The 57671-nt window shown below is 45.7% G+C and carries 54 protein-coding genes (2 of these 54 running past the window's edge); 14 read left to right on the forward strand and 40 right to left on the reverse strand.

Features of this window, described 5'->3' with window-relative positions; translation table 11 throughout:
* The 3 genes from CN378_RS07475 to CN378_RS07485 form a co-directional block, all read right to left on the reverse strand.
* Positions 1-176: the 5' portion of a thioredoxin family protein gene (locus CN378_RS07475; RefSeq protein WP_098351265.1), read on the reverse strand. It extends 151 nt beyond the left edge of the window; 176 of the gene's 327 nt are visible here — the first part of the coding sequence; its start codon is at positions 174-176; the stop codon falls past the left edge of the window.
* Positions 177-249: 73 nt separating this feature from the next.
* Positions 250-792: a histidine phosphatase family protein gene (locus tag CN378_RS07480; RefSeq protein ID WP_098351266.1), complete on the reverse strand. Its 543-nt coding sequence runs from the start codon at positions 790-792 to the stop codon at positions 250-252.
* Between the two features lie 85 nt (positions 793-877).
* Positions 878-1693, reverse strand: coding sequence for a ZIP family metal transporter (locus CN378_RS07485; protein WP_098351267.1), 816 nt, complete (start codon positions 1691-1693; stop codon positions 878-880).
* A gap of 326 nt (positions 1694-2019) precedes the next feature.
* Between CN378_RS07485 and CN378_RS07490 the strand changes: the two genes are divergently transcribed.
* The 5 genes from CN378_RS07490 to CN378_RS07510 all read left to right on the forward strand — a co-directional run bounded on the left by CN378_RS07490 (position 2020) and on the right by CN378_RS07510 (position 6840).
* Positions 2020-2415, forward strand: coding sequence for a GntR family transcriptional regulator (locus CN378_RS07490; RefSeq protein ID WP_098351268.1), 396 nt, complete (start codon positions 2020-2022; stop codon positions 2413-2415).
* Positions 2402-3304, forward strand: coding sequence for an ABC transporter ATP-binding protein (locus CN378_RS07495; protein ID WP_098351269.1), 903 nt, complete (start codon positions 2402-2404; stop codon positions 3302-3304). The genes CN378_RS07490 and CN378_RS07495 overlap by 14 nt, the downstream gene beginning before the upstream one ends.
* On the forward strand, positions 3276-5237 hold the full coding sequence (locus tag CN378_RS07500) for a hypothetical protein (protein WP_098351270.1): 1962 nt from the start codon (positions 3276-3278) through the stop codon (positions 5235-5237). The genes CN378_RS07495 and CN378_RS07500 overlap by 29 nt, the downstream gene beginning before the upstream one ends.
* A gap of 23 nt (positions 5238-5260) precedes the next feature.
* Positions 5261-5794, forward strand: a complete 534-nt coding sequence (locus tag CN378_RS07505; protein WP_179884838.1) for an RNA polymerase sigma factor — start codon at positions 5261-5263, stop codon at positions 5792-5794.
* Positions 5795-5964: 170 nt separating this feature from the next.
* The gene (locus CN378_RS07510) at positions 5965-6840 is read left to right on the forward strand and encodes an STAS domain-containing protein (RefSeq protein ID WP_098351272.1); all 876 of its coding nucleotides are present in this window, start codon (positions 5965-5967) and stop codon (positions 6838-6840) included.
* Positions 6841-6897: 57 nt separating this feature from the next.
* On the opposite strand, the gene CN378_RS07515 is transcribed toward CN378_RS07510, so the two are convergent.
* Both CN378_RS07515 and CN378_RS07520 read right to left on the reverse strand, forming a co-directional pair.
* Complete coding sequence (locus CN378_RS07515; RefSeq protein WP_098351273.1) at positions 6898-9642, reverse strand: GTP-binding protein; 2745 nt, start codon at positions 9640-9642, stop codon at positions 6898-6900.
* Between the two features lie 245 nt (positions 9643-9887).
* A complete protein-coding gene (locus tag CN378_RS07520) occupies positions 9888-11078 on the reverse strand; it encodes an MFS transporter (RefSeq protein WP_098351274.1) in 1191 nt (396 codons plus the stop codon).
* A gap of 543 nt (positions 11079-11621) precedes the next feature.
* On the opposite strand from CN378_RS07520, the gene pxpB reads away from it, so the two are divergent.
* The 3 genes from pxpB to CN378_RS07535 all read left to right on the forward strand — a co-directional run bounded on the left by pxpB (position 11622) and on the right by CN378_RS07535 (position 14563).
* Positions 11622-12341, forward strand: a complete 720-nt coding sequence (gene pxpB / locus CN378_RS07525; RefSeq protein ID WP_098351275.1) for a 5-oxoprolinase subunit PxpB — start codon at positions 11622-11624, stop codon at positions 12339-12341.
* On the forward strand, positions 12338-13342 hold the full coding sequence (locus tag CN378_RS07530) for a 5-oxoprolinase subunit C family protein (protein WP_098351276.1): 1005 nt from the start codon (positions 12338-12340) through the stop codon (positions 13340-13342). The genes pxpB and CN378_RS07530 overlap by 4 nt, the downstream gene beginning before the upstream one ends.
* A 78-nt stretch (positions 13343-13420) precedes the next feature.
* Positions 13421-14563, forward strand: a complete 1143-nt coding sequence (locus tag CN378_RS07535; protein WP_179884845.1) for an NRAMP family divalent metal transporter — start codon at positions 13421-13423, stop codon at positions 14561-14563.
* 43 nt (positions 14564-14606) lie between these two features.
* On the opposite strand, the gene CN378_RS07540 is transcribed toward CN378_RS07535, so the two are convergent.
* The 4 genes from CN378_RS07540 to CN378_RS07555 all read right to left on the reverse strand — a co-directional run bounded on the left by CN378_RS07540 (position 14607) and on the right by CN378_RS07555 (position 16587).
* Positions 14607-14813, reverse strand: coding sequence for a hypothetical protein (locus tag CN378_RS07540; RefSeq protein WP_098351278.1), 207 nt, complete (start codon positions 14811-14813; stop codon positions 14607-14609).
* A 169-nt stretch (positions 14814-14982) separates the two neighbouring features.
* Positions 14983-15180: a YwbE family protein gene (locus CN378_RS07545; protein ID WP_098351279.1), complete on the reverse strand. Its 198-nt coding sequence runs from the start codon at positions 15178-15180 to the stop codon at positions 14983-14985.
* A 43-nt stretch (positions 15181-15223) separates the two neighbouring features.
* Complete coding sequence (locus CN378_RS07550; protein ID WP_098351280.1) at positions 15224-15454, reverse strand: excisionase family DNA-binding protein; 231 nt, start codon at positions 15452-15454, stop codon at positions 15224-15226.
* A 143-nt stretch (positions 15455-15597) separates the two neighbouring features.
* Complete coding sequence (locus tag CN378_RS07555) at positions 15598-16587, reverse strand: spermine/spermidine synthase domain-containing protein (RefSeq protein ID WP_098351281.1); 990 nt, start codon at positions 16585-16587, stop codon at positions 15598-15600.
* A 264-nt stretch (positions 16588-16851) separates the two neighbouring features.
* On the opposite strand from CN378_RS07555, the gene speD reads away from it, so the two are divergent.
* Positions 16852-17229, forward strand: a complete 378-nt coding sequence (gene speD, locus CN378_RS07560; protein ID WP_098351282.1) for an adenosylmethionine decarboxylase — start codon at positions 16852-16854, stop codon at positions 17227-17229.
* A gap of 18 nt (positions 17230-17247) precedes the next feature.
* Entirely contained in the window at positions 17248-18507 is a 1260-nt protein-coding gene (locus CN378_RS07565; protein WP_098351283.1) for an S-adenosylmethionine decarboxylase related protein, read from the forward strand.
* A gap of 25 nt (positions 18508-18532) precedes the next feature.
* Here CN378_RS07565 and rlmD read toward each other — a convergent pair whose 3' ends face one another.
* The 3 genes from rlmD to CN378_RS07580 form a co-directional block, all read right to left on the reverse strand.
* On the reverse strand, positions 18533-19909 hold the full coding sequence (gene rlmD / locus CN378_RS07570; protein ID WP_098351284.1) for a 23S rRNA (uracil(1939)-C(5))-methyltransferase RlmD: 1377 nt from the start codon (positions 19907-19909) through the stop codon (positions 18533-18535).
* Between the two features lie 136 nt (positions 19910-20045).
* Complete coding sequence (locus CN378_RS07575; protein ID WP_098351285.1) at positions 20046-20417, reverse strand: hypothetical protein; 372 nt, start codon at positions 20415-20417, stop codon at positions 20046-20048.
* Complete coding sequence (locus tag CN378_RS07580) at positions 20417-20722, reverse strand: antibiotic biosynthesis monooxygenase family protein (RefSeq protein WP_098351286.1); 306 nt, start codon at positions 20720-20722, stop codon at positions 20417-20419. The genes CN378_RS07575 and CN378_RS07580 overlap by 1 nt, the downstream gene beginning before the upstream one ends.
* A 255-nt stretch (positions 20723-20977) precedes the next feature.
* Here CN378_RS07580 and CN378_RS07585 point away from each other — a divergent pair, with 255 nt between their 5' ends.
* Positions 20978-21328 carry a hypothetical protein gene (locus tag CN378_RS07585; protein WP_098351287.1) on the forward strand — a complete coding sequence of 117 codons (351 nt, stop codon included), beginning with the start codon at positions 20978-20980 and terminating at the stop codon, positions 21326-21328.
* 55 nt (positions 21329-21383) lie between these two features.
* On the opposite strand, the gene CN378_RS07590 is transcribed toward CN378_RS07585, so the two are convergent.
* The 7 genes from CN378_RS07590 to CN378_RS07615 form a co-directional block, all read right to left on the reverse strand.
* Positions 21384-22298 carry a diacylglycerol kinase gene (locus tag CN378_RS07590; RefSeq protein ID WP_098351288.1) on the reverse strand — a complete coding sequence of 305 codons (915 nt, stop codon included), beginning with the start codon at positions 22296-22298 and terminating at the stop codon, positions 21384-21386.
* A gap of 391 nt (positions 22299-22689) precedes the next feature.
* On the reverse strand, positions 22690-23487 hold the full coding sequence (locus CN378_RS07595; protein WP_257141065.1) for an arylamine N-acetyltransferase: 798 nt from the start codon (positions 23485-23487) through the stop codon (positions 22690-22692).
* A 14-nt stretch (positions 23488-23501) separates the two neighbouring features.
* Positions 23502-24281: a class I SAM-dependent methyltransferase gene (locus tag CN378_RS07600; RefSeq protein ID WP_098351289.1), complete on the reverse strand. Its 780-nt coding sequence runs from the start codon at positions 24279-24281 to the stop codon at positions 23502-23504.
* A 355-nt stretch (positions 24282-24636) separates the two neighbouring features.
* Positions 24637-25017 carry a helix-turn-helix domain-containing protein gene (locus tag CN378_RS07605; protein ID WP_098351290.1) on the reverse strand — a complete coding sequence of 127 codons (381 nt, stop codon included), beginning with the start codon at positions 25015-25017 and terminating at the stop codon, positions 24637-24639.
* Positions 25018-25210: 193 nt separating this feature from the next.
* On the reverse strand, positions 25211-25777 hold the full coding sequence (locus CN378_RS07610; protein WP_098351291.1) for a thioredoxin family protein: 567 nt from the start codon (positions 25775-25777) through the stop codon (positions 25211-25213).
* Between the two features lie 402 nt (positions 25778-26179).
* Positions 26180-26344 carry a hypothetical protein gene (locus CN378_RS22570; RefSeq protein WP_179884839.1) on the reverse strand — a complete coding sequence of 55 codons (165 nt, stop codon included), beginning with the start codon at positions 26342-26344 and terminating at the stop codon, positions 26180-26182.
* On the reverse strand, positions 26310-26738 hold the full coding sequence (locus tag CN378_RS07615) for a DUF4257 domain-containing protein (RefSeq protein ID WP_098351292.1): 429 nt from the start codon (positions 26736-26738) through the stop codon (positions 26310-26312). The genes CN378_RS22570 and CN378_RS07615 overlap by 35 nt, the downstream gene beginning before the upstream one ends.
* A gap of 101 nt (positions 26739-26839) precedes the next feature.
* On the opposite strand from CN378_RS07615, the gene CN378_RS22575 reads away from it, so the two are divergent.
* The gene (locus tag CN378_RS22575) at positions 26840-26995 is read left to right on the forward strand and encodes a hypothetical protein (RefSeq protein WP_179884840.1); all 156 of its coding nucleotides are present in this window, start codon (positions 26840-26842) and stop codon (positions 26993-26995) included.
* 89 nt (positions 26996-27084) lie between these two features.
* On the opposite strand, the gene CN378_RS07620 is transcribed toward CN378_RS22575, so the two are convergent.
* The 4 genes from CN378_RS07620 to gatC form a co-directional block, all read right to left on the reverse strand.
* Positions 27085-28713, reverse strand: coding sequence for a M4 family metallopeptidase (locus CN378_RS07620; protein ID WP_483295065.1), 1629 nt, complete (start codon positions 28711-28713; stop codon positions 27085-27087).
* 316 nt (positions 28714-29029) lie between these two features.
* Positions 29030-30460, reverse strand: a complete 1431-nt coding sequence (gene gatB, locus CN378_RS07625) for an Asp-tRNA(Asn)/Glu-tRNA(Gln) amidotransferase subunit GatB (protein ID WP_098351294.1) — start codon at positions 30458-30460, stop codon at positions 29030-29032.
* A gap of 12 nt (positions 30461-30472) precedes the next feature.
* On the reverse strand, positions 30473-31933 hold the full coding sequence (gene gatA / locus CN378_RS07630) for an Asp-tRNA(Asn)/Glu-tRNA(Gln) amidotransferase subunit GatA (RefSeq protein ID WP_098351295.1): 1461 nt from the start codon (positions 31931-31933) through the stop codon (positions 30473-30475).
* Positions 31934-31945: 12 nt separating this feature from the next.
* Positions 31946-32236: an Asp-tRNA(Asn)/Glu-tRNA(Gln) amidotransferase subunit GatC gene (gene gatC / locus CN378_RS07635; RefSeq protein ID WP_034760864.1), complete on the reverse strand. Its 291-nt coding sequence runs from the start codon at positions 32234-32236 to the stop codon at positions 31946-31948.
* A 639-nt stretch (positions 32237-32875) separates the two neighbouring features.
* Here gatC and CN378_RS07640 point away from each other — a divergent pair.
* Both CN378_RS07640 and CN378_RS07645 read left to right on the forward strand, forming a co-directional pair.
* Positions 32876-33232, forward strand: coding sequence for a cupin domain-containing protein (locus CN378_RS07640; protein WP_098351296.1), 357 nt, complete (start codon positions 32876-32878; stop codon positions 33230-33232).
* A gap of 74 nt (positions 33233-33306) precedes the next feature.
* Entirely contained in the window at positions 33307-34371 is a 1065-nt protein-coding gene (locus CN378_RS07645) for an AbrB family transcriptional regulator (RefSeq protein WP_179884841.1), read from the forward strand.
* Here the strand turns inward: CN378_RS07645 and CN378_RS07650 are convergent.
* From CN378_RS07650 to CN378_RS07735, 17 genes are all read right to left on the reverse strand, one after another.
* Complete coding sequence (locus CN378_RS07650) at positions 34368-34817, reverse strand: YueI family protein (protein ID WP_098351298.1); 450 nt, start codon at positions 34815-34817, stop codon at positions 34368-34370. The genes CN378_RS07645 and CN378_RS07650 overlap by 4 nt on opposite strands.
* A gap of 148 nt (positions 34818-34965) precedes the next feature.
* On the reverse strand, positions 34966-35919 hold the full coding sequence (gene argF, locus CN378_RS07655; protein ID WP_483295063.1) for an ornithine carbamoyltransferase: 954 nt from the start codon (positions 35917-35919) through the stop codon (positions 34966-34968).
* A complete protein-coding gene (locus CN378_RS07660) occupies positions 35916-38993 on the reverse strand; it encodes a carbamoyl-phosphate synthase (glutamine-hydrolyzing) large subunit (RefSeq protein ID WP_098351299.1) in 3078 nt (1025 codons plus the stop codon). The genes argF and CN378_RS07660 overlap by 4 nt, the downstream gene beginning before the upstream one ends.
* Positions 38986-40050 (reverse strand): carbamoyl phosphate synthase small subunit, encoded by a 1065-nt coding sequence (locus CN378_RS07665; protein WP_098351300.1) that lies wholly within the window; start codon positions 40048-40050, stop codon positions 38986-38988. The genes CN378_RS07660 and CN378_RS07665 overlap by 8 nt, the downstream gene beginning before the upstream one ends.
* A 59-nt stretch (positions 40051-40109) precedes the next feature.
* Positions 40110-41273 (reverse strand): acetylornithine transaminase, encoded by a 1164-nt coding sequence (locus tag CN378_RS07670; protein ID WP_098351301.1) that lies wholly within the window; start codon positions 41271-41273, stop codon positions 40110-40112.
* Positions 41270-42076 carry an acetylglutamate kinase gene (gene argB / locus CN378_RS07675; protein ID WP_306471848.1) on the reverse strand — a complete coding sequence of 269 codons (807 nt, stop codon included), beginning with the start codon at positions 42074-42076 and terminating at the stop codon, positions 41270-41272. Before argB ends, CN378_RS07670 begins: the two co-directional genes overlap by 4 nt.
* The gene (argJ, locus tag CN378_RS07680) at positions 42039-43265 is read right to left on the reverse strand and encodes a bifunctional ornithine acetyltransferase/N-acetylglutamate synthase (protein WP_257141066.1); all 1227 of its coding nucleotides are present in this window, start codon (positions 43263-43265) and stop codon (positions 42039-42041) included. Before argJ ends, argB begins: the two co-directional genes overlap by 38 nt.
* Positions 43266-43278: 13 nt before the next feature.
* Entirely contained in the window at positions 43279-44313 is a 1035-nt protein-coding gene (argC, locus tag CN378_RS07685) for an N-acetyl-gamma-glutamyl-phosphate reductase (RefSeq protein WP_098351304.1), read from the reverse strand.
* A gap of 191 nt (positions 44314-44504) precedes the next feature.
* Entirely contained in the window at positions 44505-45785 is a 1281-nt protein-coding gene (gene aceA, locus CN378_RS07690; RefSeq protein ID WP_098351305.1) for an isocitrate lyase, read from the reverse strand.
* Positions 45786-45965: 180 nt separating this feature from the next.
* Positions 45966-47555 (reverse strand): malate synthase A, encoded by a 1590-nt coding sequence (gene aceB / locus CN378_RS07695; RefSeq protein ID WP_098351306.1) that lies wholly within the window; start codon positions 47553-47555, stop codon positions 45966-45968.
* Between the two features lie 257 nt (positions 47556-47812).
* Positions 47813-49321: a sodium/proline symporter PutP gene (gene putP, locus CN378_RS07700; RefSeq protein ID WP_098351307.1), complete on the reverse strand. Its 1509-nt coding sequence runs from the start codon at positions 49319-49321 to the stop codon at positions 47813-47815.
* A gap of 565 nt (positions 49322-49886) precedes the next feature.
* A complete protein-coding gene (locus tag CN378_RS07705; RefSeq protein WP_098351308.1) occupies positions 49887-51038 on the reverse strand; it encodes a CamS family sex pheromone protein in 1152 nt (383 codons plus the stop codon).
* Between the two features lie 15 nt (positions 51039-51053).
* Positions 51054-53060, reverse strand: coding sequence for an NAD-dependent DNA ligase LigA (gene ligA / locus CN378_RS07710; protein ID WP_098351309.1), 2007 nt, complete (start codon positions 53058-53060; stop codon positions 51054-51056).
* A 63-nt stretch (positions 53061-53123) separates the two neighbouring features.
* Entirely contained in the window at positions 53124-55349 is a 2226-nt protein-coding gene (gene pcrA / locus CN378_RS07715) for a DNA helicase PcrA (RefSeq protein ID WP_098351310.1), read from the reverse strand.
* 83 nt (positions 55350-55432) lie between these two features.
* Positions 55433-56119, reverse strand: a complete 687-nt coding sequence (pcrB, locus tag CN378_RS07720; RefSeq protein WP_098351311.1) for a heptaprenylglyceryl phosphate synthase — start codon at positions 56117-56119, stop codon at positions 55433-55435.
* A 366-nt stretch (positions 56120-56485) separates the two neighbouring features.
* Positions 56486-56785, reverse strand: coding sequence for a YerC/YecD family TrpR-related protein (locus CN378_RS07730; protein ID WP_034760840.1), 300 nt, complete (start codon positions 56783-56785; stop codon positions 56486-56488).
* 21 nt (positions 56786-56806) lie between these two features.
* Positions 56807-57671, reverse strand: the 3' portion of a protein-coding gene (locus CN378_RS07735; RefSeq protein WP_098351313.1) for a DUF3048 domain-containing protein. 173 nt of this gene lie beyond the right edge of the window; only the last 865 of its 1038 coding nucleotides appear in the window; its start codon lies beyond the right edge, outside the window — the gene reads right to left on this strand; it ends in the stop codon at positions 56807-56809.

The raw sequence follows: 57671 nt of genomic DNA on the forward strand, positions 1-57671 counted from the left end.
ATTTCTTCTGCATCGGCATGGATGGATATGACAGATTTGAATTTCTCCAGCACCCCCTTCACCTGTGGCAGGAGTGCGTGACAAACGGAGCAATCAGGTCTTGATATGTATAGTAATACGAGCTTTTCGCTTTTCAGCACGGCATGGATTGCTTCTAATGAATGCATGACTTCCATGTTACGGACTCCTTTCATTTTGGACCTTATACTATGTATACCCGATTCCCGAAGGAAATACTTGCATGTGACATCACCCTGATTCGGCCTCAAAAACATACACCTTGCCGTTGGATGGCCTCCTGAACGATGGTCCGGTGAATCCCCGTCTCAGCAATTCTTTCCTCATAAACATCATGATTCCACCATGACCGACAATGAGCACATCTGTCCCTTCACGAATGGACTTATCGATCACACCCTTGATTCTTTCCTCGACTTCGCTCTTACTTTCCGGCTGTGAACGATGATTAAACCACCAGGCAATCCTGATGAATGTTAAATGCAGAAAAAGCGGAAGCTTCCTTTTAGATCGAAATAATGGAGATAGTCGGATTTCCCTCAGTTCCTCTAAAAATTCGATCTCCCCTTCATAAACGGTTTCAGCTGTTATCCGAGCCCTTGATAAGTCGCTGGAATAACATCTTTTCCAGTCGATCCCTCTAAGATCCACTTCATTTCCTTCTACCTCTGACGCATCATATTCTTCCACCCACTTCATCAACTCATCACTTGTTACTAATGAAGCAGGATAACCCCTTTTCACTTTAAAATGCCTGATAAGACCAATCTTCATACAGATTCCCTCCCCCCCTTCCATTATACTAGTTTTTGGAAGAAAAAAAGCATGCGCTATAGGGACGCATGCTTACTCTTATCCATTACCCAAGGGATACATCCAGAATCATCATCACGACGAACCCGAGCATTAGCCCCAATGTAGCCAAATCTGTACTACCGGAAGACTGGGATTCCGGAATGAGCTCTTCCACCACGACGAATATCATCGCTCCTGCTGCGAAAGCCAGTGCATAGGGCAGCAGCGGTTGCACCATGAGGACGGCAGCTGCCCCGATGACGGCAGCAATCGGTTCTACAATCGCCGAAAGCTGACCGTAATGGAATGATTTCAAACGGGACATCCCATCTCCCCTGAGCGGGATGGAAAGAGCGGCCCCTTCAGGCATGTTCTGGATCCCGATTCCAATGGCAAGGCCGATGGCTCCCACCAATGTTGCATCTCCAAGCCCGAGTGAGGCTGCACCAAAGGCTACCCCGATAGCGAGGCCTTCCGGAATATTATGGAGCGTGATCGCGAGAAACAATAGCGTTGATTTCTTGAATTTGGTTGGAGGTCCTTCAGCGTTTTCCGATTCGTTCCCCAAGTGTAAGTGTGGGACGACAAAGTCTAAAAGTCTAATAAAAATGCCACCGAGTAAAAAGCCAATGGCAGGGGCAAGCCACGGTATCTGACCATTTTGCTCACTGAACTCTATCGAAGGTGCAAGCAGCGACCAGAACGATGCAGCAATCATGACACCTGCAGCAAACCCGAGCATCATATTCAGCGTATGCTTTTCAATTTTGGTGAAGAAAAAAACCGTGGCTGCTCCATGCGCAGTCAACCCCCACGTCACCAGGCCACCGAACAGTGCCTGCATCGTTGGATTGAATCCACTTAACCAATCTATAAACATACGAACCACTCTCCTCCGATCACACATTTAGAATACTACCATTTTGCATCAAGGAAACTTTCTTTGTCAAAGGAAATGTCATACGACCTGTTTACCATGGGTCATCATTTTTCTATTTATATGTCAATCCCTTTAAATTGTGTTTGTATCATTTATCCTTCCGAATTTCTATACATGGTATGCACCTGGACCCTGAACAAAAGAAGGCTCTGTGCACCCCCTTAAAAAAATATTTTCATTACCCCCTTCCCAAACTGGCAGAACTTGTTATATACTTTAACTGTATTAAGACACGTAGTACACTACACACAGTCGGGAGGGTGGATATGTTTGAGCTTGATTTAAGAAGTCGTAAGCCCATTTATGAGCAATTAGTCGAAAAGCTAAAAGAGTTGATCATCAATGAAGTGCTTAAGCCTGACGAACAATTGCCTTCCGTTCGTGCTCTGGCACAGCAATTGACCATAAATCCAAACACAATCCAAAAAGCATACAGGGAGCTCGAAACTCAAAGGTTCATTTATTCTGTGAAAGGACGGGGTAGCTTTGTTAATCCTTCAAGTCACATTCAAAACGCGGAGAAAATCATGAAAGTAAAAGAAGAATTGTCGAAACTTTTGTCTGAAGCCCTCTACCTGGGGATTACAACAGACGATTTAAAACAGATGATTGTGGAAATCGAGGCGACGCTTGGAGGGAATCAAACTGATGATAGAGATTAAAGAAGTTAGAAAGGCCTTTGAAGGCACGGAAATCATTCATGATATTTCCTTCACTGTTCAAAAGGGTTCGATTTACGGCCTTCTCGGATCGAATGGTGCAGGAAAGACCACATTATTGAAGACCATTGCCGGAGTGATGAAGCCTGAAAGCGGTGAAGTTCTGGTAAACACCAGGCCCGTCTACGAAAATATAGCGACTAAAGAAACATTGTTTTTCATTCCGGATCAACCCTTTTTCTTTGCCCACTATTCATTGGCGCAAATGGCCCGTTTTTATCAGAACACCTATAGCCGATGGGATGAAAAACAATATGAATCGTTAAGCAGCTTATTCGGGATCGATCCCCATAAAAATCTTCATAAGTTTTCAAAAGGCGTCCAGCGGCAGGCGGCTTTCATCCTGGCCCTGGCCACTCAACCCGATGTACTGATCCTAGATGAGCCGATGGACGGCCTTGACCCCGTTGTCAGGAAGAAAGTCAAAAGCGTGCTGATATCAGAAGTAGCCAACCGGGACATGACCATCATCATCTCTTCTCACAACCTGCGGGAAGTGGAGGATATTTGTGATCACATCGGGATCTTGCATCAAGGAAGATTTTTACTGGAGAAGGACCTCGATGATTTAAAGTCAGGCATTCACAAAGTGCAGCTGGCATTCAAGGGGGAGATTCCCGGGAAGCTCTTTCATGATCTCGACCTCATGCACAGAGAAACCCGTGGAAGCGTGTCTCTCTGTATCGTAAGAGGTGACGAACAGCAGGTGAGGAATATGATTCAGCCTTACCATCCTGTCATTTTCGATCTGCTGCCTTTGACTCTTGAAGAAATCTTTGTTTATGAAATGGAGGACGTCGGATATGCCATCCAAAACATCATGGATCAATAAAGAAATCATCACACTAAGCCTCCGGAATGTTGGATGGGTAGGCATTGTTTATTTCATCGGACTTCTCTTTTCTTTACCCGTCGACATCATCGGTCAATTATCCAAGGATAACCAAGCTTATCCGATCGCGATTTACGACAATCTCTTTAAAATGCAGTACCCGATTCAAATGGGATTGATGCTGTTCATTCCGGTCATTCTCTCCTTGTTCCTGTTCCGTTATCTGCATGTGAAACAAGCCGGCGACTTCATGCACAGCCTCCCGATTACACGCAGTAAATTATTTTTCTGTTTTACCGGGGCAGGTTTCGGGATTCTCATCATTCCCATCTTGCTGAATACAGTGATTTTACTTTCCCTTTATTCGCTCACGGATCTACAACAATTCATTGAGATTCAAGACATCTTTGTCTGGTGCGGCATTACGGTGCTCGTGAACCTGCTTCTGTTCACCGCTTCCACACTCGTTGCGATGATAACGGGACTGACCGCTGTGCAAGGGGCGCTGACCTATATCCTGCTCTTGTTGCCGGCAGGAATGTTCATGCTCGTATGCTACAGTTCAAAAAATCTATTATACGGATTTCCCGAGGACTATTTCTTCAATGTTCAAATCGAGGAATACTCCCCGCTCATCAAGACGGTCTACCTTGAGAATAAACTATTTACCGTTACGGACGTGTGGCTGTTCATCCTCATCACTCTCGTATTCTATGGATTATCATACTTTTTATACAAAACGAGAAAAGTGGAGGTGGCCTCACAGGCCATTGTGTACCCTATCTTAAGGCCCCTGTTTAAATATGGTGTCGCCTTCTGTTTCATGTTATTCGGAGGGATGTACTTCAATGAAATATACCAGAATAACGGCTGGACGATATTCGGGTACCTCATTGGTTCTCTCATCGGCTACTACCTGGGTGAGATGGTCCTGCAAAAGCATTGGAGAGTGTTCCGCCATTGGAAGGGCTATGCGGGATTTGCCCTGATCGTTGTTCTCCTTGGTCTATTCATTCAGTTGGACCTGTTTCATTATGAAGACAAGGTGCCCGCTTTGGCAGATGTAGAAAAAGTCCATGTCAGTCAGAGCTATTATTCCCTGACGGACAATCCCGACAATCTGATTAAAGATCCCTATATGAGTGACCCGCAAGCGATCGAAGCCGTCCTGAACCTCCATGGGGCAATCGTGGAACAAGAGCCTCACAATACGTTGTCAGGTGAGAAACATGAGCAGATTTTCCTCTATTACAAGATGAAGGACGGAAGCAAGATTGTGAGAAATTACGTCATCAATATAGAAAAATTCCAATCTCCATATGCCTCTCTTTATGAAATGAAGAATTATAAAGAAAAAACAGAACAAATTTATGGTGTGGATTCAAGCAAGGTGGATAAACTCACTGTTTATCCAGAGATGGGGAACAAACCCGGGATCTCCATATCCGACCCCGGGGAAATCAAGGAAGCCGTCGCTATTTTAAAAGAAGATACGTATCACGAATCATTTGAAGACCGGGATAGAGTGAACCTTTATAACGTCGAGCTCCTTTTATCCAATGACCAGTGGGCTCATGCCGGTGTGAAAAAGACCGATAAGAAATTCATAGCCTGGCTTCAGGATAAAGGATACTTAGAAAATCTTAAAATGACGTCATCTGATATCCAGTGGATGTACGTGGCGAAACAAACCGATCTCAATGATCCTTTCTCTCAACCTGCAGAACAGTCAATACGGGAGTTAAAGGAAGAAAACAAAGGTATCGAAGTGAAGGATGCGTCCCGGATGGAATCCATCATGGATCGGCTCGTTTATGATCAAGAGAATAGTGAATACACCGTGTTCATCAAGTATAAAGACAACGGATCCATCACTCTGGGGTTACAGAAAGAAGATGCACCTTCCTTTTTGAAAACAAAATGGAATGATTGATAATGGAAAGTCGGGGTGACTATATGGACATAATGGAACCTTATACATCTCCTCTCACGTTCGAGGAGATGTATGAACAATTTCATAAGTTGATTTATCATATTGCTTACAATATAACGAAAGACGTTCATTTATCTCAGGATATCGTCCAGGAGACGTTCCTGAAAGCTTATTTAAAAATCGAGACTTTATTGGATGGGGCAAAAGTCAAATCCTGGCTCACTTCAATCGCAAGATGTACGGCCATCGACTTCATCCGCAAACGATCTAAACGCCATGAAATTTGCTTTGAAGACCATGAGGAGCTTCATCCGATTCAGGATGATCAGTCTCTGGAAGTGGAAATCGAAGCCCGCTTCCTCAAAAGCAGCATACAGGATCACATCAAGATCCTTCCCGAGACCCAGCAGGAAGTCATGGCACTGAAAGTCACGGAAGACATGAGTGACAGTGAGATTGCCCGCAAGCTGAATCTGCCTCCTTCCACGGTCAAAACCCGATTTCACCGGGCGAGGAAGCAGTTGTATTCGATTGTCTATTCAAAGGAATCTGCATAAGAAAAGGAGCCTCGATGAGAAGGCTCCTTTTTTGAATACTAAAGATTATCCAATAAGACTAAAAGATGTATTTCATGTATTAGTTTAGTAGCATTTTCAACCTTAATCATTGACAGCCTTCCCAATAGGTTTCAGAATAGAAGAATAAGCCAATTTCAAAGGGAGAGTTTATGGATACACATTCGCCTCATTTATATGAATACTTAGTGGATCACGCCTCAGAATTTACAGAAGACTGGCTCCAATTCCAGAATGTTAAAACGGGATCACACTATTCTCTTGATTCTCCGCCTGATATTCTGAACAAAATCAAAGAACAAAATTCCAACTACGTGAAGATCATTGCAAAGTGTCTGCTCCTTTCGAATGAACAGTCAAAGGAATTGATTTATAACTGGACGAAGGAAACGGCCATGGATCGCAGTAAATCCAGCACGACCCTGGATGAAGTCGTACGTAATTCAGGTGTTTTCAGAAGAGTGTATTGGACATATGTTGAAAAGTTCGTCGAAGAACAATCCGAATTGAACATTCAATTGAAAGAGGTATTTGAGTGGGAACGCAAGATTAACTTCGCCTTGGACTATGTGCTGGAAACGTTCACTTCGACATTCCTTGCAATCTTAATGAATAGGCTACAGGCTCAGTCCACACTGATCCAAGAATTGAGTACCCCTGTTATTTCTTTAACGTCTGAAGTGGGACTTCTGCCTATCATTGGGGATATCGATACAGGCCGGGCACGCACGATCGTGGAATCAACACTTCAGCAAAGTGCCGATGCCCATTTGTCCATGCTGATCATTGACTTATCGGGGGTGGTGTTGGTGGACACCATGGTGGCCCAGCAAATCTTCCGTCTCATCGACGCCCTGAATCTATTGGGCGTAAAATCCGTCATCACCGGGATCCGCCCAGAAGTCGCCCAGACAGCCATCCACCTTGGGCTGGATTTTTCCACCATCCATACGGAAAATTCCCTTGAACGGATCATTGCCGATGTCATTCAGGAAAACAGCAACTTTTTGCCAATCAAGATCAATTGAATAAAAAAAGACTGATGCATGGAGGGGCACACCCTTCAATGTATCAGTCTTTTTATTTTAAGAATAAAGATGTGAAGCGTTGTAAGCTGCTTTCACCATGTACTCGTGCTGAAGGAGCTTCACTTCGAACAGGGTAATCGGATCGAAATATCGTTCAGGATGGGCTTTCATCTTCTTCAATGATTCCTGATCGGCTGCAATGTCCGTTTCCGTATCTTTGATTGTTACGTCCATTTGCTTGAACGGCTCCGCAAAGAAGGAATGAACATCCTGCTCCAGAGACTTCTCAAACAAATCAAATTGAAGGAAGAATTTATGGACAACGGATTCCGTGATATCCCGATAGTCTTCGTTCTCTAAATAGCGCTTGTACTGATTGTACAATAACGACTTATTCTGAGGCAGTACCCCGAGAATCTTACCGGCACTCTTCAAGAGGAATTGAGCCGGTTTGAATCGCAAAAGGATGTTCTCTTTATCGATCTGTGCCCTCGTCCCCATTCTGCCCACGTCCCGGCGCCAATCATCCAGCACTTGAAAGTCACATTCCAAGACGACTTTATCTTTACCAAAGAGACCGTTAAAGGTTTCACTCATTTCATTCAAGTAGTTCTGGCTGTCCTGAAGCTCTTGCTTTGAAAAGGCGAGCCAATCCTCGAGGGATGTTACATAACGAGGCATGAGGTCCTCCTGGATATACTCTTGAATCCGGGTATTCATCGCATCATTCAATTCCATGTGAATCTGTTTAAAGTCACTGTCCTCGCTGATCAATTCCGAACAACCACTAAGGATGGCAGGGATTTTCTCATAGATTTCCTTCTTCATGGCTTCTTTCTTTTTATGGAAAGAGTCCTTAATGATGGAGACCTTCTCGCTTTGCATGTCCCCCAAGTAGTTCTCGAAGCCATTTAATCGTGTCAGGATATCTTCATTCTTCTCGATCGTCTCTTTCAAGTCATTTTCACGATTCTTACGTTTGGCATATAGATCCCTTAACGTTTTTCTTACTAAATAGAATAGTTTGCTTCCTCTCTCCGCCTTAAGGGAACCTGTCTTCACCATATACTGCTCCTTGAGGAACGCCTCTACATCTTTCCGTTGAAGATGAACGGCTTCCAGGGATGAATAAGGCAGCACCTCTGCGTCAGGGAACCATTCCCGGGCTTTGTTCCGTGCAGATTCAATGATTTCCTCGGTACGATCGGTATGGGATACTTTGTCCATTTTATTCAATAAGAAATGAACGTTCACAGGCTGTCCGATCTCAGTTAATTTTCTTAAGGTCTGACGGTCTTCTGCATTAAACGGTGAATCGGCATTCAAGACATACAGCAATCCATCGGCTGCAGGATAAAAGGCCGTCAGATCATCCAGCTGTCTCTTTCCTGTTTGAACGTCGATGACGGCCGTTCCGTTTTTCTTCAGGAACTCAGATGGAAGCTTATACTCGACAAATGCTTCCCGCTGCATCAGCTCTTCAAAATCAGCGATGCTTTCCACATGATGCACGCCTTGATCGTGAATCTCCTTCACTTCCACCTGCTGATCATGATAGCTGTAGATGATGGTGGAATCTTCAGCTTCTCCCACACTCTCACCCAGAACGGATTGAACAAAGGAAGATTTCCCGCTTGAGGCACTTCCTGCGATTAATAGATGGTGTTCACTCAGATCCATTAACTGCTCTGCGATCCATTGGGTTTTGTAGCCTACAGGCGCCTCATTCCGTTCCGACCACTCGATGATTTTCTTCAGGAACAGGACGATGTCTTCAAAACGCGCCTGATAGGCGTCACCTTCTATCAGGATCAGTTCCGCTTCTTCCGTCACCATCGGTTCGATGCTGTAAGAAAACACATCGTTCCAGGCCAGTACCGCGGCTGCCGGGAACAGCGGCTGGTGGTCCCTGCTCACTTTCAACCAGTTGGTGAGCATAGTTGGCATGAAGCCTTCAAGGTTTTTCACAAGGTAGTCACCTTCCAGGAACCCGATGTATGCTTCCTGGAATTGGGCAAGGATATCCTGCCACGATTCATTCGGTAGAACTTCAACATATTCAAAAATTGTATTGACCGTCAGCATCCATTCAAGATGGGCAGCCGGGTCGCTTCTATAACTGGTCCAAAGGGCAGATACCAGATCCTTAAATTGTTTACGGTCTTTTTCATAAACGGTGATCAACAGATCGTAGAAATAATCCGGTGCAAAGGATCTTGTGTAACCTTGGTCCGCGTACTCCCTCAAGATCATGAACCAGGCAGGCTCCTTGGTGCGGATCGACTCCTGCACCGCTAATTCGACAGCTTTATTCGAGTCCCCCTGCTCCTCATAAAATGTCCTGGTAAGCTCAGTGACGTTTGGATAATCGGGTTCAATCGATAATGCTTTCTCGATCGTGCGATACGCAGACTGGATTTTGTTCCGTTCAATGTACAGGGAAAACAGCTGAAGGGCCACCTCCATGGTCAGGATTGTACTTTCCGATTGGATGGCGGTGTATACGTCCTCCGCTGAAGACAGCATCCCTAACTCATAGTAGGAATCCGCGATGTTCTTCTTCCCCCATGGCTCCAATTCGTTCAGGATGCTCTCCCATTTGAAGATCGCTGCTTCATAGTCCCTGCTGTGAAAGTAAACCTCCCCTTGTGCATAGCGAATGTACGTTAAATCATATGGTTCATTTTGCTGTTCTTCGACAAATGCCTGTCCAAGTACATCTATTGGATGACGGGTTGTATTCTGATCTACTAAAAAAGTTCGATAAAATGACTTCTCCATCAGTAATTTTTCTTCTGTCATAATGTCCTCCGTTATATGTGGATCCCCTTCCCGGGAACCTCACAGACTTGTCTATTTCTCTCATTCTAACAGAATTTCATAGGGATAAGATTTCATTTCCTTTTCATTTTCTGATTGATACTTTCTGCTGTGATTCAATGGAATCACTTCCATTACAGAAGAAAGGACTATCCGTTACGAAAGGCTTTGACGCCCTTCTAAAACAGATAGTCCTTTATACTTACCACCATTATTCATCCATGAAACTATGCGGAAGTCTGATGGACCAGCTTTTTTTGTTTACGGCCTTCAAGGATGGCCACCACAAGAGCAATAAGCAGGAACAGGCTCGAAATCTGGAATAAAACCCCCGTCTCGACATACTGAGCCAGTACTCCGAATACTAAGCCGCTTAACCCGATACCAAGATCGATGGATGAAAAGAACATCCCATTCGCCACTCCCCTTCTATGATCGGGGGTCATGGACAGGGTCCAGGACTGGAGGGTCGGGATAAGTGAACCGAATCCAACTCCAAATAAAACTCCGGATACGACGATCAGGAGATCAGAATGAGCATAGGATAGCACCCACATCCCGATGAAAGTGACCGAGATGCAGAATAGCACAAGCCCCTTAGGTCCCCGCTCATCAAACCACTTTCCTGCAATCGGCCTTGAAAGGGAGGCCATGATTGCGTTACACAAATAGAATAAGAAGATATGCTGAATGCCACGCTCTTCCCCGAAGATGACGATGAAGGTCACGATCGACCCATATCCAAATGTCACCATGATGGTAATGAAAGCCGGGAACCAGCTGGATTTCTCGACTAATGAGCCGAGATAAGAAAATTTCAAGTCTTCCTTTTTTGTTTCTTTGACCACTTGAGGCGTCTGGTAATGCACGATGCCCAACAAAATGATCGCAATCACACCAAGTACACTGGAAGTGATGATCAAATTCGTAAAGGTCGTCACCTGGAATAAATAGATTCCGAGACTGGGCGCAATGATCATCCCGATCGTAATCGACAAGCCATAATACCCCATCCCTTCACCCAAACGGGATTTAGGCACCACATCCACCGCGGCCGTTCCGTTGACCGTTGTCGACCAGCCCCAGGCAAGTCCGTGGACAAAACGGAATAATAAGAAGATAACGACCACACTGGATAATGGATAGATCACCGTGATCGCCAGTAGCGAGATGACACCGATCAGAACAAGGGGCTTCCTGTCCCTGTACTCCAGCATAAACCCGATGAACGGGCGGCTTAACACAGCCCCTATAGAAAACAACGTCGTCACCAATCCAATCTCAAGCCCCGAGGCCCCGATCGATTTAATATAAGGCGGAAGCGTCGGTATCAACATCTGAAACGACATAAATACAAACAAATTCCCCACCATCAACATAATAAAAGACCTCGTCCATAAAGGATCCTTCACCTTCATGAAAAAACCTCCCTTCCCATCTATCACATTTCATTATTTAATGAAGATATTATTTCGGATTACTAAATAATAGCACACAAAACACATTTGCGATACGATTTAAAACAACGGAATTATGTAAGTTTCTGACAAAATGTGAGAAGTTCTATTCCTTGAATGAATGCGTTTAAAATCATTATTATGAGGAAAATTATTCTTAACCGTTTTTGGCTCATTCCGGGGGTAGAAGGACAACCGAAAGAGCCAATGAATTTGCTCCTTTCGGTTGCCCTTCTACCCCCGGCCTTTCAGCTTAAGCTGAAAGGCGTGTGAAACGTACGTTTCACACGAATGAGCCAAAAAACGAATACAGTCACATTAGGTTCAAAGTCTTAATCTCACCCAAACCATCCGCTATTTCCCAACCTTTTATTGAAAACACAAAGAATTATACTATAATAACAACATAGCCGAAATTTCTGAATTATCTTATTTGCGCGGCCACTCATACATAATTATTTCCAAGCATTAATAATCATACAAAACAAGAATGGAGGTAGTCCTTTGAATTATACAATAAGGCCATCAGGCGATCACGCGGTCGTGATCCAATTAGGAAGCTCAATACAGCAAGAAACGCACGAACGAGTGAAAGCGGTAACAAACCTATTCGAAAATCAAACACCCGACTGGCTTGTGGAATTCGTCCCTGCCTTTACGACTGTCACACTCTATTATGACCCGATAAAAATCATTGAAGCTCATAGACCCTTCCAGAATACGTTACCCTATACAGTCGTCTGTTCAGAAATCGAACACATGCTTTCTCACTTGACGCTGGCAGAAAAAGCAGATGCCCGAATCATCGACATCCCCGTCTGCTACGGTGGAGAATTCGGACCGGACCTTGAAGAAGTGGCCGACCATCACCAGATATCTGTTGAGAAAGTCATTGAGAAGCACAGGAACGGTGACTATCTCGTCTACATGATAGGCTTCGCACCCGGGTTCCCATATATCGGAGGAATGTCACCGGAAATCGCCACCCCACGAAAGAAATCACCACGCTTGAAAATACCGGCTGGCTCAGTGGGAATCGCAGGGGAACAAACCGGGGTATATCCCATTGAAACACCTGGTGGATGGCAGTTGATCGGACGCACGCCTTTAAACCTATTCAGACCTGATCATGACGACTCCCCAAGCTTACTCAAAGCGGGAGACCGGATCCGTTTCAAGCCGATCTCACTTGAAGAATATAAAGCATTGGAGGAGGAACAATGATTCATGTCATCAAACCCGGCCTCCTTTCGACCATTCAGGATTTAGGAAGGTACGGGTATCAAAAATATGGTGTCATCGTAAGCGGAAGCATGGATCCACTGGCTCACAAAATTTCGAACCTTCTTGTCGGCAATGAAGTGGACGAGGCTGTCCTTGAAATTACATTGATGGGCCCGGTCCTTAAATTCGAGGAAACCACCCTTATTTCGATCTGTGGAGGAGATCTTACTCCGACTATTGATGGGAAACCCGTTCCCTTAAGGAGATCACTGTTGATCAAAGCCGGCAGTGTCCTTAAATTCGGGACATGCACAAACGGGTGCCGCAGTTACCTGGCAGTTGCAGGCGGTTTTAACGTGGAAACCGTCATGAACAGTAAATCCACCTATGTAAGGGCCGGCATCGGAGGGTTGGATGGTCGTCCCCTTCAGCCAGGCGATACCCTGGAAACAGGAACGATTACCAAAGAATCCGCCAATATGATCGACTATTTACTTCCCTATTTAGAACACAGTGATTTCACAGAGATTGATTGGTCGATATCATCTGAATTCATCTCGTCCTATCAGCAGAAGAAAGTCATTCGAGTGATCCCGGGAACGGAATATGATTTATTTTCAGAAGAAAGCCGCCAACAATTTTTCACTGAATCCTTTAAGGTTTCTTCCCAATCAGACCGAATGGGTTACCGCCTGGAAGGTCCGTCCCTAAAGCTTCAGGACGAATTCGATTTGATATCGGAAGCGGTGGTCTTCGGGACGATCCAGGTTCCGTCGGATGGTAAGCCGATCATTCTCCTGGCAGATCGTCAAACGACAGGGGGCTATCCGAGGATAGGATTTATTGCTTCGGTTGACCTTCCCCTCATTGCTCAAACAAAGCCTGGGGAAGAGATCACCTTCACGATGGTCTCCCATGAAGAGGCTCAGGAACTGTACATAGACCGTGAACGCCAATTAAGCCATTTAAAGCAAGGTATTGCTTTGAAATTCAACTCTTAATATAACCCAGACAGCAAAGGAGCGAATCATTTGAAGAAAAAATCGAATTTCAGTCTTTTATTAGGAGCAGCCTTCCTGATGGCGACATCCGCCATCGGGCCAGGTTTCCTGACTCAAACAACCGTCTTTACCGAGCAGCTTGCTGCAAGCTTTGGTTTTGTCATTTTAGTTTCCATTCTCATCGATATCGGTGCCCAGCTGAATATCTGGCGCATCATAGCCATTTCTGAAAAAAGGGCTCAGGATATCGCCAACGATGTCCTGCCAGGATTGGGCTACTTCCTTGCCATCCTCATCGTTGCAGGTGGCCTGGCCTTTAACATCGGAAATATCGCCGGGGCGGGACTGGGTACGAATGTCCTGTTTGGCATTTCACCTGAAATGGGAGCATTATTCAGCGGAATTGTCGCTGTCGGGATCTTCCTTGTAAAAGAAGCGGGAAGACTAATGGATAAGTTCGCCCAGGTCCTTGGATTTTTAATGATCATTCTTACGGTTTACGTCATGTTTACTGCGAATCCACCTGTGGGGGAAGCCGTGACGAAAACATTCGCTCCCGACACCATTGATTTTCTCGCCATCATTACCCTGGTCGGCGGGACCGTCGGCGGGTATATCACCTTTGCCGGGGGACATCGATTATTGGAGGCTGGAATAACCGGGAAACAGGCCCTTCCGGAAATCACAAAAAGCTCCGTATCAGCCATCGGTATTGCCTCCATCATGCGGATCTTTCTATTTCTTGCCGCTTTAGGAATCGTCGCACAAGGATTTACATTGGATCCAAAGAATCCTCCTGCATCCGTATTCCAGCTGGCAGCCGGCGATATCGGCTACAAAATGTTCGGGATTGTCATGTGGTCTGCCGCTGTATCATCGGTTGTAGGTGCCGCCTATACGTCGGTATCTTTCATCAGGACGTTCAGTCCTCTATTGGAAAAGTATCATAAGTGGTTAATCGTCGGTTTTATCACAATTTCCACCCTTGTTTTCGTAGTTGTCGGAAAGCCTGTTGCCATTTTGATCCTGGTCGGGTCCCTTAATGGATTAATCCTCCCGATCGCCTTGGGCGTCATGCTGATCGCTGCACATAAATCAAAAATCGTCGGTGATTACAAACACCCGATTTGGATGACCATATTCGGAGTGCTGATTGTAGTCGCCATGTCTTATATGGGAGTGTACTCGTTGATTAAGGGTATTCCTCAGTTATTTAGTTAGAGAAAAGACCTCGATCCCTTTATGAGATCGAGGTCTTTTCGTGTCAGCTTGTGTGACAATCGGGTGCACAATGCCTGCATCCATTCACATTATCAAAGGTTTCTCTTGCTTTTTCAATGGCGCTCGAGCAGCTTGAATGGCCACCCAGCTCCAAGAGATTCTTCTCAAATGGCATGAAGTCACACCCCTCCATATGCACCTCGTGTTCCCCGCTTGACTGTTGATTTTGATTTACATAAAACTGAGCCATTTTTATCTCCTCCTCTTATAGTTGTGACGGTATCTTTCCTCAATGGGTATATTTCCCTTTTAAGAGATGGTGAAACATGGGGATGTGTTTTCATGAAGGGAATGCTATGGTAAGCAGGATATTGTACCTGATACCTCGCTGAATCAAAAAAAGAGACCGGACAGGCCTCTTATTTCTGGATAATATTCTTCACCCGGCCAACCTGTCCATCAGCTAATCGGACTTTGATGCCGTGTGGGTGATTCGGTGAATTCGTCAAAATGTCTTTAACAATCCCCCGAGTCAGTTTGTCTGTTCGCTGGTCTTTTTTCAGGACGATGTCCACTTCAAGACCCGGTTTAATATTGGAACGCTGTTGTCCGCTCATTTGTATCCTCCATTTCTTCAGTTGATTTCTGGAACATCAAGGACTAATCTTCGTCCTTCACATCGATATCTTCAGGGATCGGCTCACTTAAATATTCAGCGAGCTGCCGTTTCATTTTTTCCATTTGCTCCAAATGCTGATTGAACTGATCCCGGTATAGTAAATATTGTTCGCCATCATGAACTGCCCGGATTTTCTTTTGCTGAACGAGGTTTTCAATGTACGATTCAGGCAGGGACAGATATTCAGCTGTTTCTTTAATGGTGAGATACATTGGCTTAAATCCTCACTTTTCTTGGCTTGTACAAGTCGCTTTACCATAGTCTATCATACTTTACCTTCACGTTTTTTTCAAAACCTGTCTTCATCATTCTTCCATACCGCTCTTCCCCTTTCCGATATGGAAGAATCATACTATCAGGCATTTTCTTCATTGAAGATGGTGTGGAGGTTCAAGTTTCTCTGTGAATTGACGGATGCCCGTTTTTTATAGTGCAGGTAATCGGGTTGAAATTCGAATAAACTTCTCATTTCGGCAGGCAGGGTTCTATGGAAACCATTCCTTTTTGTGAAGCGACGGGACAACCGCTTTTTAGACGCAAGGGTGAATCCCCAATCCCCGAACGAAGGGATGATCGTGTGATACTGATCTGTGTAAAAGCCCGCTCTTTCAAACGTTAATCCAATGCTCCAAAATACCGTTGGTGCTGCGTCTAACGCATTCGATTGGCAAACGATCAATCCGGCAGCACTCAGTGAGTCGTATAACTCCTCAAATAATTCGACTGTATATAAACCGGCAAGCAGCTCATTCGAAGGATCCGGAAAATCAATGATGATCAGATCATACACTTTTCTATTACTCTTCACAAATACCCTGGCATCTTTAATATAGGTACTGACCCTCTTGTCAAAAAAAGCCCGTTCATTCAGATTCACTAACTCCTGATTTTCAGAAGCGAGCTCAACCATTTTCGAATCAATATCAACCAGATCGATCGTCCTCACTTCTTGATATTTAAGGATCTCCCGGAGAGCAAGCCCATCCCCTCCTCCTAATACCAGCACCGATTGAACACTTCCGGTCAAAGCAAAAGGAATATGAACGAATGCCTCATGATAGATCCGCTCGTCCACTGAGCTGAATTGTAATTGACCATTTAAATACAGCCTTATATCCTCTGTGCATAGCAAGTGGATATCCTGAAACTTGCTCTGCCCTTGATAAAGGTTGGTATGATCACCAGCTAAAATCTCCTTTAACCCGACCCGGTCCCATTCATCCCCGGAGGAATCCACCCGTTCAATGTCCCTTTTGATCTTCATATGATTCCTGCGATTCCCTTCCCCATCGTTCAGTGGACCGAATTGATCAGCCAGCCAAGGCTCATTTTTTCTTCTACTCATCTTGAATCCTCCAATTCTTGAAAAAATCCCAAGTCGAAATAGTGTATTATCCCTTTACACCATAAGTTCTTTTAAACGCGAATCTACTAATAATTGATGCATCCGCCTATTTTAATACCCCAGTCCATGTCATCTGTCCTCACGGGATTATATCATCATAATGATACTGTGGATTTTTCTCTGATATGACAGATAGCCGGTCCAACCGGATGAGAGAGAACATAGTCTGATAGTAACTAGATTAATCACAAAGGAGAGGTAGAGTTGGAGTATAGTACTTCAGGGACACATATCATCGCTGACCTATGGGGAGTGGAATTTGAGAAATTAAATGATCCTTCTTATCTGGAAAATCAGTTGAAAATAGCCGCCAAGAAAAGTGGTGCCACTATGCTTTCATGTGACAGCCAAGCCTTCGAACCTTTCGGAGCAACAGTTTTCGTCGTTTTATCCGAAAGCCACCTTTCCATTCACACGTATCCTGAAAAGGGGTTTGCCGCCGTAGATGGGTATACGTGCGGGGAAACCATTGACCCCATGGATGCGGTTCTTTATTTGATATCCGTTTTGCAGCCACAAAAACAAGAGCTGATTAAACTCACGAGAGGTGAAGGGAAATTAGAAGTAAAAAAGATTTCATAATGAAAGGATGAAGGAAACGTGTTAAAAGCTAAAACGATTGTGACGATTATTGGAAGTGCAGGGGGTGTCGGAAAATCCATTCTTTCGATTCTTAACAAATCTGCACAGGATAAAAACGATCCCATCCATTATCTAATCCGTGATGCGGAAATCTATTTGATCGACCACAACCAAAAAGAAGACCACTATTATTCCACTCTATTCCCCCATCTATACGACCAATTCCATATTCTCCACTTCGACCTTCACGACCTCCCCCTCTTCCGAAACCATCTAAAGGATTCTAAGACGTCGATTGTCCTGGATGTGTCATGGGCGGATACTGTAGAGATGCTTCATTGTTGCAATGAACTGGGGGTACAATACGTAAATACCGCTTTAGAAAATAAAATGGTAGATGATAATGAGGAAGAATATGAGGGATTCCCCCTGATGGAACGACTACGTATTTTTGAAGAAAACAAATCAACTTACACGAATATGAAAGGGGTTGTATGCTCTGGAATGAATCCGGGCGTGGTTCAGTGGATGGCCATTGAAAGAATGAAGGACTCTGAAGAACTTCCCCTTGCGTGCTACATTGTAGAGCATGATACCTCTTTCTTTAAGGACATTTCTATAGCACAGGAGCAGTGCGTCTATACCACCTGGTCCCCTGAATGTTTCCTGGATGAGGCCATTTTGAGCTATCCGATGATGATGAAAGAGAAGACGCCTCTTTTTCTTTATGAGGATGTATATGGTTTGGAATTCAACGTGACCCTTGGCGAAGTGACATTCAATGGCTGTTTGATGCCCCATGAAGAAGTTTACACTTTATGCAGGAGGTTCAATATGGAAGGAGGATTTCTGTATAAAGTGAACGACCACACGACGACGCTCATCCGGGATAACCTGGACGATGTGGATAAGATTTGGGAATATCCCATGGAAACGCTCGATCCCAGCAAGCACGCTTTAATCGGGAAAGATTTAGTAGGTGTTCTGCTTGTTTACAAAGATAGGGAGCTGTACATGTATAATGAGCTCAGTAATGAGGAGATTTATGGAACCTATCAAACGAACGCTACCTACTTCCAAGTGGCCTGCGGGATTTATGCCGGTTTCGCCTCCCTTCTCCTGGATGATCTGCCGATCGGAGTGAAATATGTTGACGAGCTGTTGTCAGAAACCGGGAGCCGCTATGGTGAATATGTCCAATACTATATGAAAGACTTCGTCCTCGGAGAGAACACTACCACAGATGGATTATTGTTAAACCGAATGAAAAAAATGTAGAGGCAGGTGACCTCTACATTTTTTCTTATTCCACTAATTCAATCCTCGCGACTGCCTCACAGTGCATCGTCTGCGGGAACATATCAACGGGTTGAACTTCTGTTGCTTTATAACCCCCATCTTCCAGGATTCTAAGGTCACGGGCCAGTGTTGCAGGGTTACAGGACACATAGACGACCCGTTTAGGCTTCATGGAAAGGATTGTGTCGAGAAGTGCTTCATCGCAGCCCTTTCTCGGGGGATCCACGACCAGGACATCCGCTTTGATCCCTTTTTTATACCAATCGGGGATGACCACTTCTGCAGGCCCAGCTTGGAATTCTACATTCGTCATATCATTCAACGCAGCATTTTGCTTTGCGTCTTCAATCGCCTGAGGGACAATTTCGACCCCGTACACCTTCTTTGCCTTTTGGGCAAGGAACAAGGAAATCGTTCCAATCCCACAGTACGCATCAATGACCGTTTCTTCTCCTTGTAAATCCGCATATTCCAATGCTTTATCATAAAGCACTTTCGTCTGCTCGGGGTTCACCTGATAGAATGATCTTGCAGAAATCGCGAACTTCACGTCTCCGATATTGTCATGGATCACTTCTTCACCCCATAGGACGCGGGTGGTGTCTCCCATGATTACGTTGGTTCTTTTCGGATTCACATTATGAACGATTGATTTTAATCCTTCAATATTCTCAACAAGCGCTTCGATGATCGCTTTCTTGTGAGGAAGCTCAGGCGTCCGCGTGACCAACACCACCATCACCTCACCCGTCGTATACGCCGTCCGGGTCATAATATGACGCAGTGTTCCTTTATGGTTCTTTTCATCATAAGGACGGACCTCAAGCTTCTCACATATATCCTTCACATGCTGAATCACTTCATCGTTTTTTTCATATTGAATGATGCATTTATCCATATCGATGATTTCATGACTGCGCTTCTGATAGAACCCGGCTACGAAACGCCCGTCCTTTTCCCTTACAGGGACCTGGGCCTTATTGCGGTAGCGCCATGGTTCTTCCATTCCAAGGACCGGGTGCACGCTGACATCATGAAGTTTACCTATACGCTGCAAGACGTCACGGACATTCTTTTCTTTGGCTTTCAGTTGACCTTCATAGGTCATATGCTGGATTTGACATCCTCCGCATTCCTTGTATATCGGACATGGGGGTTCTTGACGATACGGACTTTCCTTCGTGCGTTCTGTCAGTTTCCCGAATCCATACCCTTTACTCGTTTTCACGACCTTGACCTGACCTTCTTCACCTGGAAGTGCATTCGGAACGAATAATGGGTATCCATCCACCTTTGTGACACCATTTCCGTCGTGGGTCAGATCCTCAAATACGGCTTCATCTATATAATCATTTTTTTGAACGGGTGCTTTTTTACTCACGTATATCTTCCTTTACGAATTCCTTTTTAAGACTCTACTGATTGTACCATAAATGAAGGGAGGGAATGAAATGGAGAGAGGTCCGTCCCTCTCAGTGTAAAAAAGCACCGAACACAAGGGTCCGATGCTTTCGTTTTCATGTTGAAGGGAGATTTTCTCTGTCTGCGGTACGGATGGATTCGATTGCCTGTTTCAGATAAAGCTCGAAGGTTTCACCCTTTTCAACATCGGTCTCCTCGAGGGATTCCATGATACAGTTAAAATTATCAATGAGGTGATCTGATTTCATCCCCCTGCTGACCAATACACTGTTCAGCCATAGGGCATAATCGGAAAATACCTTCGCTTCCCCTACCTCTGCAGCGGACTCCAGATAATTGAAGTGATGGATATTATCCTCGTAACACTTCTTTCTTCCGGCTTCCCCGAACTTTTCGTCCAATTCAGGGTAGCGCTTGTACAACTTTTCAACTGCTAGATCTATGACATTTTTATACTTATTGTCCATTAATACGCCACCACTTTGTAACGATCGATGGATGGAATGATAGATGCCAGCTCTTGATCAGGGTATTTCTTTTCCAGATCATGAATGCGCTTATAGTCTTCACTCTTCACCCAGGTCATAAAGTGCTCCTTCGCATCCCATTCCATATGGACCGTGATCTCTCCAGGTTTTTTTTCATTTTGTAAGAGAAGGAATCTCTGAAATCCTTCTGCCTCGTCTACCAGACCTGAACGGGAATGGTAGATTGAAATCACTTCTTCCGCCTTTTCATCGGGAACTACAAATGTTGAATGTACGATATACATTGAATTCACCCTTCCAGTGGCACATTGTCCGTCTGCTTTTTATTCACTGTAACATACTCATTCCGCGTCGGGAAATACAAAATTTAACAGGATCATATATTTTTCACCTTCATAAGACAATGGATTCAGAGATTAAACAGATTCATGCAATTTTTCATTTTACTAGATAGGTTGTTAAAACTTACCGCGTTTTATCCGATGCAGAAAGGGTAGAATGGTATGTGCAACAATTCCAGAAAGAGAAGGTAGATAAATATGAACCCAGACTTCTTAGTAAACCTTATCCTTGTAGGGAATGTTTTCCTTGGAGTGTTATTCGCTCTCAAGTCAAGAAGGTGGTGGCTACCCTATATATTGATCGGACTCACCTTTTTGACCTTGACCTTTGGATTTGGGATATCCCTGGTGCTGAATAAAGAATCGATTCTCGCTTATTTATTTGTATTCGTGGTGGGGCAACTGATATGGGTTTTTGCGTTTGTCATCATTGCCCATATTTTATCCTGGATTGTCCGGAAGGTTCCTTTCCGTCATAAGCAGCAGATCGGCTGGGGCTTTTTGATCGGATTCCCTTTGATTTTCACTGTGTTTTTAATCGTGAACTAAAGAAACCAATAGATAAAAAAAGGAATGCCGTAACCGAAGCGGCATTCCTTTTTCATTATTCGGCTTTATCTTCAGGGCGGATCTTATCCAGTGGAACGAATACCTGCAGGTGACGGTACAAATTCTCGAATTCGGCCGGGAGGACTCCTCCAAGCTCTCCGTCTACATTGAGTTGCACTTTTTCTTTCGCCTTGATTTTGATCCGGTTGGCCTGGGTGTAAATGACGTTCGGATCGTTTACATGTTCACCCCGAACAGCCAGGGACGCAATGCGGATAAATTCAGCCAGATTCGTTTTCTTCAGAATCAGGAGTGAAAATAAGCCGTCATTGATGGAAGCATCCGGAGCCAATTTCTCAAAGCCTCCGACCGAATTGGTCAGTCCTATGAGAAAGAGCATGGCTTCCCCTTCAAACAGCTTTCCATCATACTCGATTGATACATCAGTTGGTTTGATGGACGGAAGCATTTCGATGCCCTTCAGATAATAGGCCAGCTGTCCCATCATCGTTTTAAGCTTACTCGGTACTTCATACGTCAATTCCGTGATTCTTCCCCCACCGGCGATATTGATGAAATAGCGTTCATTCATGCGTCCGATATCGACCGGGATGGTTTCACCCTTCGTGATGACATCAATGGCAGAGCCGATATCCTTGGGAATGTGAAGGGCCCTGGCGAAGTCATTCGTGGTCCCCATCGGAACGATTCCAAGCTTTGGTCTGTAGTCCTGTTCGGCTAATCCGTTGACGACTTCATTTAACGTCCCATCGCCGCCTGCAGCGACAACGATATCATATTTTCGTTCAACAGCGATCCGTGCAGCCTCTGTCGCATCCCCTTCGCAAATGGTTGCGTGAACAGAGGTTTCATACCCTGCCTGCTCCAACTTCATTAATACTTCCGCAAGATGCTTTTTAAAAAGCTCCCGGCCAGAAGTAGGATTGTATATAATTCGTGCTCGTTTCATACCCATCATCCTAATCTGTATTAATTCACAAAACTCGTCCATTTATATACCATCTTTTAACATCATATACCAATTTGATTTATTCATGCAAAATATGTTCAAAAGGCAGGATTATTCAAATCGTCCACCGGTCAATATCATACCTCTTTTCCATGGAAAAATCTAATGAAATATGAAGTTTCTCAAGGAGGAAACCGCTTTTTCCTCCTTACTGTTACAAAAAATACATAAATCGCAGTCAGCTTGCTAAAAACACATAAGATGTTTTAAATGGAGATTTGACAGGCGAATTTCACATCTCTTTTTTATTTATTTTTATGATGAAGAAGCCTTGAATAAACCAGTCCAAACCAAAAAACCATCCGGAATATCACCATGATATTCTGGACGGCTATGGGAACAGCTTTATATTCCGTTTTTGTAAAAACTGGATGGATTCTTCAAGGGACTTCATATCAAAATGATAGACTTCCCCAATGATGTCTTTCCATTTATCCATATCCTTCATTTGATATTCACGGATATTCCGGTAGGTCATCACCTTCAACGTCTCGTTACGGAGGAAGTAACACTGGTTGCCCTGGAAGCGGACGGCCGTGATTCTCCTCATGGTGATGTTTTCATCGGAATCGAGGTAGGATGCCTGTATATCGGTCGCCAATTCTTCTTCCTCAAGCGGTACCCACTCGATTGTCTTTTTCACAAAGGACTTCCCATTTGAACGGCGATCGACTTCAAACTCGCGGATGTCCTTCTGGGTGAATATGATTTCCTCACCAAATCCGTGAAGAAGATGCCGCTGTCTCGCCTCGAGTTCGACGGGTTTCATGATCGGGGAACCATACCCCACATCCACATAGAGCTTTCGGTTATCAATCGAGATCATCAATCCAAGATGACCCGGATTCACCCTCACAAATTGACATTGGAAACCTAATTTTTTCAACAGCCTTCCAAAGTTGATGTTTAAGGTGAAGCAGGTTCCTCCCCACCCTTTCAGGTGGAGGTTTTCTGCAAAGGTCTCCAACGAGGGCACGAAGGATTCGCCCTCGGAGAAATAGTAGAATTTACTGAATGTCTCATACGGAATCCGTATCAGATGCTGCTGAATCAGCCGCTGTAAGTAGTTCAACGTAGGAGGCTCTATATCCATATTTAAATAGTTTACATAGTTCTTGACTGCTTCCAATCCGATCACTCTTTCTACTTTTTCATCAGGCAGACGGTAAACTGGTGCTGAAGAGTAAACTCATGGAGAGAATCGTAACGTCTGGATAAGAAGGTATGTAATGATTGCAGCAATCCTTCTTTCTCTGTATCATCCAAATGAGTAAGCGGGAAAAGGGACCCTACGCGCTCGCACCAGGACTTTAAGGTAAAATCCACCATATAGGTGAATGTATAGAAATCTTTTATTGCAAAACCGGCTTGCTGCCATTCTAACAACCATTGAACCGGAAATCCATTCACTTGATTGCCTGGATCGGCTTTTGCTTCCGGGGGTGTCATGTCGATATATTCATGTAAAAACGTCATCGTATCCTTGACTACTTCCTGTGTCTGGAGGAAGCTTGAATCGCTTACAATGAACGTTCCTTTATCCTTCAATATCCGCTTCATTTCACTTATTGCTCTCGGACGATCGAACAAGTGCCAGCTTCTGTGGATGATGGTGATATCATAGTATTGATCCGGAAGATTCGTTGATTCGGCTGTACCAGTCAGATAAGGGATCTCCAAGTATTGTTTGCTCTCCAATGCCTTGGCTGCTTTCCTCAGGTCAATAGAAGGTTCGACACCGATCACCTCGGCTCCACGCTTATGAAGCTTTCTTGTCAGGGCTCCGGTACCTGAACCAATTTCAGCCACTTTCCTTCCTTCCCACACAATTCCTCTTACCTTCAACGTATCAAAAAACTGATGCGGAATATCATCACAAGACGCAGCGTAACGGGAGGTCACATTACCAAAATTCACTTCCATTCACTCTCTTCCCCTATCATAATTGATTTTCACTCTACTGAACGTTACGATTTCATGTCAACTCAATCACAACCAAATCCGCCTCCACCAACAACCCTTCCTACATACTACATTCTGTATCCCAATCCGAAACTCCTGCCGAGGGACGGACCTCACTGCACTTTATATCGTCATAATGAGTCAACCCTTAAATACTCGTTCACTTTAAGAAATTATCCTATTTCAGCTGGGGATAAACCTTATTGGAAATTATATTTCTATCATTTAACAGGGGAATTTGCGAGTGAAACAGAGGTCCGTCCCTCAAACCAAAAAAAACGGTCATGTGACATGACCGTTTGGTGTGTGGTGTTCTTTAGTTGTTGGCTCCAGCTGCGATCCGCTTTACGTTTTGTTCGGCGGTTTTGGTGAGGTCTGGAGTGAATCCGTTTTTCATTCGTTGATTTTCCTCAGTGAAGTAGTCCTGGACTTCCTGGTCGAATTCTATTTCAATAAGATCACGAATGTCTGTAATTCTAAGGGCGATCATGATGGATACAAGATGAGCCACTGTTAAGGATTTCTTCTTGAAATTCACTAGCTCATTGATCGTAGCCACCCTTAAGCCTGTTAAGCGGTGAAGATCGCCTTGTGTCAATCCTCGTTCACGCAGGATCTCTCCCAATTTAATGTGAATTTTATGGGGAAATTTATTTAGCGCTTCTATTACAATTGTGTTTGTCTTTTGGTGAATCATGATGCTTCAACTCCTCATCCTATATCATATTAACGCGAATAAAGCCATTCGTGAACCGGCAATAAATACCATCACTTCGGGTACTTTTTACCAGTTCATTTTGAGTGCAGGAGTGAAGCATCATATACCTGAGAAAAGAAGATCCCCCTCATGGGAGGTCCGGGACCGGTAACCGTCCTTCGATTCTAACGTTTTACATCAATATATTTTGGACCAGACTCGTTTTCAAGCTTTCATACACTTCCAGCCAGACCCCTTTGTCCTTTGTGTATTGAGACGTCAGGCGCTGGATCATCTCTTTCTGCTTTTCAGGGAAAAGCTCATGATCCTTTGGGGGAAGCTTTGCCCGTTCATCATCCACGATTTTCTTTACCATTGGCGCCCTTGGACCCCATACAAGCTTTTCTTTACCTTCTTGATCGATAAAAATGAAGATCGGGATGGCTCTCGACGTTCCATTGGTTAAATATTGATCCATCAGTTCCAGGTTTTCATCCCGCAGAATCATCCGGACGTCCACGTTTGCTGCCTCCGCGACTTTAAGCAGGATCGGGATATTCAGCATGGCATCCCCACACCAATCCTCTGTGATCGCAATCACCCGTAAAGATTGTTCTCCAAGTCGATTCAACACTTCTACGTCTTCTTGGGGAACCCGGAAGCTCTTTCGGATGGTTTCTGTATTTTCTTTATGAACACTCATATATTCTATGTATTCTTCAGGTGTCATTCCTTTATCGAACCATTGATTTAAGTTCATTCTTCTTCCTCCTCCAGTGGTTCCAGCGAAACACTGCATACATTTCTCGGAAATTCTCTCTCTAGCATATTCATGTTTCTCTTATTCCACAAGAGAAATCTCCTTATCATTCTAATCAAATTTCAATTGTACGATTATGCCTGTAGGAATATAATATAAGAAAAGCCACTTCGTGAACAGGTCCGAATGAACTGCTCCCCCGCTGATACGCTTCCATTAAAAAAAGGAATAGCTCCGGCGCTACTCCTCAACCATTTTTCCAGAGGGGGTGGAAATAGGTACGAAAGGAAAGAGAATGATCTTTCCCTGACAGAAAAAAAAGCTGACTCAATTGTCAGTTTCATCCTCGCATTTTTTGGTTAAAATAAAAGGTTATAGGACGACTCTTTCCATTGAACCATCTTAGACATCCTGTGATTTCTCAATTATTTTTGCCACTTTATTGTAGTAGTAGTTCAGCTCGACTAGGCTATCTGCCTCCTTCAGTCTCTTTAGATAGTGGTTCGCTTTTTCATAGTCTTCTGGTGGCAGTTCAACCTTGATTCTTTTTTTCTTCCACTTCGCCAACAGGTTTCACCTCATTATGGTTTGTAGATCCTCCCTTAGAGGTCGGTTCGAGCTGATAATGAGATAGCTCTTGAATATAGGATGCTTTGGTACTTGCTAAATTCTGTTCGATTTTTCTCGTGATAACGGAACTTCCCCCGATTCCTGATAATAAACTAATGTAGATCACATACCAGATCGGTACTGTATCGACTACCGGTAACACGGACAGATACCCTGCCAGGACCCCTATGATAATATCCTTCGTTGAGCCAAAAAGATAATGTTTCTCACCCTGATCATCAATAAATTTTCGTGGAAAAGTGAAATGACCATTTTTGAAAACCAGAATATGTCCTAAGCCTCCAATACCACCCATCAACATTGGCAACAAGATCACTTCGAATAAGGACATTCTATCCACCCTCTGGAATCATTTACTATTATTATATATTATTTACAGAAAATTCAGAATAGATAATTGGACGCAATTTTGTCCACTAAAGGAGCGCCATTATGAGAAAAATTGTGATGAAAGTCTCGTCAGTCGACAAACTTCGATTTCAAAATTATATGATGCAGTTAAAAAGGGCTGAATCAAAAGTTGAAGCCGATACGTATTATCGCTTAGCCAAACAGATCCTGGAGAAGGCAAAAAGGAAGCAAATGTGACGACTTTTATCATGGTCTTCACGTGAAAAAATTCATCACAAAAAAAGAAGAGCCATTACAGCCCTTCTCCTTATCTTGCATCAATCCATTCAGTTTACGCCTACCGCATTATACGCAGCATTGACGCTTGCCACCTCGGCACTTCCTGCACCATATAAATCCGTAGCCGCCTGTACAGCCGCTGATCGAAGCTGGCTGAAGTTCGAGGATGGTGTTAAATATTGTGTAAGGGCACGGTAGTAAATCTTACCGGTCTTATCCGTTCCGATCCCCGTCACCTTGACACCGTAATGTGTGCCGCCTTGACTTAACAGGTACGCCGCCTTGTTTCCGATTCCGCTGTTGATGTGAACTCCGCCGTTATCCTGTGTTCCCGTGTATCTTACCGAATAGTGGTCTGGATCCCCGTATTTGGCCGGATCAGACATGGAGCGAAGCGCATCCCCACTCTTAGTTGGGGTATAAATGTCTTCCCCGATCTCCCAATCCGGATTGTTATTGGCATCATATTCTACTAATGTACCAAAAATATCGGACATGGATTCATTGATGGCCCCTGATTCATTTTGATAGATGAGGTCGGCAGTTGTATCCGTTACCGCATGCGTCAGCTCATGGGCAATGACATCCAGTCCTCCTGATAACGAAATGAACGTCGATCCATCTCCATCACCGTATACCATCTGTTGTCCATTCCAAAATGCGTTATTATAGTTTCTGCCGTAATGGACAGTCGACTTCAGTGCTGCCCCATTGCCGTCATAGCTATTGCGATTATGTGTATTCTTATAATAATCATACGTCGTTCCTGCGTAATAATGTGCATCTACAGCTGCTGCGTCGTAGCTGGCATTGAACACATTATCGCTATCCGCCCACAGTGAACCTGGAAGACGCGTGCGGTTTGACGCGTCATATGTGAAAATGCCATTTCCTCTGGTGCGATCTTGTAAATAATAAATAGAGGAAGATAGATACGTATTCAGTGACTTCGTATCTCCTAATACGCCTTTACCAGAACCGACAGTGTCCGTCCCTCCAACGGCTCCTCCTCCGCCGCCAGGTTTACCTGCTCCGTTATTTGCTTCATGGATTTCATTCACTTTACCCAGAACGTCGCCTGTGACAGCATCCACGAAATAATTCCAGTTCCCCGGTTCCGGTGCAAGGAAATTATAGTTTACGAGATACGCATAATGTGCTTCGCCATTTTTCACATAGATCACTGAGTCGGATTTCGGGGCGTATTCATAATCCGGCTGGCTGCCTACTGCCTGCACCAAATCCTTTTCACCTGTTGCAACGGCTTCTTTTTTAGATATTTTTTTGCTTTGTTTCAGATTCTGTCTATCATCCAGGTTCGCAATCGTCGCTCCCGACAATGCCGTCAGAACTCCCTCTTTGTTTACATGAGCTGTCAGAACAGCTCCGTAAACAGGGGTCCCCTTATATACTTGCTGGATGCGAAGGTATGTAAATCCTAAGTCATCTTTCTGCTTTTCTTTTACTTGGAAGGATAATTTTGCATCACCTTTAAATTTGAACATCTTTTGTTTTTCCGTTAAGTAGTCAAATACAATCGTTTCCGGAGCCTTTGAAGACGCCTTCGTCAATTGACCGGATATGAATTGGGGAGTTCCCAACTGTGAATTGAAATTCACCTTCTCACTCACCCCAGAAGCACCAAACGCCTCCGAAGCCAATACCGGACTCATCATCAACCCTGCAGTCAATCCTAATGCAACGACTTTCTTCTTCAATTACAACACCTCTTTATAAGAATTTTCTAACTATTTAAAACATTAAATATACTATAGTACAAGCACAACCCTTAACGAACGAGCCTAAAGACCCAGATTTCCACTTTTTCAACCTCGGGTTAAACGGCCTATACAAAACAGGCCAAAATCGCTCAAATCAGGAAAACTTGAACTAAAAAGAGGGACGGACCTTGAATTTTTTCAAGGTCCGTCCCTAAAACCAAAAAAAGGCCCCTGAAAACAACTTGTTTTCAGGGGGCTTTCTTATCACGTATTAGCGTTTCTGAATTTCTTGAAGCAATAATTTGTTTACAAGCGGCGGGTTGGCCTGACCTTTCGTCGCTTTCATGATTTGGCCGACAAGGAAGCCGATGGCACGGTCTTTCCCGTTCTTGTAGTCTTCGATGGATTGTGGATTCGCGTCAAGCGTCTCTGTCACAATCTTCAATAAGGCACCTTCGTCAGAGATTTGAACGAGACCCTTATCTTTCACGATTTGTTCTGGATCGCCGCCGTTTTCAACCAGCTCTTTGAACACTTTCTTCGCAATCTTGGAAGAAATCGTTCCTTTTTCGATCAGCTCGATCATGCCCGCAAGTCCTTGAGGAGTCAGCTTGACATCTTCCAGTTCTTTCTGTTGTGCATTCAGGTATGCCGAAACTTCACCCATCAGCCAGTTGGAGGCAAGCTTTGCATCTGCACCCGCCTCAACGGTTTCCTGGAAGAAATCAGACATTTCTTTTGTCAGTGTCAGAACCATGGCATCATACGCAGGCAAGCCCAGCTCTTCTACATAGCGCTTTTTACGCTCATCCGGAAGCTCGGGGATCTCTGCACGAATGCGGTCCATCCACTCTTGATCGATGTGGAGGTTCAATAAATCCGGTTCAGGGAAGTAACGATAATCATCCGATCCTTCTTTGACACGCATAAGGATCGTTTTACCCGTTGATTCATCGAAACGAAGGGTCTCCTGCTGAATCATGCCCCCGGATAGCAGTACCTTCTCCTGACGTACGATTTCATACTCCAATCCTTTTTTAACAAAGTTAAAGGAGTTCAGGTTTTTAAGCTCTGCTTTCGTACCGAACTTCTCCTGACCGATTGGACGGAGGGAAATGTTGGCGTCACAGCGAAGCGATCCTTCTTCCATCTTACAGTCGGAAACTCCTGTGTATTGGATGATGGATTTCAGCTTCTCTAGATACGCGTATGCTTCTTCCGGTGTACGGATGTCCGGCTCAGATACGATCTCGATCAGTGGAGTTCCCTGGCGGTTATAGTCGACAAGGGAATAGCCGTCACCTGAGTGAGTCAGTTTCCCTGCATCCTCTTCCAGGTGAAGTCGGGTGATCCCGATCCGTTTCTTCTCACCATTCACTTCGATCTCGATCCAGCCGTTCTCACCGATCGGCTTGTCAAATTGAGAAATTTGGTAGGCTTTCGGGTTATCCGGATAGAAATAGTTTTTCCGGTCAAACTTCGTATCCGTTGCGATCTCACAGTTCAATGCGATGGCGGCTTTCATTCCGAACTCAATGGCACGCTTGTTAACGACTGGAAGTACACCAGGATACCCAAGGTCGATTACATTTGTGTTCGTGTTTGGCTCCGCTCCGAAATGGTTCGGTGCCGGAGAGAACATCTTACTGTCCGTTTTTAATTCTACGTGGACTTCTAGTCCGATTACTGGTTCAAAGTTCATTGATTTCACCCCTTACAGTTGTGGTTTTTTTGTATGGAAATCTGTAGCCTGCTCGAATGCATGGGCTACGCGATAAATCGTACTTTCGTCAAAATGCTTCCCGATGATTTGCAGTCCAAGGGGCAGTCCTGTTGAAGAGAATCCACATGGAACTGAAATTCCCGGTACACCTGCAAGGTTTACTGGAATCGTTAAAATATCGTTTGCATACATCGTTAGTGGATCATCAATCTTTTCTCCAATTTTGAAAGCTGGAGTTGGTGTCGTTGGTCCAATAATAACATCGTATTTCGCAAATACATCTTCAAAGTCTTTCTTGATCAATGTACGGGCCTGCTGAGCTTTCTTATAGTAAGCATCATAGTAACCGGAACTTAAGGCAAACGTTCCAAGCATGATCCGACGCTTCACTTCGTCCCCGAACCCTTCTGCACGTGTCTTCTTGTAAAGGTCAAGAAGGTTGTCTGCATTCGGCGTCCGGTATCCGTAGCGAACCCCGTCAAAACGTGCAAGGTTGGCAGATGCTTCAGAAGAGGCTAATAGATAGTACGTCGACACACCGAATTTAGAATGAGGAAGAGAAACTTCTTCCCACGTCGCTCCCATGCCTTCCAGTACTTTCAGTGAAGCAAGGACCGCTTGACGTGCTTCTTCCCCGACACCTTCACCTAAGTATTCTTTCGGTACCGCAATCTTCAGGCCTTTTACATCACCGGTAAGAGCCTCTGCATAATTCGGAACCTCCACATTGGCTGAGGTAGAATCATTCGGATCAAGTCCGGCGATTGCCTGCAGCAAGTACGCGTTGTCTTCTACATTACGGGTGATTGGTCCGATTTGATCAAGTGAAGATGCGAATGCAACCAGACCGAAACGGGATACGCGGCCGTATGTCGGTTTTAATCCGACCGTACCTGTGAATGCTGCCGGCTGACGGATCGATCCACCTGTATCTGAGCCCAGGGAGAAAGGTACTTCTCCAGCTGCAACGGATGCTGCCGATCCACCTGAAGATCCACCTGGGACCGTTTCAAGATTCCATGGGTTGCTCGTCTTCTGGAAACCGGAGTTCTCAGTAGACGAACCCATCGCAAACTCATCCATATTCAATTTACCGATCGTAATCGTATCGGCACTATGTAATTTATTGATGACCGTCGCATCATAAATCGGATTGAAGTTTTCAAGGATTTTACTTGCACAGGTCGTGCGAAGACCCTTTGTCACGATATTATCCTTGATCCCGATCGGCATTCCGAAAAGAAGGCCTTTACTTTCATCCGTCCCAAGCTTTGCATCCATTTCCTTTGCTTTACTGCGGGCATTCTCTTCATCCAGTGTTAAAAATGCCTTCACTTTATCTTCAACGGCATCGATTCGTTTGTACGACTCGTCTACCAGATCTGTAACAGAAACTTCTTTCTTATGTAAAAGCTCATGAAGCTCTGATAATTTATGGTCAAATAATGACATGAGGTCCCCTCCTTAGTCCAAGATCGATGGAACGCGAACTTGTCCATCTTGTTTGTCTGGTGCGTTCTTCAATACTTCTTCACGTGGCAGTCCTTCAACAGGCTTATCTTCACGCATCACGTTCTTCATATCCAGTACGTGACTGGTCGCTTCCACATTTGATGTATCCAATTCATTCAGCTGCTCGGCAAACCCGATAATGGCATCCAGCTGAGTCGTAAACTTCTTCGCTTCATCCTCTGTGATGGCTAGTCGTGCAAGGTGCGCAACGTGCTTTACCTGCTCTTCAGAAATTCTAGACATCTTCTTCACCTCCGTATATGTTCGAACACTCACAATACTATTGATAATACCAAAATTCGCTTCATTAAAGCAACTATGATAAGAGTTAACGTTTGTTAGGAGCAGGTATGATTCTTGTCCATACCTCCCTACATTCTACCATGAAATTGGGGCTGGGTGTGAGTTTGTGAGGGACGGACCTTGGGTGGGGTTCAAAAAGCATTACATAGTATGAACTTGTTTTTGCAAGCTTCGTTCTTTGACCTTGAGCGGATTCTCCGTTCCTTAAAGAGAGTATCTTTGGTTTTTCGATCATTCTTATAAAAAAATCAGCTTTAGATTGTCTGTTTTAGCTGGTAGATTATCCTTGGATGGGGGGTAGGTAGGGCCTTCTTTGATGAAGGATTCTATGGGTTGGATCACCTACGCCGGGCTGAACAGGTTTATTGGAGGGTGATTGCGTCATTTTAGACATTGATTGCGTCATTTTCCGGATAATTGCGTCGTTTTTTTATTTATTGCGTCATTTTCTTCTTAATTGCGTCATTATTCTCTATTATTGCGTATTTTTACATATAATGGAAGAAGACCGCACGCACCCTTCTCCCATTTGCAGGATTTCCCATCCCCTAACCAGAATCTATTAAAAGAGGTGATTCCATGAAAATATTCAGTTTCAAACAAACCAGCGGAAAATCAATCCAGAAATTCAACAGTCAAAACGTGACCATCCATCCTTTATTAAAGCCTGATGATCCGTTCCAGATCGGATATTTCTATTTAGAAGCAAACAGCGTACTTGGAATGCATCCCGCCATGTGCGATCAGCTTCTGATGATCACATCCGGTCGAGGGTGGGTGAGAATAGAAGGGGAAGAGAAAATTGAAGTGGAACCAGGCATGGCCATCTTTTGGCAGGAAGGCGAGATGCATGAGTCAGGATCCGACCACGGAATGACTGCAATTGTAGCCGAAGGAAGCAAGCTCGACCCTGAGCGGTATCTCAATCACAACTAAAGCATTCCATTTGCTTACCCCTCTCCAATTGATTACCTTTAAGAAAAGATATATTAATGGAGATGATTTTCAACATGCGTCCAATTCTATCAGCCTTTATCGCCGGGACCATAGGCGGAGGGGTGTTCACCCTTCTTCACCTTCCCCTTTCCTGGCTGCTCGGCTCCATGGTTTCTGTCTTTCTGATCAATAAATGGACGAGGCTTGAGCTTGCCTGGCCTTCTTTTCTCCGGGATTTTGGATTGATCATCGTCGGTTACACCATTGGGCAATCCTTCAGTCAGAAGACCATGATCGAAATATTCACTCAGCTTCCGTCCATGCTGATGATGACGATGGCCATCATTGTGTTCAGTATGGGACTTGCTTATATCACGTCAAGGATGACGGGAATCGGCCTGCCTTCAACGATTACGGGGAGTATCCCCGGGGGACTTTCGCAAATGGTGGCCCTTGGAGAGGAGATGAAGAGTATCGACTTAACGGTTGTGACGATCCTTCAAGTCATCCGGCTGCTGTCTGTCATCTTTGTCGTACCGTTTCTCGTCTTCAGTCCCCTTTTGGGTGGAGAAGGAGCCGGTCCGGGGACGGCCGCGCGTTCGTTTGCTATGCCTGCTTTACAGTGGGGGTTTGTCCTTTTTTTCACCATTGCCATCGCAGCAGGGTTCCTGGCTAAAAAAATCCACCTGCCCACCGCGACCTTACTTGGCCCGATCCTGGTCATCGGGGGCTTCATGGTGGCTGAATCGCCGGTCCCGCATATGCCCGGCCTGTTCATCATCCTGGCTCAATTATCCCTCGGCATATATTTTAGCTTCATGATGAATTTCTCGTCGTCCAGAACGATGGGCAAGTTTATCATGTGGTCTTTATTCACGTCACTCTGCCTGCTCCTATGCTGTGCTGGCCTTAGCTTGTTATTGAGCCGCTGGCATGACATTTCATTCCTGACTGCCTTTATCAGCCTGGCTCCCGGGGGCATGGCAGAGATGGCACTGGTGGGACAAGCCGTCAACGCAGATCTTTCCATCATTACCGGGTATCATTTGTTCCGGATCTTATTCATCCTGTTCCTCATCCCGGCGATTTTGAAAGGACTGTTCAAGCTCCCTCTTTTCCAAAAGGGGAAACATGATTAGAAGAGCTTATTTTTAATAGAAGAGAATAGGCTTTTCTTTTGCTTCGGCTTTGGTTTTGCTTCAGCGGCTTTCTCACTTTTTTTCTGCACATAGATCTCTTCCTGATCGATGGCATGATCATAGGCGAGAACGAGGCCGATATCCGTTTCGATGTCCTTATTGGTCACCATGGAAAATGAAACATGATACGTATCGGCAAGCTTGATGTATTTAGATAAAAAGGTGTAGCTCATATTTCCATTTAATAAAAGCTTTGCCTCAGGATGTTTCTTCAAGCTATCCTGAACTTCCTTGTACACTCCCTTTTCCCTTACTTGACTTTGGGTCAGGGCAATGACGATCCGTTCTCTCAGGCTTCCGAGAAATTTCCTTCTTTCATCAGGCTTTGTTTGTTTTTGTCCGTACATTCCATTTTCCAGATAATCATCTATCGTTGGTTTGCTCAAAAACAATGCACCTCCAAAACGTCTTATTACAGTTTCTCCTACACTATATGTTTACATGTGTACATTTGGTTCTGTCCCATTTTCTCTTATGGGAATGCTTTCAGGCAACTAAAAGGGTCCGCTCTTCCACGAGCGGACCCTTTGTCATTTATACGAACAATGATTGCAAAATCGCCTTCTGGACATGTAATCGGTTTTCCGCCTGCTGAAATACGGCGGAACACGGTCCGTCAATGACCGCGGCTGTCACTTCTTCTTCACGGTGGGCCGGAAGACAGTGAAGGAATGTCACATCAGGGGAAGCGTGCCCCAACAGCTCCTCATTCACTTGATACCCTTGAAAGTCTTGAAGACGCTTGATGGCTTCTTCCTCCTGCCCCATGCTGGCCCAAACGTCTGTGTAGACAACGTCGGCACCCCTTACCGCTTCGATCGGATCATTCGTAAGCGTAAAGCTCCCTCCGCTCTCCGCGGCAAGATCGATCGTCTTTCCGATGATGTCTTCTTTCGGTTCATAGCCTTCCGGACAAGAAACGACGACCTCCATTCCAAGCATGGCACAAAGGATCATGAAGGAGTGGGCCACATTGTTGCCATCCCCGATATAGACCACCTTCACCCCTTTTAACGTCCCCTTGGTCTCAAGGATGGTAAGGACGTCCGCCAATGCCTGGCATGGATGATACGTATCACAAAGACCGTTGATGACGGGGACACTGGCGCATTCGGCCAACTGTGTCACCTTCTCCGTCTCGAACGTACGGATCATGATTCCATCCACATAGGATGACAGGACCCGTGCCGTATCCGCGATCGACTCCCCTCTCCCCAGCTGGATATCACGGGAATTCAGGTAGATGGCGTGGCCTCCCATTTGCAGCATTCCCGCTTCGAAGGACACACGTGTTCTCGTGGATGACTTTTCAAAGATCATCGCAAGGGTTTTCCCTGCAAGGGTCTTGGAATAAGGGTGTTTCTTCAAGTACTGTGCAAGTGATAAGAGTTCGTGTACCTCTTCCCTGGTGTAATCCAGCCATATGACAAGGTCCCTCCCTTTTAAAGAAACCTTCTCCGGTGCCGGGGCAACATTTGAATTCATCATACTCGGCTCACTCCTTGAATGGATTTATTATGAACGAAAGACTTTGGCTGAACGTTGTCTGCGCCCTTGCTTCGGATAAAGGAGGATAGGGTTTCCGCTTCGGTCATGACGGTGATTCCCGCCTCTAAAGCAGCGATTCTTCTTGCCTTCCCTTCGTCCGTTTCCTCATCACTGAAATAGACACAGGCATGATCGGTTTTGATCCAGTCATGAAATGCCTTTTCCGCTGCTGTTTGATACTGACTCATTTCTGTCTGGCTGCTGTCGACGTAAAGGGTCCCCCCTGCTTCAACGTCTGCATGTACCTCTTCAAACACTTTATACAGCGCTTCTTCGACGGTGTCACCCAGGCACAGGCCTTCTCCCGTCGACTTCATATTCGCCCCGAGGGTTTGATCGATTTCCGGCATGGCGTGGGACGAAAACACCGGATACTTCACCCCGACTCCTTTTATCTTGGAAGGAGGGTCAAATGCATCGATTCCAAGACTCTCCCCGCACATCAGATCGGTGGCCATATCAATCAAGGAAAAGCCAAGGATCTTGCTGACGATCGGAACGGTACGGCTCGCACGCGGGTTCACTTCTAACACGTATACCTTTTGATCCTGCAGCAGGAATTGAATATTCATGATTCCTTTATAATGAAGGGCGGATACGATCTTATGGGCATATTTTCCAATCATCTCCTTGATTTCTTCCGTCAGGGATTCAGAAGGGAAAATGGACATGCTGTCACCTGAGTGAACACCCGCCCGTTCAATATGCTCCATCACACCGGGAACATATACATCTGCACCGTCCCCTACCAGATCGATTTCGGCTTCCTGACCTTCTTTAAATTCATCTACTAATATAGGAAAATATTCTTCAGCCGCTCCCTGGATGAAGCGCTGCATTTCCTCTGCTGTGTTTACTTTTACCATCCCTTTGCCACCAATGACATAGGAAGGGCGGCATAGAAGAGGAAAGGCTAAATGACGCGCCACCTGCAGGGCTTCATCTTTGCTGTGGCAGATCTCCCCATTCACGCGGGGGATCCCCTCTTCATCCAGCAATTGATAAAAGCGTTCCCGGTCCTCCACCCGGTCGATGATGTCAGAAGAGGTCCCGAGTAGTCGCACTCCCGCTTCCTCAAGCGTCCCCGCAAGGTTCAATGCCGTCTGTCCACCGAATTGCACAAGAGCCGAATCCACCCTCTCGTGTTCGATGATGGACAGGACCGATTCGACCGTAATCGGTTCAAAATATAATCGATCTGCCGTCTCATAATCCGTACTGACGGTTTCCGGATTATTGTTCACCATAATCGTCGTGTACCCGTGCTCTTTCAACCTCTGGATCGCCTTGACGGCACTGTAATCAAATTCGACTCCCTGGCCGATCCGGATCGGTCCCGCCCCGATGATCAGGACCTTTTTGTCTCCTTGCAACGGTGGAATTTCATTTTCCCCATGATAGGTTGAATAGGCATAGTTGGTGATGGCTTCAAACTCTCCGGCGCATGTATCCACCATTTTGAATGCGGGGACGATCCCCTCTTCCACTCTCAGATGTGCAACTGACACCTCAGTCTTTCCTGTGAATCCGGCAATCGTTTTATCCTCAAACCGGAATTCCTTTGCTTCTTTTAATAGCTTTGCAGTGAGGGACGTGCTCTTGAGCTTATTTTCCATGAAGACGAGATTACTCAAGATCGACAGGAACAGCTTATCGATCCCTGTCTTTCCGTGAAGAGCGTCGATTGAATGTCCCCGTCTTAACAACTCCATCAGTTCAAAGAATCGGGAATCCGTTGGCGTGCCAATCTTGGTCTCCAAATCTTCCTGGGATAAATCAGACAGTTCACTATAGATGTTCTCAAGGGAAAGATCCAAGGATTGAAGGGCTTTTTGAAAAGCGGCTTCTAATGAGCGCTCGATCGCCATCACTTCACCCGTTGCCTTCATCTTCGTGCCAAGCACCCGGTTTGCCTCGGGAAATTTATCAAACGGCCATCTCGGGAATTTCACCACCACATAATCAAGGGCCGGCTCGAAGCTTGCATAGGTGGTTTTGGTCAGTGGATTGATGATTTCATTCAAAGTGTAACCGACCGCAAGCTTCACCGCGATCTTTGCAATGGGATAGCCTGTCGCCTTTGATGCAAGGGCAGAAGATCTGCTCACACGGGGATTCACTTCAATCACATAGTATTGGTTGCTGTCAGGGTCTAAAGCAAATTGTATATTGCATCCTCCCACTACTTCCAACGCACTGACGATATCAAAGGCGGCTGTACGGAGCATATGAAACTCCCTGTCCGTCAAGGTTTGGGACGGGGCCACGACGATGGAATCCCCCGTATGGACCCCTACCGGATCGAAGTTCTCCATATTGCAGACCGATATACAATTTCCTTTCGAATCTCTCATCACTTCATACTCGATTTCTTTGAACCCGGCTATGCTTTTTTCCACAAGCACCTGATGGATCGGACTTGCCTTCAAACCTGATAGGACGAGTTTCTTGTACTCCTCCATCGTAGAAGCGATCCCGCCTCCTCTTCCGCCTAACGTATAAGCAGGGCGGACAATGATCGGAAGGGCAATCTCTTCAGAAAAAAGAAGGGCGCCTTCCAGGTCATGGACGATGCTGCTTTCAGCTGTCGGGTGCCCCAATCTATTCATTAAGGATCGGAACTTCTCTCTATCCTCCCCCTTTTGGATCGAATCAACGGACGTACCGAGCAGTTTCACACCGTACTTCGCAAGGACCCCTTTTTCATCCAGCCCGACGGCCAGATTCAAGGCAGTCTGGCCTCCGAGACCCGCTACCAGGCCATGGGGGCGTTCTTTTTCGATGATGGCGGTCAGTGTCTTCACTGTAATGGGTTCACAGTACACTTTGTCAGCGTAAGTGGTATCCGTCATGATCGTGGCCGGATTATGATTCACAAGGACCACCTCATATCCCTCTTCCTTGAGGGCAAGGCACCCTTGCGTACCGGAGTAATCAAATTCAGCCGCCTGCCCGATGATGATGGGGCCCGATCCAATGATCAGGATTTTTTGAATACTGGAATCTTTAGGCATACATTTTCTCTCTCCCTGGTTGTTTAATCGATTGATAGAATTGCTGAAAAATCCACGAAGCATCTTCCGGTCCCGGACGTGCTTCCGGATGAAATTGAACGGAAAGGATCGGCTTATCTCTATGCTGAAGTCCTTCAAGGGAACCATCGTTGACGTTTACAAATCGCGGCTCAAGCCCCGTCCCGATCAAACTTTCCTTATTCACGACATAATTATGGTTTTGCGAAGTAATGAAAACCTCACCCGTTTGGTTATCCATGACGGGGTGATTCGCCCCTCTGTGCCCGAATAGTAATCGGTCCGTATCCCCTCCAAGGGCAAGGGCGATCAACTGATGCCCCAGGCAGATGCCGAGTGTCGGAATCTCCATCATTTTCCCCTTCAGCTCCGGTAAGAACGTCATCATTTCCTTCGGGTCCCCGGGGCCGTTTGATAGCACCAGTCCATCGACATTCAACGGATCCAACAGCCCCAACTGATGAAAAGGGATGACCGTCACGCGGCAGTCCAATTCCAACAGACTCGTCACAATCGATTTCTTCACGCCGAAATCGACGACGGCGATATGTTTACTGCCCTTTCCCAATTGACGGACCTGTGGAAGAGCGACTTTTTCAATTTGACCGGTGAGTTTTTCTTTGCCAGGAAGCCCTTTTGAATATGAAATACATGCATTTTGACTTCCACCGTTACGGATCTCCTTTACGACCTGTCTTGTATCCACCCCTGTCATGAAGGGCACCTTCCACTTCAGGAGATAGTCTTTAAGGGATGAAGTGGCATGATAATGGGAATGCACATCAGGTGACCCGAGCATGATGACCCCCTTCACCTGGGGATTGGCGCTTTCGACATCTTCCTCATTCACACCGTACTGACCGATCAGCGGATAGGTGAAAACGACGATTTGATCTTTGTAGGAGGGATCCGTAAGCACTTCCTGATATCCCGTCATCCCCGTAAAAAATACAATCTCACCCTGAATGGGATCATCCTCATCCATGAAGACTTCCCCTTTAAAGGTGCTGCCGTTTTCCAAACATAAGTAACCTGTCATGAGATGACCTCCTATTTATGAATAAATAATTATTTTTTAGTATTTTTATACATTTGTATTTAAAAAATTTTAGTAGGCTTTGCGTGTTGCCTGATGGTACTGATCAAAATGTGAAGAGCCTGATCAAGTTCATCATAGGTAACGGTTAACGGTGGTAGTAACCGGATCACATGCGCTCCTGCCGGAAGGGTTAACAATCCATTGTGACGGAGCTCATTTATGATGTCTTTTACTTCCCTGTCGAAGGAGATGCCGATCATAAAACCGATCCCTTTTATCTCTTGTACGATTTGATTCCCTTGGAGCTGGACGATCAGTTCTTTCATAAAATACTCCGATTTATGTTGAACACCTTTGAGGAACCCTTCATCGAAAACCGTTTCCATGGTCGCCTTCGCTGCCGCCATTGCTAACGGATTCCCTCCGAATGTTGATCCGTGGGTCCCAGGTGAAAAGGAAGGGATGAGTGCTTCCTTCCCCATCATGGCTCCCACGGGAAAGCCGCTTCCGAGTCCTTTTGCCGCCGTGACGATATCCGGATCCAGGGAATAATGCTGATAAGCAAACGGCAACCCTGTACGCCCCGCCCCTGTCTGGACTTCATCGATGATGAGTAACGCACCCAGTTCCCTGCACTTTGCTTCCACCGCCTGCAAAAAGGAAAGAGTCCCCGGATTGACGCCCCCTTCTCCCTGAATCACTTCGAGCATGATGGCCGCCACATCGTTATCTTTCACTTCTGAAAGGGTATGTTCGTCGTTATAAGGAAGATAGTCGAAGGTCGGCAGGAGCGGGCCGAATCCACTATGGATCTTCTCTTGACCCGTCGCACTCATCGTAGCAAAGGTCCGGCCGTGAAAGGATTGCTTGAATGTCAGGATCTTTGTTTTCCCCGTATGCTTCCTGGCCAGTTTAATCGCCGCTTCATTCGCTTCCGCTCCGCTGTTACAAAAGAAGACGGCATCCAGACCGCTTGCCGAAGTGAGGAGCGCGGCGGCCTCTTCCTGCTTTGTAATGGGAAACAGGTTGGATACATGCCAAAGTTCATCCATTTGTTTTTCCACGGCTTCTTTCACGACGGAAGGGGAATGCCCTAAGTTACAAACGGCGATACCTGAAATGAAATCCAAATAGGATCGACCGTTGCGATCCTTTACCTCTGTGCCTTTTCCCGAAATCAATTCAATGTCTAATCGACTATACGTAGGGAATACATGACTCATATCGCTACCTCTTTTCCTTCTGTTATCCGTGTACCGATCATTTTTCCGTCCTGGATGATGGAGTCCTGACATCCGACGATCATCACTTCCTTTATATTCTCGTTCAGAACCGATAGAGCCGCCTGAACCTTAGGAATCATCCCGCCGTAGATCACGCCGGATTCGATATATTGATGAATGGCCTCTTTTGTTACACGTGAAACAAGTTCACCGTCTTTCAATATTCCTGGCACATCCGTGACAAACAGTAATTTTTCAGCGTTCAGGGCCTTGGCGATGGCTGAAGCTGCCAGGTCCGCATTCACATTTACCCTTACTCCTTCTTTGGTGACAGCAAGGGGGGCGATGACCGGTAAGTAATTCAATGATAGGAGATTGTGAAGCAGCGTAAGGTTTACCTCCTCAATCTGGCCGACAAACCCGAGGGATTCCTCGTCAACGAATCGGGCCTTTAATAACCCGGCATCGTATCCGCTTAATCCGATGGCGTTTACCCCTTCCCTGTTGAGTTCATGGATCAATTCGCTATTCACCTTACCCTTTAGCATCTGCTCAGCGATGGTGAAAACATCCTCCGTGGTTTTACGCTGTCCATTAATGAAGGTTGACTGTATTCCAAGCTTCTTGAGTGTTGCCGTAATATCCGGTCCCCCGCCGTGTACAAGGACCACATGGCAGCGCTGCTGAAGATCTTTCATACTTTGATAGAAAAGGGAGGATAGCTTAGACATGACACTCCCTCCCAGCTTCACCATGATCACCGGCTTATGTTCGGTAACTTGCATTGATTTTGACGTAATCATACGTAAGATCGCACCCCCAGGCTTTTCCTATTCCTTCTCCACTATGGAGGAATACAGAGATGATCACATGTTCAGCTTGCATATACCCGCTGACTCCTTCTTCATTGAAGGGTTGAGGGGTGCCGTTTGAAAATACGAGTGTGTCCCCGATGCGGATATCACATTGTCGAGGGTTGAGCTTGATTCCGCTATGTCCCATGGCGCCGACGATTCTCCCCCAGTTCGGATCTCCACCGAAAAGGGCCGTCTTCACTAAATTGGAACCGACGATCTTTTTTGCTAAAACATTGGCGTCATGCCGGGATTGGGCTCCGGTCACCTGCACTTCCACCAGTTTGGTCGCACCTTCACCATCCCTTGCGATTTGTTTCGCCAGGTCTTCGCATACACGGGTCAATCCCTCTTGAAAATGGGTCCAATCAGGATGGCCTTCGTCGAGGGCCTCATGCTCCACCATTCCATTTGCCATGCTGATGACCATATCGTTGGTGGACGTTTCCCCATCCACGGTGATTTGATTAAAGGATTGGTCGATGGCGGTTTTAAGTGCTCTCTGTAACACATCCGATGAAATAGTGGCGTCTGTTGTAATAAAGCCGAGCATGGTGGCCATATTTGGGTGGATCATTCCAGATCCTTTTGCACACCCTCCGATGGTGACGGCTTTTCCATCGATCATGACCTGACAGCAGGACGTTTTCTCGACTGTATCCGTCGTGAGGATGGCCTGCTGGAAAGACTGTGCACCTTCCGGATTCGCCTCGACCTTGATGTCGGTGCAGCCCTTTTCCATCTTTTCCATCGGAAGCCATTCACCGATGACGCCTGTGGAGGCAACGGCTACATACTCTTCTGGAATCTGAAATCGTTTCGCAATCCATTCCCTTGTTTGATAGGCATCCTTCAACCCTTGTTCACCCGTACACGCATTTGCGATGGCACTGTTTACCACTATGGCCTGAAGCGTATGAGACTGAGTGATGCTATCCTGCGTGACTTTGAGGGGAGCCGCTTGAAAATGACTTTGCGTGTAGACCGCTCCGCATTGTGCGGGTTTCTCACTGTAAATGACCCCGAAATCTTTCTTTGCATATCGCAGACCCGTATGCATCCCGCCTGCCTTGTATCCTAAAGGCGACAGAATCGTTCCTCCCTTGACAGGTTGAACCAACTTTTCTTTTAGCTTCAATGATCTTCCCCTCCTATGGATAAATTGGATAGTGATGAAGCCCGGTCGTCTCGTCTATCCCAAGCATCACGTTCATATTTTGAACCGCCTGACCTGCCGCTCCCTTGATCAAGTTATCGATCACCGAGACCACCGTCACCCGATTCGTACGTGAATCGGCTTTGATGGATAGATCACAGAAATTCGTGCCGAATACTTCTTTCGTACCCGGGAACTGCCCGGCGGGTCGGACCCTGATGAAGGGATGCCCTTCATAATAGCTTTGATAGTGGGTATGTAGCTTCTCGGTGGTGAGGGTGCTCTTTAACTCTGCGTACATCGTCACCATGATCCCCCTGGTCATGGGAATGAGATGGGTTGTAAAGGTGATCGGTCCTGCTTCACTGCTCCATTCCTTCAGCTGTTGTTCGATTTCAGGGGTATGCTGATGCTGATGAACTTTATAGATTCGTAGATTTTCCTGCGTCTCGGAGAAGTGACTGGATTGCGCCGCTTTCCTTCCCGCCCCGGATAATCCCGTCTTTGCATCGATAATCAGGGAATGAGGATCCATTAGCTCTTGTTGAAAAAGCGGGGCCAATCCCAGCAGCGTTGCCGTCGGGAAGCAGCCTGGATTCGCGATCAGGTCCGCTTCACGGATTGCCTGACGGTTGATTTCAGTCAGTCCATAAACAGCTTTGTCCAGGATATCCTGTGGTGCCGCTTCTCCCTTATACCATTCTTCATATGCACCCTGATCCTTTAAGCGCAGATCGCCGGATAGATCAATCACCTTTGCCTTTTTCCCGATGATCTTTTGAGTTAATTCCTTTGAGACACCGGATGGCACTGCCAGGAAGACGAAATCCAGCTGCTGCATCTCCTTGATACTGATTGGCTGCACTTTTTCATGGGAAAGACCGGATAGATGGGGATACTGTTCCACATATGGACTCTCTTCCAGAGAAGATGAATACAAAATACAATCATTCACATTAGGGTGATTTGACAACAGGCGGTACAACTCCACACCACTATACCCGGTACTACCAACAATACCAACATTCAAAACCCATCACCTCAGACAATAAATTTAAATTAGGTCTAATTATATGAGTGTATATTAATAAAATCAATAGTATATTTATAAATTTTTCTATAAAGTTACTTTATTCACATATTCACTCCGATAGTACCAGAAACAAATAAAGGTCCGTCCCTCGCTGTGAGGGACGGACCTTTATTAATATAGAAATACGATTAGAACTGAGCTGCCTCTGTCGATCCTTTTAAAGCGGTTGTGGAAGAGGTTCCACCTGAGATCACCATCGATACCTCATCAAAGTAACCCGTTCCGACTTCACGCTGATGTCGTGTAGCGGAATATCCGTGCTTTTCGCTTGCAAACTCTGCTTCCTGAAGCTGTGAATAAGCAGCCATCCCACGATCTTTGTAGCCCCTTGCAAGCTCGAACATACTGTGGTTGAGTGCGTGGAAGCCGGCAAGTGTGACGAACTGGAATTTATAGCCCATTTTACCAAGCTCCACTTGGAATTTGGCGATTGTTTCATCGTCCAATTTCTTCTTCCAGTTAAAGGATGGCGAACAGTTATATGCCAGTAATTTACCTGGATGTTCAGCATGGATCGCCTCTGCAAATCGTCGTGCTTCTTCAAGATTCGGTTCAGACGTTTCACACCACACAAGATCCGCATAAGGAGCATATGCAAGACCTCTTGCGATGGCTTGATCAAGTCCTGCGTTTGTACGGAAGAAGCCTTCCGGTGTACGGTCCCCCGTAATGAACTGCGCATCATAAGGATCGACATCGCTTGTGATCAAGTCCGCGGCATTTGCATCCGTACGTGCAACGATTAACGTCGGCACACCCATTACATCTGAAGCGAGACGGGCGGAAATAAGGTTCTTAACAGCCGTTTGGGTAGGAAGAAGAACTTTCCCTCCCAGATGACCGCACTTCTTCTCAGAAGAAAGCTGATCCTCAAAGTGGACGGCAGAAGCCCCTGCTTCAATCATCCCCTTCATTAATTCGAACACGTTCAACTGGCCTCCGAAGCCTGCTTCTGCATCGGCCACGATCGGCACGAACCAATCGATCGATTCGTCCCCTTCTACATAATGGACCTGATCGGCACGCTGAAGGGCCTGGTTGATCCTCTTCACGACAGATGGTACGGAGTTTGCCGGGTACAGACTTTGATCGGGATACATATGTCCCGATAAATTGGCATCCGCTGCAACCTGCCAGCCGCTTAGATAGATTGCTTTCAGCCCGGCTCTCACCTGTTGGACAGCCTGATTCCCCGTCAGGGCGCCAAGGGCATTGATATAATCTTCCTCGTGAAGGAGATTCCACAATTTCTCAGAACCACGGCGGGCAAGAGTGTGCTCGATATCGATCGATCCCCTTAAACGAATAACATCTTCAGCGGAGTAAGGACGGGTGACGCCCTTCCATCGTTGATCCATTTCCCAGTTTTCCTGTAATGCGGTTACACGTTCGTTATTTGCTTTTACCATTTAAAACCTCTCCCTTTTATCGTTTTTTTATGAGCATTGAGCGGTGTACGTTCGGTATATCGTCTTGCCCCGGTGCCTGGGGTCCGTCCCTCATCCCACTGAAGTGGTAGTAGGCTGAAGTGTTTTTACCTGCTATGTCAACGTTTACATGGCTGTCATTTTACTTGCAGGTCCGTCCCTCTAAAGAATTTTATAGCCCGGGATGGTGAGGAAGTCTGTGAATTGGTCGTTCTGGATGAGCTGGTCGAATAGGTCGACGGCTTCCGGGAAACGACGGTCTTTGTAGGATTCCTCCCCGTATTGGCTTTTGAGTTTCGTCAGTTCTTCTTGCTTAAGTAATTCGTAAAGCTCCAGGGTGATGTTCCGCCCGTCTGCCAGGATCCCTTTCGGATGACGGATCCATTGCCATAGCTGGGCACGTGAAATTTCTGCCGTCGCGACATCTTCCATCAGGTTGTGAATCGGAGCCGCCCCTTGGCCGCTCAGCCACGAAGAAATGTATTGAACGCCGACATTAATATTCAAACGGACTCCTTCTTCCGTTATCTCCCCTTGAGGAACCTCCAGAAGATCCTGTTCCGACACTTCCAGATCCACTAATGTTTTCTCATCGATCTGGTTCGCCTTTTTCATCTCCTGATTGAACACGTCCATGGCAACAGGGACGAGTCCTGGATGTGCGACCCACGTACCATCGTGCCCATCACGCGCTTCCCTTTCTTTATCCGATTTCACCTTATTGAACGCTTCTTCGTTCTTGACCGGATCATTCTTGACAGGGATCTGCGCGGCCATTCCGCCAATCGCAGGGGCTCCCCTTCTGTGACAGGTCTTAATCGTGAGCAGGGAATACGCTCTCATAAACGGCGCTGTCATCGTGACTGATGAACGATCAGGGAGAATCACATGTTCCTGCTCCCGGAGTTTTTTGATATAGCTGAAGATATAATCCCATCGTCCACAGTTCAACCCGGCTGAATGCTCCTTTAACTCATAAAGGATTTCATCCATTTCAAATGCGGCCGTGATGGTTTCGATGAGGACCGTCGCCTTGATCGTCCCCTGGGGAATCCCCACATATTCTTGTGCAAACACAAACACATCATTCCAAAATCGTGCTTCTTGGTGACTTTCTAATTTAGGTAGGTAAAAATAAGGGCCTTTATTCGTAGAGGTTAAATGAGTCGCATTATGGAAAAAGAATAAGCCAAAGTCTACAAGACTTGCCGATAGTGGGGTCCCATCCAGTTCGATATGTTTCTCTTCCAGGTGAAGTCCCCTTGGTCTGACGATTAATACGGCATGATCCCGTTTCAATTCATAACGCTTCCCGTTTGTTTCGAAATCGATCGTGTGGTGTACTGCATCTCTGAGGTTGATTTGTCCTTCGATGAGGTTGTTCCATGTTGGTGAGGTGGCATCTTCAAAACATGCCATAAAACATTTCGCCCCGGAGTTGAGGGCATTGATGACCATCTTGCGATCAACCGGGCCGGTAATTTCCACCCTTCGATCCTGCAGGGCTTTCGGAATCGGAGCGACTTTCCACTCACTTTGTCGAATTGACTCTGTTTCAGGCAAAAAGTGAGGAAGTTCCCCTCCATTGATCCGTTCCTGCTTCTTCTCCCTGTTCTGTAACAGCTCGTTGCGTTTATCCCGGAACCTGCGCTCCAACTGTTCTAAAAACTGTAATGCCTCAGGGGATAAAATGTTTTCAAATCCGGGTCTAATTTCCCCTGTTACCTTGATACCAACCATTTTGGTGGACATAGAACCTATTCACTCCTTCGACGTATTAAACAAATCTTATTGTTATAATACAGATTAATTATCATGTTTGTATTGTATAACAGCATCCGTTAAATTGGAACACTTTTTTCAGAATTTTCATTCGACAATTTTCGCAACCTATCAAGAATGAGCATCCCCTGCATCAGAATTCCCAGGACCATGGAACACAAAAAAAGAGGTCCGTCCCTCAGCCACCAATAAGTGACGAGGGACGGACCTCTTACGATAAAGGCAATTTATTTAACGATATCCTTTGCAACGGCTTCGTCGAATTCAGCTTGGATTTCAGCACTTGGCTGCGGTCCAACCTTACTGAAGATCACGATTGCCAGCATAGCCAGGAAGAATCCTGGAACGATTTCATACAGTTCAAATGGAATGATTCCAGCTGCAGTCAGCTGTTTCCAAAGGACGACTGTTACTGCACCAGTGATCATACCGGCTAATGCACCGTTTCGTGTCATACCTTTCCAGTATAGGGACAGTAGGATGATCGGTCCGAATGCGGCTCCGAATCCACCCCATGCGTAACTTACCAGATCCAGGATCTTCGTACCGCCGCCATTGGCAGGGTTCCCTTGAATAGCAAGCATGATGGCGATGAATGCGATGAGAAGCACTCCGATACGACCTACCCATACAAGTTCGTTGTCAGAAGCATTTTTACGGATGATCGCTTTGTAGAAATCCTCCGCCAACGCACTGGAAGAAACAAGTAATTGAGAATCAATGGTACTCATGATAGCAGACAGAATTGCGGCTAACAGAATACCGGATACCCATGGATTGAATAAGACATCTGTAAAGAAGATGAATACTTTCTCAGAATTATCAACATCACCTGTGATTAACGGCATATCAGCGAAATAGGCGATACCGGAGAAACCGACCAGTACAGCACCAATCATTGATAATGTCATCCAGCTCATACCGATCCAGCGTGCCTTTGGAACATCTTTGGTGGATCTGAGTGCCATAAAGCGGGTGATGATATGAGGCTGACCAAAGTAACCAAGTCCCCAGGCAAGGAGTGAAATGACTCCCATGACCGTCATTGTGTTCATTGTATCGAGATTGGCTGCGTCAACTGAACGAACAGCATCAACTGTAGCATTCCATCCACCCAGCTCTGCGATCGCAACGATTGGCGTAATGATTAACGCAAGGAACATAAGAATACCTTGAACGAAGTCAGTCCAACTTACTGCTAAGAATCCTCCAAGGAACGTGTAGGAAATGATTACAATAGCACCAATCCAAAGTGATTGATTGTAAGACATTCCAAACGTTTCCTGGAATAATAACGCTCCGCCTACAAGACCTGAAGATGTGTAGAAGGTAAAGAAAACCAGGATTATGACTGCTGATATAACGCGAAGGAGACGGGAACCATCTCTAAAACGATTTTCGAAGAAATCCGGAACCGTAATCGAATCGTTTGCAACCTCCGTGTAAGCGCGCAGTCTTGAAGCTATGAATCTCCAGTTTAAATAAGCACCAATCACTAACCCAATACTTAACCAGATCGACCCTAGACCAATTGCATAAGCAAGGCCGGGCAGTCCCAGTAATAACCATGAACTCATATCAGAAGCACCAGCACTTAACGCTGCTACCCCCGGTCCTAAACTACGTCCTCCAAGAACGTAATCCGATAAATTGCTTGTTAATTTGTAAGAAATAATACCGATTGCGAGCATTCCAACTAAATATACGATAAAGGTAATTAAAGTAGCTATATCCATTGTGTAGTTAGCATTCTCCTTTCAAGAAATTTGTACTGCATTTCGTTAGGTGCTTAATCTAACTTTTGAACCATGCTGAAAGACCTCTAAAAATGTTAATCCAACAGTTCTTTACCCCATGCATACGGGTTGTAAACTTATTCACTCATTAATATTTGAAAAAGTTTATTCTGCGAAGCTTCGTTCCGTAACAAGTTCACAACGTTATTAATACTAACACACAATCAACGCATTAACAGACAGAACTTTCTGAATACATTAACCTATATGAATAAATATTCATTTAAAATGCATATATTTTTACATAAACGCATTTAAAGCTATATCTATTCATAAAAATTTATAAAATTAAGTTGCTTTTTTGTTCACAAATCTGTTGTAATTCCAATTTTTCACTAACGTCAGCATCATTATTTTGCAACAATTGTTCCATTCATATACATGGTGCGGATTGATTTTTTTAGGGAGCACGTTCAGTCGGGCTCTACCGGAATTTTTTCAACACTTACCATTCCCCGGCTACAAAAAAAGAACTAACCTGTTAAAGATTAGTCCTTCTCCTCTTCTATTCATAAATGTGCAAATACGTTTCTTTACTTCCCGGCTTTTTCACAATCAGCGCTTCCGGCCCGTAGGACGAGGAGACGAGGAGTTCGACGTCCCAGCTGTCAGGGGTCTGTTTACCGATCATATTGGTAAGATGCTGGGCAAATCCTATCGTTTCCGCTTTCCCCTGGAAGGAGAGCGCCACCTCGAATTTCATTTTGGACAGCTTCTGATCCTGATAGAGTGCTTGTCCGGTCAGTCCTGTGTAAACTGGAAAGTACTTTTCGATGTCGGTTTTCAGTTCGTTAAAGACTTTATAATCGTTCGGATGGTTCTCCTGGGCTTCCGGCGACGGGAATAAGTAGTAATCTTCATTGATCCCTTTCCAATCCCCGATGCCGCTTTGGTCCGGTTCCACCGTTGTGTAGCCAAAGAAGTGACCCGGTACGACCTGATCTTTCGGAGCCTGCTTATAGAGTGAGATCATGATCGGAACGTTTTGGAGCTCTTTTTTCTGGCGAAGGCGTTTGAGGACTTCACCTGCGATTTTCGCTCCCTGTTCTTTCAGGACCTCATTGCTGATATTTTGTACAGTTCTTGTCCCATTGGACATATTCGTTTCGTATTGAACAGAATTCAAGGACAGGGCGATGGCCACTCCACCAAGGCGTACCTTATTGTCCTCTTTTTTCATCAAATAATTGTGTTCGATGATATGCGCCAAATAGATGGGGGCATTCTCTCCGTTTGACTGCACAGGGTTGAGCCCGACGTTTTCAGACTCCTGAATACCCTTTTCTTTCAGCTGTTCACTCGTATATTTCCTTTGCAGCCAGCTGTCCACCGTTTTCTTTGTCAAAAATTGTCCTTCTTTAAAAAAGTATTCATCTGTTGAAAATCGATTTTGGGCTACACGTAACAAGCCTTTTTCGATTTCATTGATATCATATCTTGATCCGAGATCATTCACGACGACGCCGCGTGTATTGCTGGTTTCATACGGAAGCATCGTCTTATAGTATTCTTTCGAAATTTGGAAGCTTGGTATGATGGCTTTCTTTGCTTCGCTATCCTGATTTTCCTGAACGACCTGATCCTGTTTCTCAAATGTCGGAGCACAGCCTCCCAATAACAACAGTGCGGAGAGAGCGACCGAAATCCCTTTTTTCATTCCTTGTTACACCTCTTATCGGTTAAGTTCTTCCATCAGCTTATCCTCATCCCAGACTTCTATATTTAACTCTGTTGCTTTCGCAAGCTTCGATCCCGCCTCTTCCCCTGCGATGACAAGATCGGTTTTCTTACTTACACTGCCGGTTACTTTCCCGCCGAGCAGCTCGATTTTTTCTTTTGCCTCATTCCGGCTCAATCGCTCGATCTTCCCTGTGAGGACAACGGTCTTCCCTGCAAAGTACGAGTCGACTTCACTTGCCGCTACAGGCTTAGGTCCTTTGTATTCAAGGTTCACACCGGCATCCTTCAGCTCCTGGATGAGTTCTTTTACTTCATCATTTTCAAAATAAGCCACAATGGCATCGGCCATTTTATCCCCGATCTCATTTACGTTCGTGAGCTCTTCTTTGCCCACGTTCATCAGCCTGTCCATTGAATCGAATTCCTGCGCCAGCGTCTTGGCCGCTTTGGCTCCGACATGACGGATCCCGAGTCCGAATAACAGCTTCTCCAGGGAATTGGCTTTGGACGTTTGAATGGCTTCCAGCAGATTATCAACGGACTTCTCCCCCATCCGTTCCAGCTGAAGAAGCTGCTCCCGTTCAAGACTATACAGGTCGGCGACATCTTCGATCAATTTCTCCCTGAACAACTGGCTGATCACTTTTTCTCCCAGTCCATCGATGTTCATGGCGTTCCGGGAAACAAAGTGAATGAGTCCCTCACGGATTTGGGCAGGGCATTTCGGATTGATGCAGCGAAGGGCTACTTCGCCTTCGAGTCTCACAAGCTCACTTTCACATTCCGGACAGTGGGTCGGCATCAAAAATTCCTGTTCCTCACCGGTTCTTTTGTCTTCAAAGACGTTGACCACTTCCGGGATGATGTCTCCCGCTTTTTTTATGACGACATGATCACCGATTTTAATATCTTTCTCCCTGATCAGATCCTCATTGTGAAGTGAAGCACGTTGAACGGTCGTTCCTGCAACACGGACAGGTTCCAGGATTGCCGTTGGCGTCACGACACCCGTACGGCCGACACTTAACTCAATCTCTTTCAGCACCGTGACGACCTCTTCGGCAGGGAATTTGAAGGCAATGGCCCATCTGGGGCTTTTCGCTGTCGTTCCAAGTTCCTGCTGTTGATCAAGGGAGTCGACTTTAATGACGATTCCATCAATGTCATAGGAAAGATTCGGGCGCTCATTCGTCCATTTCCCGACGTAATCCAGGACTTCTTCAATGGTCGCACATCGTTTACGTTCGGGATTCGTTTTAAAACCGAGTTTGTCTAACGTATCCAATCCCTCACTATGAGAATCGATTCCTGTATCACCTATATCAGCTAACGCATATAGGAAAATATCGAGATTCCTTGATGCCGCAATCTTCGGGTCGAGCTGGCGGAGTGAACCCGCCGCCGCATTGCGCGGGTTGGCAAAAGGCTCTTCCCCATTTTCTTCTTTGATTTTATTCAGGGCTTCGAATGACCCTTTCGGCATAAAGGCTTCTCCGCGAACTTCAAAGGACATCTCCTCAGAAATCTTTAACGGAATCGAACGGATCGTCTTCAGATTCGATGTGATATCCTCACCTATCGATCCATCCCCCCGCGTTGCCCCTTGGACGAACACACCGTCCTCATACCTGAGAGAAACGGCCAGGCCGTCGATCTTCAGCTCGCACACGTAGGAGAACTCATCTCCGACCGCTTGACGGACGCGACGGTCAAAGTCACGAAGATCTTCTTCATTGAAAGCATTCCCGAGACTCAACATCGGGGTCCTATGCTCCACTTTTTCGAAAAAGTCGAGGATGGTACCGCCCACCCGCTGGGAAGGAGAGTCCGCTGATTTCAATTCCGGAAATTCCTCCTCGAGCCCAATCAGTTCCCTCAGCAGCTGATCATACTCGGAATCAGGGACAGAAGGCTTGTCGAGGACATGATATTCATAATTATATTGATTCAATCGTTCATGCAGTTCATTGATTCGCTTTTCGGCTGATTGTCGATCCATTTCCACAACCCTTTCTTGCTTATAGGTTCAGTTACAGCCGGAAGGGGATTCCCTTCCGACACGTCACGCTTTTTCGATTGGAGCAAATTTGGCAAGGAGACGCTTGATTCCCATAGGACTTGGGAAGGCTATATCGAGCTCGACACTGTCTCCGGAACCCTTCACACTGACAACCGTCCCCGTCCCCCACTTCTTATGCTGGGCTTTATCCCCAACCTGCCAGGCAACGGATTCTCCGCCCGTAGTGGTCTGGACTGGACGTGCAACCGGCTTACGGGGGGCGGGACGTGCCGGTGACTTCGCCGCTGATTTCCCGAAAGGCGTGAAGGCACTCTTCTTCTCCGCCATCACATCATCCAACAAGTCTGCCGGAATTTCATTAATGAATCGGGAAACAGGATTCATCTTCGTTTGTCCGAAGAGCGTTCTCATCTGGGCATTGGTCAGGAAGAGCTGTTCTTCTGCACGGGTGATCCCCACATATGCCAGACGGCGCTCTTCTTCCATTTCATCCTCTTCCATAAGGGAACGGCTGTGAGGGAAGACCCCTTCCTCCATTCCCATAAGGAATACGACCGGGAACTCAAGACCCTTTGCTGCGTGCAGGGTCATGAGGATAACGGAATCCTTAGGCTGGTCGTCTTCATCGAGTTTATCGATGTCTGCGACCAAGGCAAGGTCCGTTAAAAATGCCACGAGGCTCTTATCGTCGTTGGATTGTTCAAAGCTCTTTGTTACAGACAGGAACTCATCCAAGTTCTCAAGCCTTGATTGGGACTCAATGGACTTTTCCGCTTTCAGCATATCGGTGTAGCCTGATTTCTCCAGGATCTCTTCTACCAGTTCCGTGACAGACAGATACTCCTGCATGTTCGTATAGCCTTTCACCATCTCCATGAATTCAATCACAGCCTTGGTGATTTTAGGGCTGAGGCCAATGAAATCAGCTTCTGCGAGGGCCTTGAACATGGAAATATCATGATCCTGTGCATAACGGGCAATCTTATCGATCGACGTTGCCCCTACACCCCTTTTCGGCACGTTGATGACACGCTGCAGGCTGATATCATCATCGGGATTCGAAATAAGCCTGAGATACGCTAAGATATCCTTGATCTCTTTTCGATCGTAGAACTTGATGCCGCCGACGATGGAGTATTCGATATTCGATTTTAAAAGAACTTCCTCCATGACACGGGACTGTGCATTCGTCCGGTAAAGAATGGCGAAATCAGAGTACTTCCGCTTACCCGTTTCCATCATTTCTTTGATTTTCCCTGTGACGAATTGAGCTTCGGTCTGCTCGGTATCCGCCCTGAAGTAGGAGATTTTTTCACCGTCATGATTTTCCGTCCACAGATTCTTCGGTTTACGATTCGAATTCTTCTGGATGACTTCGTTCGCCGCCTGGAGGATCCGCTTCGTTGAACGATAATTCTGTTCCAGGAAGATGACGGTTGCCCTCGGATAATCCTTCTCAAAGGAAAGGATATTGGCAATGTCCGCACCTCGCCATTTATAGATGGACTGATCCGAATCCCCAACCACACAGAGATTCTGGAAGCGGGATGCGAGCAGTTTCACGAGCATATACTGCGCCCTGTTCGTATCCTGATACTCATCCACGTGGATATACTGGAACTTACGCTGATAAAATTCCAGCACTTCCGGTACACGTTGGAATAATTGAATCGTCGTCATGATCAAATCATCAAAATCAAGGGCCTGATTCTTTCGCAACCGCTTCTGATATTCTGTATATACATCCGATACGACCTGGTCGTAATATCCCCCTACCTGCTTGGATAATTCTTCGGGAGTCGTCAACTCATTCTTCGCTGAGCTGATGGATCCCAACAGGGAACGCGGATCGAATTTTTTCGGATCAATGTTCTTTTCCTTTAAAATCGCCTTGATGACAGACTGCTGATCCGTCGAATCCAGGATCGTGAAATTCCGGTTCATTCCGATCCGGTCTATATCACGTCTGAGGATGCGCACACACATACTGTGGAAGGTTGAGATCCAGATGTTCTCAGACGCCCCGCCAAGGATGTTATGTATACGATCCTTCATTTCTCTAGCCGCTTTATTGGTAAAGGTAATCGCTAAAATATTGTAGGGATTGACCCCTTTCTCCACCATCAAATACGCAATCCGGTGTGTCAATACTCTTGTCTTCCCTGAGCCTGCGCCTGCCATGATCAGTAAAGGCCCTTCCGTAGCCTTCACGGCTTCCGCCTGCTCGGGATTCATTCCATTCAACAATCGATCAGTCAAAAATTGCATACTCTCTCACCACCATAACGAACATGTGTTCTATTTTGTATTTCCATTATATCTTATTCAGGGACCGACCTCCAGCAGGATCTTTACCCCTTTACTGCTTTTACCGTTTTTAACGCTTCTTTCAAATTCTCATACACAGCATTCCCAACGACGACCACATCTGAAACCTCGGCCATCTCCTTCGCCTGCTGTGCGGATTTGATGCCGCCACCATAGAATAAGGTCGTGTTTTCCAACGAATCTTTCACTTCTTTAACTGTTTCGACGTCCCCATATGTACCACTGTACTCAAGGTAAAAAATCGGCAGGTTGAACATCCTTTCGGCCATCATGGCATAGGCTGCCGCGTCTTCACTTGAAATATCCGTGTCAGCTTTCGTTACCTGGGCTGCTTTGCAGTCACGGTTTAATATACAATATCCTTCTACAAGGATTTCATCCCAATTCATAATTTCTCCATATTCCTTGACCGCCTGGTGATGCAAACCTGTCACCCAGTTCATATCCGAGCTGTTCATTACCATGGGAATGAAATACAGATCGAAGCCCGGAGTGATCGACTCCAAATTTGATACTTCCAGAATACAAGGAACCGTATATCGTCTCACTCGTGCCATCAAATCAAGAACCTTTTCAAGGGTTACACCGTCCGTTCCCCCTACGATGATCGCATCTGTTCCCGATTCACATACTGTTTCTAAATCTTCATCATCTATTGTCTTATTAGGATCTAGTTTAAATACATGGCGCCACTCTTGGACATCATACATGTGCTGTTCCTCCATTCATACATCCATCTAACGTATTATATCATTTGTGAGAAACTGTCGCATTACCCTCAAAAGCGGAGGCGGCTCGCCCAGAGGCGACAAGCATAAGATGAACCTGCCGGAAAGGCGTTCTTTGCCTTTTTGGCAGGTTTAGCTTATGACCTCGAGCCTCTAGCCGCCGGAGCTGGATGACACCAAAAGCGGAGGCGGCTCGCCCAGAGGCGACAAGCATAAGATGAACCTGCTGGAAAGGCGTTCTTTGCCTTTTTGGCAGGTTTAGCTTATGACCTCGAGCCTCTAGCCGCCGGAGCTGGATGACACCCAGTCAAAAACAAAGACCGCTCGTCAGAGACAGCGGTCCTTCTATTATTTTTCTTCCTGATGTACACGATCCAATACTAACTGATACGCATCATTTCCGTAGTTCAGGCAGCGCTTCACACGGGAAATCGTTGCCGTACTTGCGCCTGTTTCGGTTTCAATCTTGTGATACGTCTTCCCATCCTGAAGCATCCTTGCTACTTCAAGGCGCTGGGCGAGTGATTGGATTTCATTGATGGTGCAAAGATCATCGAAGAAACGATAGCATTCCTCAAGATCCTGCAGAGAAAGAACAGCGTTGAATAGCTGATCCAGCTCCTTGCCTCTTAGTTTATTTATTTGCATTAAAAAGACTCCTTTTTCCTTCTATTCTTGATAGGATACAGAACCGGTCAACCCGGGAGAGCTTGGAATGACGTTGATCCACGTCGACCCCTTTCGCAAACTTACAGGTTGATTATTTTCATAAGGAAGGATTCGGCCATCTACATTCTTCCATTGAAGTTTCCGGAGTTTACCTTCCTGTATCAAGTAAGCATTTCCACCTGACTCGAGGTCAATATCCCGTCTTCCTTTGTCATCAACAATTTTATGTGAAGCTTCTGCGATCAAAAGGTTTTCGACCAGCACGGGATCTTCTGAATCGTAATCGATGGTCTGTTCCCCATTTGAAAAGCGTTCGTATCGCCCTTCTTTTTCGTTAAAGTCATACACGACGTTAAACAGCGGATTTTGATTGTATGAAATCATCACGGATTTTGCAGTTTCCCCTTTTATCGTCCCTTTATCACTGAAATTCAGTGCCTGGGGTGGCCGGTTCATATCGAAGCCGTTCTTATCCGCTCCCTCTTTAATATGCTCGTAGGTGATATACGAATTATGGGGAGCTTTACGGAAGCTTGCACGCTTGAATAACGTACCATCATATTGGATTCCGTTCAGATCATCGATGAAGCCATTGGTCAGCATTTCTTTCGCCTCAGGGCTGTATCCGTGTGCCACATACAAGCTGTCATATCCTTTTGCAAGCTTTATATAGTAATCTCTCGCACTTCGTACAGGTCCGATTTCTTTCGGCATCCTGCTTTGGAATATGGCCAGGAAACGGGTGATGTCACCCTCAGCCAGCACTTCATAAACGATATCTGCCTTGGATAATCCCGATTGGGGCCGGGCCTTCGGGTGATTATTTACCATGACAGCCACCGAGCGCGCCGTTGACTCTTTCTTC

The organism is Bacillus sp. AFS015802 (assembly GCF_002561455.1).
GTDB lineage: Bacteria > Bacillota > Bacilli > Bacillales > Bacillaceae_B > Rossellomorea.

Excerpts from the sequence above, each read along its gene's own strand:
- CN378_RS07480 (WP_098351266.1), bottom strand. The coding sequence starts at position 792 with ATGAAGATTGGTCTTATCAGGCATTTTAAAGTGAAAAGGGGTTATCCT.
- CN378_RS07485 (WP_098351267.1), bottom strand. The coding sequence starts at position 1,693 with ATGTTTATAGATTGGTTAAGTGGATTCAATCCAACGATGCAGGCACTG.
- CN378_RS07490 (WP_098351268.1), top strand. The coding sequence starts at position 2,020 with ATGTTTGAGCTTGATTTAAGAAGTCGTAAGCCCATTTATGAGCAATTA.
- CN378_RS07495 (WP_098351269.1), top strand. The coding sequence starts at position 2,402 with ATGATAGAGATTAAAGAAGTTAGAAAGGCCTTTGAAGGCACGGAAATC.
- CN378_RS07500 (WP_098351270.1), top strand. The coding sequence starts at position 3,276 with ATGCCATCCAAAACATCATGGATCAATAAAGAAATCATCACACTAAGC.
- CN378_RS07505 (WP_179884838.1), top strand. The coding sequence starts at position 5,261 with ATGGACATAATGGAACCTTATACATCTCCTCTCACGTTCGAGGAGATG.
- CN378_RS07510 (WP_098351272.1), top strand. The coding sequence starts at position 5,965 with ATGGATACACATTCGCCTCATTTATATGAATACTTAGTGGATCACGCC.
- CN378_RS07515 (WP_098351273.1), bottom strand. The coding sequence starts at position 9,642 with ATGACAGAAGAAAAATTACTGATGGAGAAGTCATTTTATCGAACTTTT.
- CN378_RS07520 (WP_098351274.1), bottom strand. The coding sequence starts at position 11,078 with ATGAAGGTGAAGGATCCTTTATGGACGAGGTCTTTTATTATGTTGATG.
- CN378_RS07530 (WP_098351276.1), top strand. The coding sequence starts at position 12,338 with ATGATTCATGTCATCAAACCCGGCCTCCTTTCGACCATTCAGGATTTA.
- CN378_RS07535 (WP_179884845.1), top strand. The coding sequence starts at position 13,421 with ATGGCGACATCCGCCATCGGGCCAGGTTTCCTGACTCAAACAACCGTC.
- CN378_RS07540 (WP_098351278.1), bottom strand. The coding sequence starts at position 14,813 with ATGGCTCAGTTTTATGTAAATCAAAATCAACAGTCAAGCGGGGAACAC.
- CN378_RS07545 (WP_098351279.1), bottom strand. The coding sequence starts at position 15,180 with ATGAGCGGACAACAGCGTTCCAATATTAAACCGGGTCTTGAAGTGGAC.
- CN378_RS07550 (WP_098351280.1), bottom strand. The coding sequence starts at position 15,454 with ATGTATCTCACCATTAAAGAAACAGCTGAATATCTGTCCCTGCCTGAA.
- CN378_RS07555 (WP_098351281.1), bottom strand. The coding sequence starts at position 16,587 with ATGAGTAGAAGAAAAAATGAGCCTTGGCTGGCTGATCAATTCGGTCCA.
- CN378_RS07575 (WP_098351285.1), bottom strand. The coding sequence starts at position 20,417 with ATGGACAATAAGTATAAAAATGTCATAGATCTAGCAGTTGAAAAGTTG.
- CN378_RS07580 (WP_098351286.1), bottom strand. The coding sequence starts at position 20,722 with ATGTATATCGTACATTCAACATTTGTAGTTCCCGATGAAAAGGCGGAA.
- CN378_RS07585 (WP_098351287.1), top strand. The coding sequence starts at position 20,978 with ATGAACCCAGACTTCTTAGTAAACCTTATCCTTGTAGGGAATGTTTTC.
- CN378_RS07590 (WP_098351288.1), bottom strand. The coding sequence starts at position 22,298 with ATGAAACGAGCACGAATTATATACAATCCTACTTCTGGCCGGGAGCTT.
- CN378_RS07600 (WP_098351289.1), bottom strand. The coding sequence starts at position 24,281 with ATGGAAGTGAATTTTGGTAATGTGACCTCCCGTTACGCTGCGTCTTGT.
- CN378_RS07605 (WP_098351290.1), bottom strand. The coding sequence starts at position 25,017 with ATGATTCACCAAAAGACAAACACAATTGTAATAGAAGCGCTAAATAAA.
- CN378_RS07610 (WP_098351291.1), bottom strand. The coding sequence starts at position 25,777 with ATGAACTTAAATCAATGGTTCGATAAAGGAATGACACCTGAAGAATAC.
- CN378_RS07615 (WP_098351292.1), bottom strand. The coding sequence starts at position 26,738 with ATGTCCTTATTCGAAGTGATCTTGTTGCCAATGTTGATGGGTGGTATT.
- CN378_RS22575 (WP_179884840.1), top strand. The coding sequence starts at position 26,840 with ATGAGAAAAATTGTGATGAAAGTCTCGTCAGTCGACAAACTTCGATTT.
- CN378_RS07620 (WP_483295065.1), bottom strand. The coding sequence starts at position 28,713 with ATGATGAGTCCGGTATTGGCTTCGGAGGCGTTTGGTGCTTCTGGGGTG.
- gatB (WP_098351294.1), bottom strand. The coding sequence starts at position 30,460 with ATGAACTTTGAACCAGTAATCGGACTAGAAGTCCACGTAGAATTAAAA.
- gatA (WP_098351295.1), bottom strand. The coding sequence starts at position 31,933 with ATGTCATTATTTGACCATAAATTATCAGAGCTTCATGAGCTTTTACAT.
- gatC (WP_034760864.1), bottom strand. The coding sequence starts at position 32,236 with ATGTCTAGAATTTCTGAAGAGCAGGTAAAGCACGTTGCGCACCTTGCA.
- CN378_RS07640 (WP_098351296.1), top strand. The coding sequence starts at position 32,876 with ATGAAAATATTCAGTTTCAAACAAACCAGCGGAAAATCAATCCAGAAA.
- CN378_RS07645 (WP_179884841.1), top strand. The coding sequence starts at position 33,307 with ATGCGTCCAATTCTATCAGCCTTTATCGCCGGGACCATAGGCGGAGGG.
- argF (WP_483295063.1), bottom strand. The coding sequence starts at position 35,919 with ATGATGAATTCAAATGTTGCCCCGGCACCGGAGAAGGTTTCTTTAAAA.
- CN378_RS07660 (WP_098351299.1), bottom strand. The coding sequence starts at position 38,993 with ATGCCTAAAGATTCCAGTATTCAAAAAATCCTGATCATTGGATCGGGC.
- CN378_RS07665 (WP_098351300.1), bottom strand. The coding sequence starts at position 40,050 with ATGACAGGTTACTTATGTTTGGAAAACGGCAGCACCTTTAAAGGGGAA.
- CN378_RS07670 (WP_098351301.1), bottom strand. The coding sequence starts at position 41,273 with ATGAGTCATGTATTCCCTACGTATAGTCGATTAGACATTGAATTGATT.
- argB (WP_306471848.1), bottom strand. The coding sequence starts at position 42,076 with ATGATTACGTCAAAATCAATGCAAGTTACCGAACATAAGCCGGTGATC.
- aceA (WP_098351305.1), bottom strand. The coding sequence starts at position 45,785 with ATGGTAAAAGCAAATAACGAACGTGTAACCGCATTACAGGAAAACTGG.
- aceB (WP_098351306.1), bottom strand. The coding sequence starts at position 47,555 with ATGTCCACCAAAATGGTTGGTATCAAGGTAACAGGGGAAATTAGACCC.
- putP (WP_098351307.1), bottom strand. The coding sequence starts at position 49,321 with ATGGATATAGCTACTTTAATTACCTTTATCGTATATTTAGTTGGAATG.
- CN378_RS07705 (WP_098351308.1), bottom strand. The coding sequence starts at position 51,038 with ATGAAAAAAGGGATTTCGGTCGCTCTCTCCGCACTGTTGTTATTGGGA.
- ligA (WP_098351309.1), bottom strand. The coding sequence starts at position 53,060 with ATGGATCGACAATCAGCCGAAAAGCGAATCAATGAACTGCATGAACGA.
- pcrA (WP_098351310.1), bottom strand. The coding sequence starts at position 55,349 with ATGCAATTTTTGACTGATCGATTGTTGAATGGAATGAATCCCGAGCAG.
- pcrB (WP_098351311.1), bottom strand. The coding sequence starts at position 56,119 with ATGTATGATGTCCAAGAGTGGCGCCATGTATTTAAACTAGATCCTAAT.
- CN378_RS07730 (WP_034760840.1), bottom strand. The coding sequence starts at position 56,785 with ATGCAAATAAATAAACTAAGAGGCAAGGAGCTGGATCAGCTATTCAAC.